This window comes from Luteibacter sp. P1_D3, assembly GCF_056406135.1.
Genome location: NZ_JBFUAT010000001.1, coordinates 1 through 44,043 on the forward strand (window position 1 = coordinate 1; position 44,043 = coordinate 44,043).

The following is a 44,043-nucleotide window of genomic DNA, read 5'->3' on the forward strand; positions in this document are numbered from 1 at the left end:
CCTTCGACGGCCGGAAGATGTCCAAGTCGCTTGGCAACGTACTCCAGTTGCACCAGTTGCTGGACAAGCACCCCGCCGAAGCGCTTCGCCTGATGCTCCTTCGTGGCCATTACCGCCAGCCGCTGGACTGGTCCGATACGGCCATGACCCAGGCCGTGCGCACCCTCGATGGCTGGTACGGCGTACTGCGCGACATGGGCGACGTGGATGCGGGCGCGCCGGTGATCCCGGCGGCCGTCGAGGCCGCGCTTTGCGATGACCTGAATACGCCCCAGGCACTGGCTGAACTATCCCAGCTTGCCGACCATGCACGCCGTGCCACGGGCGAGGAACGCGTGACCGCAAAAGCCGCCCTGCTTGGCGGTGCCGCCCTGCTCGGCTTGCTCGGTGAAGACCCCGAAGGCTGGTTCCGGCAGGGCAACCCCGGCGAAGCCATCGACGCGGCGGCGATCGAGGCCCTGCTCGAGGAACGCCGCGCCGCCCGCGCCGCGAAGGATTTCGCCCGTTCCGATGCCATTCGCGACCAGCTCAAGGACCTGGGCATCGCGATCGAAGACAGCGCACAAGGCACGCGCTGGAGTGTGGTGAAGGCATGAACGAACCCCAGGAAACCACGGCCGCCGAAGCCCAGGCCGCCATCGCTGAAGAATTCGCCTTCTTCAGCGACTGGACCGAGCGTTACCAATACCTGATCGACCTCGGCCGCCAGCTGCCGCCGTTCCCTGACGAACGCAAGACGGAAGAGAACCGCGTGCACGGCTGCCAGTCCATGGTCTGGCTCATCCCATCGGGCGATGCGTCGAAGATGCACTTCGATGCGGCGAGCGACTCGGCGATCGTGTCCGGACTGATCGCCCTCATGCTTCGCGTCTACTCGGGCCGCTCCGCGCGGGAGATCGTCGATACCGAGCCGAGCTTCGTCCAGGAGATCGGCCTGGCCAAGCACCTGTCCCCTACCCGCTCCAACGGACTTGCTGCGATGTTGGCCAAGGCCAAGGCGTACGCGGGGGCCCTTCTTTAGGAGCGGCTTCAGCGGCGAGGGGCGTTTGCCGCGAATTGGCCCGCTGCCGCGGGATCGCCGATGAATCGGCTCCTACAACAGCGTCGATAAAAAAGCCCCGTCATCACTGGCGGGGCTTTTTTTTATGCCGAAAGCGTAGGGACGGTCAGTCGCCCATCTGCTTCTGCAGGTGCTCGCGACGCTCCTGCGCGTCGAGGGTCAACGTGGCGATCGGGCGGGCGTCGAGACGCTCCACGCCGATTTCCTCGTCGGTCTCTTCGCAGAAACCATAGCGGCCTTCCTCGATCCGGCGCAGGGCCTTGTCGATCTTCGAGATCAGCTTGCGGTAACGATCGCGCGTACGCAGTTCGAGCGAGTTTTCGGTCTCGCGCGTGGCGCGCTCGGCCTCGTCACCCACGTCACGGACTTCCTCGCGGAGGTTGTCCATGGTCTGGCGGGATTCCTCGACGAGCTGGTCGCGCCAGTCCTTGAGCTTGTTGCGGAAATAAGCCAGGTGCCGAGGACTCATGTACTCCTCGTCACTGCTGGGCTTGTAGCCCTTGGGCAGGTCAATGACAGTCGAAGCCGGCAGCGCATAGCGGCCGTCTTCGCGCGTGATGCCGTTATCGGCGGTATTGGAAGCTGTGCTGTTCATGCTGGATTGAGCGGACTTCTCGTTTCTGGATGAGGTAGCGCTGCCCACCGCGGACGCCGTCCGCGGTGTCACAGCAGCAACGGCCGATGCCGTACGACCCTTGACGGGTGGCGCGACATCGTGAGCCGGGGCGACGTGCTTCGCCGCCGGCGCGGGTGCGGGGGCGGCGGATTTGGCCGACGCCGTCGTTGTCTTTTTAGCAGCCGCCGCGTTCACGGCAGGCGACGCTTTCGTTGGTGCAACGGGAGCCGCCTTCTTGGCAGGCGCCGTCGCTGCCGGCTTCGCCACGGGCTTTGCAGCCGGCTTCGGAGCCGGTTTGGCGGCCACCTTGGCCGTCGCCTTCACCGGTGCGACTTTCGCCGGAGCGGCCTTGACGGGTGCCTTCTTGGCGGCAACCTTGGCCACCGGTTTTGCGGGAGCACTCTTCGAAGGCGCGGCCTTCACGGGCGCGGCCTTCTTGGTAGCGGGCTTGGCCGAGGTCTTCGTCGCGGCTTTCGCCGCGGCACCGACCACGGTCTTTGCCGGCGCCTTGGTCTTCACCCCGGCCGTAGCCGTCCTGGCCTTACTCACATCACCGGCTCCGCCCTTCTTGGCGGCGCCCTTGGCAGCTGCGGAACTACGAGCGATTTTCGCCATTTCCTTCACCTCGGTGGCCGTGGCGGCGGGGTGTTATAGCCCAGATGCGTTAGCCCAGCAACCTATCTTCTGGGATACTGTCGGCTGGCTGACGCCGGTCGACCCCGGACTGAAAAGTGACCCGCCTCCTTCTATTCCTTCTGTCCCTCTATAAACGATGGCTGAGCCCCCTTCTAGGGGCGCGCTGCCGGTTCCATCCATCCTGTTCCGATTATGCACGGGTTGCCATAGCCCGCTTCGGTCCGGTGCGYGGTTCCGTGCTTGGTGCCTGGCGCCTGTGCCGTTGCCAACCTTTTTGCGAAGGTGGCATGGACCCCGTACCCGATCATTTCGTCCTGCGCCGATGTGGCGCCCAAGGAGCACATATTCATGACTGACGCCTGGCTCATCAAGAACGCCGAACTGGTCAACGAAGGCCGCCGTTTTGTCGCCGACGTACGCTTGCGCGATGGAAAAATCGCGACCATCGCCCAAGGTCTGGAAAAGGAGCGTGACGAAGAGGTGATCGACGCGTCCGGACTCTGGCTGCTGCCCGGGATGATCGACGACCAGGTGCATTTCCGCGAACCGGGCCTCACGCAGAAAGCCGATATCGCCAGCGAGTCCACGGCCTGCGCGGCGGGCGGCATCACCAGCTTCATGGAAATGCCGAACACCAAGCCTCCGGCGCTGGATCGTGATTCGCTCGAAGCGAAGTACACGCGCGCCTCAGAAACGTCTCGGGTCAATTACGCCTTCTACATGGGCGCGAGCAACGACAACCTCGAGGCCATCCGCGCGCTCGACCCTAAGGCGGCGCCTGGCATCAAGGTGTTCATGGGTGCATCGACCGGCAACATGCTGGTCGACAACCCGGAAACGCTCGACCACATTTTCCGTGACGCGCCGACGCCGATCATCACGCATTGCGAAGACACGCCGATGATCGACGTGAACCTTGCAAAAGCCCACGAGACCTACGGCGAGGACATTCCCGCCCGCGAGCATCCGCTCATCCGCTCGCGTGAGGCCTGCATCAAGTCCACCAAGCTCGCGATCTCTCTGGCAAAGAAGCACGGCACCCGCCTGCACGTGCTGCATATCTCCACCGCGGACGAACTGGCTCTGTTCGAGCCGGGCCCGATCGAAGGCAAGAAGATCACCGCGGAGACCTGCGTGCACTTCCTGCACTTCGCGGCACCGGACTACGAGCGACTCGGCTTCCTCATCAAGTGCAACCCGGCGATCAAGGACGAGTCGGACCGCGACGCCATCACCAAGGCGCTGGCCGAAGGTCGCCTGGACGTGCTCGCCACCGACCACGCGCCGCACCTGCTCGAAGAAAAAGCGCAGAAGTACGACAAGGCGCCGTCCGGCCTGCCCCTTGTGCAGTACGCCCTGCAGGCGGCGCTGGAGCGCGTTTTTGAGGGCAAACTGACCCTGGAGCGCGTCGTTGAAGCCGTCTGTCATGCACCGGCCAAGTTGTTCGACGTCGAGAATCGCGGCTTCCTGCGCGAGGGCTACGCGGCCGACCTGGTCCTGGTCGACCCGAAGCGCAAGCACACGGTCGTGCGTGAGGAAGTGCTCTCGAAGTGTGGCTGGTCGCCGTTCGAAGGCGAGACCTTTACCAGCAGCATCGCCTCGACCTTCGTCAACGGCCAGCGCGTATGGGACGGCAAGAAGGTGGACGAGAGCATCCGCGGCCAGCGGCTGACCTTCGACCGATGAGGAAAATCGTAAGCGCGATCGCCGCACTGCTCCTTTCCACTGGCGCCTCAGCCGCCGTCACCGACCTCCCTGCCAGCGTCTCGCAGGGTGGCCTCGTGATCGGCCACGCCTCACCGGGATCACGGGTGACCGTGGCCGGCAAGCCCGTTCACGTCGGTGCCGATGGCCTCTTCGTGTTCGGCGCGGGGCGTGACGAGCAGGGACCGATCGATGTCGTCGTCGGTAACGTGAAACACAGCCTCAGTGTGACGCCCCGTGACTGGCCGATCGAACGCGTCGAGGGCGTGCCACCGAAAACAGTGAACCCGCCGCCCGAGATCGCCGCACGCATCCAGCGCGAACAGGCCGAAGTGGTCGCCGCGCGCGACCGCGACGACACACGCGAGGACTTCGCGCATGGCTTCATCTGGCCGGTCACCGGCCGGATCAGTGGGCGCTTCGGCAACCAGCGGATCTATAACGGCGATCCCAAGGCCCCACATTCGGGCATGGACATCGCGGTGCCGCAGGGCACGCCGGTGAAGGCACCGGCGGATGGCATCATCACCTTCGCCAAGCCCGACCTCTACCTGACCGGCGGTACGGTGTTGCTCGATCACGGCTTCGGTTTGTCATCGAACTTCCTGCACCTGTCACGGATCGACGTGAAGGTGGGCGAGCACGTGCGCCAGGGTGAGGTCATTGGCCTGGCCGGCATGACGGGCCGGGCGACGGGACCGCATGTGCACTGGGGCTTCAACTGGTTCGGGGTGCGACTGGATCCGTTGTTGTTGCCGGGGATCCAGTAACGCAAAGGCCCGCCAATGGCGGGCCTTCTGTTTAAGGTAGGAGCCGATTCATCGGCGATCCCGCGGCAGCGGGCCAGGGTGTCGCGAGCACCCTATCGCCGATGAATCGGCTCCTACCACAGCAAGAGCGGTTAACGGCCAGCGGTTAGCGCCCTTTTACCTTCGAGGCGAAGGCCACGGCGTCGTGCGGATGCAGGCTTTCGTGGTGCGCCACGCGCACATGGAAATCGGCGACGCGCTCGTCGGCATCGAGGGTCTTCTGGATACGGCGGGCCGCGTCCTCGCAGAACATCAGGTTGCTGCCATTGGCGAGGGCGAACGCCTGTTCGTCGGCACGCTTGACCGCGGTCTGCACTGGCGTGCCGAGGGCGGCTTCGACGTTGTCGATCATGTCGATCAGCGGGAAGACGCCTTCACCCAGCGGACGCACTCGGATCGTCGCCGTGCTGCGCTGTGCGTGCGGCGTGGCGATGATGCCCTGCTCCGTACCCAGCCAGGCCAGGATCGTGTCGCGGTCGAGGGCGTTTTCGGCGGAGAACGTCTTTGCGAAGTTGTCCTGGATGAGCTGACGCGAGAGCGCCGCCGAGGCCGGGCATGTGGACGAATAAACGACGTCGGTGGTGATCTCGATATTGAACTTGCCACCGCTCAGGGTCGCGCAGATCGTGATCGGGTACGAACGCCAGCCACTGTTGTCGCTACGCAGGGCGCGGCGGCGGACCAGGTGCTCGAAACCGATGGTGATCTTGGCGTGGTCCGACAGGCCTTCGTGCGAGCTCAGGAAGGAGCCGAGCAGGTCGCGGACACCGTCGATGGTGAGCGGGCCGGCGGAGAGCGCCTCGGACACCAGCAGGTACAGGCGCGACATATGGATGCCGCGGACTTCCGGCTTGTTCAGGTTGACGAAGGCGCCCACGCGGGCACCGGTCGAGCGGACGTCGCCGTCGCCGGCGTCGAACTGCACCGGCATTTCCATGCCATCCATACCGACCCAGTCGAGCGTGCCGATGGCGAGGGCGTGCTCCTGCGACGCAACGTCGGGCAGCAGGCGGGTCGGGGAATCTTGGATATACATCGGGTGATCCTAAGGGGACGTGCCGTTTCCGGCTTACCGTGACCGAAATGGGGGTGGTGAGGATTGGCTCAATGGTCCGCGCGTGGAAACGGTCCGTTCAGCCGAATCGCCCCGCATGCCGAGCCGCCAGCCACGCCCGGATGGCCGTGGCCGGTCCGCTGCGCGACTGCCGTAAGTGCAGTTCACGGAAGGGTTCGGTTGCCTTGGCCGCGGCACGGGCCGTCGACAGTGCCGTGCGGCCTTCCAGGCCACGGAACGTACTGAGGGGTTCGCCCAATGCCAGCGCCTCGTGCAGGCCGGCGGCAAGCTCGGCCAGCTGGGCCTTCAGCGCCTCGCGCCGCGCTGGCGTGTCCTCCTTGAGGTGACCCCGGGAGAGACCGTGACGGGCCAGACGCGACATCGGCAAGGGCAAGCGCTCGCGCTCGGCATCGAGCTCCAGGCGCGACAGCGCGAAGACCAGGTGCGACAACGTGGCGATCCGCGACGCGGCCTCCACGGGAGCATCAGCGCCAAACCACCAGGCGTTCTCGAGGGCCGCGAGCGCGCCATGCATGCCGCGCGATGCGGCGACCTGCGCGTTGAAATCGGCCGGGGTGCCCTGCTCCAGCTGGGCCATCGCGGCGAGCACCGGTGCCAGCCAGCGATCTGCCGGAATGCGACGGGCGCGCTCATCGGCGAACAGTTGCTTGGTCAGGGGGTGCCGGCCACCGCTGGCGGACGCGCCGGACAACTCCTCCGCCCACCACTGAAGTTTGGCCGCGGCGACCTGGGGCTCACGCACGCCATAGGCCGAGGCAATCAATTCCTGCTCGAACGCGGCGAGCGCCACGTGCGCGTCGCGCACGGACTCGTCCACGAAGGGCAAAGCGACGCGTTGCTGCGGCTGCACCGCCAACCACTTGTCGACGAAGCTCTGGGTTGCACCATCGGTCACGCGGGGATCTCCCTCACACCCAGCAGGGTGGCGAGCTCGTCCACGGTGTCGAGCACGAGGTCGGCGTTCCAGGCATCCGGATCGCCGCCATCGAGATAGCCCCAACGCACGGCGACGGTGAACAGTCCCGCCGTGTTACCGGCCTCGATATCGCGACGATCGTCGCCGACGAACACCGAGCGCAGCGGATCGCTGCCGGCGAGCGCACAGGCATGCAGGACGGGTGCGGGATCCGGTTTTTTCACCGGCAAGGTATCGCCCGAGACCACCGCAGCCGGTTTCCAGTGCGGAACGGCCTGCGGCAACAGCCCATCGGTGAGAAAGCCGGGCTTGTTGGTGACGATACCCCAACGCACACCGGCGCTATCAAGGCCCGCCAGCATGGTTTCCACGCCCGAGAACGGCACGGTGTGGCGCGCCATGCTTGCTTCGTAGATGTCCAGGTAGCGTGGGACCAGGGCCAGCAGACGCGCTGGATCGATGTCCGGAAACGCCGCTGTGATGATCGCGCGCGAACCGCGCGAGACCACCGGGCGCACACGCTCGTAAGGCGGCGGCGCGATGCCCTGCTCCGCGCAGAGTTCCAGCAAGGCACCGTGGAGGTCGAGTGCGCTGTCCAGAAGCGTGCCGTCGAGATCGAAAAACACCCCGTCCAGCGTAAACGGTAGGCTCCTCACCCGACCTTCCTCGCACTCAGCACGTAATTCACGGCTGTGTTCGACGACAGGCTCGCGTTCCGCGTCAGTGGGTTGTAGGCCAGACCCTTGATGTCCTCGATCTCGAGATCGAAGCGGCGCAGCATGGCCGCGACTTCCGACGGCTTGAGGAACTGGGCGTAGTGGTGTGTGCCACGCGGCAGCAGGCGCATCAGGTACTCGGCACCGACGATCGCCGCACCGAAGGCGGCTGGTGTGCGGTTGAGCGTGGACAGGAACAGCTGACCGCCCGGCTTGAGCATCGCCGCGAGGTCACCGATGAGGGCGACCGGATCGGGCACGTGCTCGATCATCTCCATGCAGCAGACCGCATCGAACGACGCCGGCTCGGTTTCGGCCAGCTCCGTCGACGACTGCACGCGGTAGTCGACCTGCAGGTTCGATTCGAACAGGTGCAGCTTGGCGATCTCGATGAGCTTGGCGCCCAGATCGATGGCCGTCACCCGGGCGCCGGCGCGCGCGAGCGCTTCGCTGAGGAGGCCGCCACCGCAGCCGACATCCACCACGTTCGCCCCACGCAGGTTCACGCGACCGGAGACATACGCCGCCCGCACCGGATTCAGATCGTGCAGCGGACGGGACTCACCGTCGGGATCCCACCAGCGGGCGGCGAGTTTTTCGAAGCGCGCGATTTCTTCCGCGCTGACATTGGCGTTGGTTTGCATGGTTACGCTTCCTCCTCGGAGGCGATGATCTCGCGCCAGGCCCTCGCCTTGGACAGGATGCGCGCCTTGTCGATGCCGACGAGTTCCCCGTCGGCCAGCTTGCGCTGGCCATCGATCCACACATCGCTGACCTGGTGCCGTCCCGTCGCGTAAACGAGCTGCGAGGCCACATGATAGAGCGGCTGCGTTTCGAGGGCGTCGAGACGCACGGCCGTAAGGTCCGCGCGCTTGCCCGGCTCGATGGAGCCGATGCGGTCGCCGAGGCCGATGGCCTTCGCGCCATTGAGCGTCGCCGCGCGCAGGGCGAAGGCGGCGTCGAAGGCCGCGGCGTCGCCGGCGACGGCCTTGGCCAGCAAGGCCGCCGTGCGCATCTCGCCGAACATGTCCAGATCGTTGTTCGAGGCGCAGCCGTCGGTACCGATGCAGACGTTGACGCCCGCCGCGCGCAGCTTCTCCGCGGGGCAGAAACCGGAGGCCAGCTTGAGGTTGGACTCCGGGCAGTGCGCCACCGACACGCCGGCCGCGGCGCAGGCCGCGATCTCGTCGTCGTTGAGCTGGGTCATGTGCACGGCGAGCAGGCGATCGGTCACGATGCCGAGCTTCTGCAGGCGCTCGAACGGACGCATGCCGTCCTTGTCCTTGCCCTGCTGCACTTCCAGCGCGGTCTCGTGCGTATGCAGGTGGATCGGAATATCGAGCTCGTTGGCCAGATCGCGGATGCGTACGAAGTTCTCGTCGGACACGGTGTACGGCGCATGCGGCACGAAAGCGGTGGTGAGCAGCGGCTCGGCCTTGAGCGCCTCATGCACTTCGAGCGCACGGCTGAAGTACTCGTCCGAGGTTTTGGCCCAGGGCGTCGGGAAATCGATCACCGGCAGGCCGATCACCGCACGAAAACCCATCTGCTTGTAGGTCGCCGCGATCACGTCGGGGAAGAAGTAGTTTTCGTTGGCGCAGGTAGTACCGCCGCGGATCATCTCGGCCACGGCGAGTTCCACGCCGTCGCGGATGAAGTCGGGCCCCATCACGCGCGCCTCGGCCGGCCAGATGTGTTCCTGCAGCCAGGTCATCAGCGGCAGGTCGTCGGCGAGACCGCGCAGCAGGGTCATCGGGTTGTGCGTGTGGGCGTTGATCAGACCGGGGATCAGCGCATGCTCGGCGAGGACGACGCGTTCCTTCGGCACGTAAGCGGCGCGCGCCTCGTCGACAGGCAGGATCGCCAGGATCTCGCCGTCGTGCACGGCCACCGCGTGATCGTCGAGAACGACGGCGTGAGGCTCGATGGGCACGACCCAGCGGGCTTCGATGAGGAGGTCGATCGGGGTCGGGCTGGAAGTCATGGATGCCTCAGGGATGCTTTAAAAAAAACGGCACGGCGCCCTGGGGCAGCCGTGCCGATCGATCCACCAGACGCTGCGCCTTACTTGACGCGGCTGTCGTACTCGCCGGTGCGCGTATCGACCTTGATGACTTCGTCCTGGTTGACGAACAGCGGCACGCGAACCACGGCGCCGGTTTCCAGGGTGGCCGGCTTGCCGCCGCCGCCCGAGGTATCGCCACGCACGCCCGGATCGGTCTCGGTGATCTTGAGTTCGACGAACTTCGGCGCCTGCACGGCGATGATGTTGCCGTTGAACAGGGTGACGACGCACTCCTCCTCGCCCTTCAGCCACTTCCAGGCATCGCCCATGGCGGCGAGGCTGGCGCGGTGCTGCTCGAAGGTCTCGCTCTGCATGAAGATCCATTCGCGATCGTTGCCGGTGCCCTCGACGTACGAGAAGTGGGCATCGGTGTCGACGGCATCGGCTTCCTCGTACGAATCGCTCGACTTGAGCGTCTGCTCGGTCGTGCGGCCATCCTTGAGGTTGCGGATACGGATACGGGTGAACGCCTGGCCCTTGCCCGGCTTGACGAAGTCCGCTTCGGTGATGATCCAGGGATCGCCGTTGTGGATGATCTTCTTGCCCGTTTTGACGTCGTTGAGGCCAAGCATGCCCATCTGTATCTGCTCCAGAGTTATATCCGCCCCGCTGGGCGGCTAAAATAGGGTCTGTCACGGGCTGCAGAGCCCGATCCAAGGTCCGCAATGATAACCGCAAGCCCTACTTCCCGCCTATCGTCGCCCGTCACGGGCTGGCGCGAGCTATGGCGGGACGCCATCACGGATGCCGGCGAACTGCTGGAGGCCGTGGGCCTGGCCCACCGGACCGACCTCCTGCCGCCCGACGACGCGGGCTTTCCGCTGCGCGTGCCGCGAGGCTTTGCGGCCCGCATGCGGCATGGCGACCCGGCCGACCCCTTGCTCCTGCAGGTGCTGCCGCGCCGGACCGAGCATGCCGTCGTCGAGGGTTTCACGGTGGACGCCGTCGGCGACATGGCCTCGCGCGCCGGCCACGGCGTGCTTCACAAGTACGACGGCCGGGCCTTGCTGATCGCCAGCGGGAGTTGCGCGGTGAACTGCCGCTACTGTTTCCGCCGGCACTTCCCCTACGGCGAGGAGATCGCCGCGGCCGCCCAGTGGCGCGAGGCACTGGCACATGTGAAGGCCGATCCGAGCATCCGCGAACTGATCCTGTCGGGCGGCGATCCCCTCTCCCTGGCCACGCACAAGCTCGAGGAGCTCACCCGCGGACTGGCCGACATGCCGCACGTGATCCGGCTGCGCATCCACACCCGCCTGCCGGTGGTCCTGCCCGAGCGGATCGACGAGGCCTTCACCGAGTGGCTGGCCGCCCTGCCCCTGCAGAAGGTGGTGGTCCTGCACGCCAACCATGCCAACGAGTTCGACGCCTCCGTGGACGCCGCCTGTGCCCGCCTCCGGGCCGCCGGGGCGACCCTGCTCAACCAGTCGGTCCTGCTCAAGGAAGTGAACGACGACGCCGATACCCTCGTTGCACTGTGCGAACGCTCATTCGCCGCCGGCGTGCTGCCCTACTACCTGCACCAGTTGGACAAAGTGGCGGGAGCGGCGCATTTCGAGGTATCCGACGAGCACGCGCTGGGGCTCATGGAAGTGCTTCGCGGCAGGCTTCCTGGCTACCTCGTCCCAAAACTGGTGCGTGAATTACAGGGCGACCCATCCAAACGCCCCGTTGCCGAATTCGCGCGCTAGTATGGGCATCATCCGACCAGCATGACCTGGCCGGACCGCGTGAGGGGGGAGCGAACCGGAGTCCGGTTCGCGCGGGTAAAAGCGGCTTTCGGAACGGCATGAAACACGACAACGTCATCAGGATTCTCTTCATCGAAGACTCGGTGGAAGACGCCGAGCTTTTGATCAACGTATTGCGCAACGGCGGCATCGCCGTGCGCCCCGCCCGCGCGACCAGCCTGGCGGAAATCCAGGCCGCCCTGGACGAACTCGTTCCTGACCTCGTGTTGATGAACCCCGGCGTGCCGGGCATCGACGCCGCGTCGGTGACCCGCCAGCTGGATTCGAGCGGACGCGACCTCGCGCTGATCGCCGTGGTCAACAGCCTCAGCGACGACAGCGTGGCGGACCTCTTCGCCGGCGGATCACGCGGCGTGGCACTGCGCAAGCGCTCCGACCAGGTCCTGGCCGTGGTCCAGCGCGAGTTCGAAGCGCTCTCCACGCGACGCCAGGTGCGTCGCCTGGAAACCTCGCTGCGCGAAACCGAGCGTCGCTGCGATTCCCTGCTCGATTCCTCGCGCGACGCCATCGCCTACGTCCATGAAGGCATGCACGTTCGCGTGAACCAGGCCTACCTCGAAGCCTTCGGCTTTGCCGAGTTCGATGACATTCTGGGTCTGCCGATCCTCGACCTGATCGCCGGCACCCACGCCGACGACTTCAAGGGCGTGCTGCGCGGCCTGTCCAAGGGCGAGAAGACGCCACCGCCGCTGGAACTGCTGGCGCGCCGCGATGACGGCGGCACCTTCAAGGCCTTGGTCGACTTCGCCCATGCCACGTTCGAGGGTGAGGCCTGTCTGCAGATCGTGTTCCGCCAGCAGATGGTCGATGCGGCGCTGGTAGCCCAGCTCCAGCGCGATTCGGTCACCGGCCTGTTCAACCGTGCGCGCACGCTCGAGCACATCGACGAGGCCGTGGCCGCCGCAGCCGCCGGCCGGGACGGTCAGGCGATGCTCCTGCTCGAGCCGGACAACTGGAAGGAAATGGTCGCCAGCGCCGGCATCGGCAACGCGGACAAGTTGCTCGCCGCCATCGCTGCGAAGATCAATGAATCCATCGACGAGGAAGATGTCGCCGGTGTGCTGGGCGACCACACACTCGGCCTTATCCTGGCGCCGCGTGGCGACCTCGAGCATGCCGCACTGACCGAACGCCTTCGCACCAGCATCGCCGAGCACATCATCGACGCCGGCACGCGCTCGCTGAACGTCACGATCACCATCGGCGGCACCCTGATCGCCGAGAAGAACGCCAGCACCGAGGCCGTCCTCGAGCAGGCCAGTGCTGCCCTGCGCAACGCCCAGAACCAGGGCGGCAACCGCGTCGAGCTGCACGATCCTAGCGCCCGGGAGAAAGCGGACGCCGAGCGCGAGCAGTACTGGCTCGATCTCGTCCGCCATGCACTGTCGACCGATGGCCTGCGCCTGTATCACCAGCAGATCATCAGCCTGCAGGACGCCGCCGGCGAGTTCTACGAGATCCTCGTGCGCATGCGCGGCCCGAAGGGCGACGTGCTGCCCTCGTACTTCTTCCCCGTGGCCGAGCGTAACGGCCTGCTCCCCGCCATCGATCGCTGGGTGCTGGGCCATGCCATCGACGCCCTGGCCCACCGCGAGAACGACGGGCTCACCACGACCTACTTCGTGAAGATGACCCTGCAGTCGCTCGAAGATCCGGACCTGCTGCCCTGGCTGTGCCGTCGCCTCGAAACCGCCAAGCTGCGTCGCAGCACCCTGGTCATCGAGATGCCGGAGTCCAAGGTGCTGACCAGCCTGCGTCCCACGCAGGAGTTCGTCGCCGGCTGGCGCAAGGCGGGTGGCGGATTCGCCATCGAGCAGTTCGGCTCGGGCCTCAACTCGTTCCAGATGCTCAACCACGTCGAAGCGGACTTCCTGAAGATCGACCGCAGCTTCATGACCGACCTGCCGCAGCATCCGGAAAACCAGWAGAAGATTGCCGAGATCTGCAAGGAAGGCCATGCCTCGGGCAAGCAGACCGTCGCCGAGTGGGTCGAGGATGCCGTGAGCACCTCGCTGCTGTTCGCCTGCGGTGTGGACTTCGTCCAGGGCAACTTCCTGCAGGAGCCGGCGAAAGTGCTGGCTGAGGAATACATGCCCGTGTAAGGACAGGCAGGAGCCGATTCATCGGTAACAAAAAAGCCCGCGATCGCTCGCGGGCTTTTTCTTGCGCTGTGCTACCCGAATTACTGGGCGGCGGCAGCGGCGGCCTTCTTCGCGACCTTGGCGGCAGCGGCGGCGGCGACGTCTTCCTTGATGCGGGCAGCCTTACCTTCCAGACCACGGAGGTAGTACAGCTTGGCGCCGCGGACCTTACCCTTGCGCTTCACTTCGACCGAGTCGATAGCGTGGCTGTGGGACTGGAACACGCGCTCGACACCGGTGCCGTGCGAGATCTTGCGCACGGTGAAGGCGGAGTGCAGGCCGCGGCTGCGCTTGGCAATGACGATGCCTTCGAAAGCCTGGACGCGCTCGCGAGCGCCTTCCTTAACCTTGACGTTGACGACCACGGTGTCGCCAGGACCGAAATCCGGCAGCTGGCGGATGATCTGCTCGGCTTCGAACTGTTGGAGAAGTTTGTTCATGGCACACCTGTCATCAATTTTCGTTACGGCGGTCGGAATCGGCCGCACCGTTTAGCCGTGCATATTCACGGCGGAATTCATCCAGCAATACCCTCGATTCCTCATCGAGCGCACGCTGCGTTAGCAAATCCGGCCGGCGTAGCCAGGTACGACCTAGCGACTGTTTGCGACGCCACCGGCGAATAGCCGAGTGATCGCCGGAAAGCAGCACCTCCGGCACGCCGCCCCAGGCATCGTGATGCTCGGGACGGGTGTAATGCGGGCAATCCAGCAGGCCATCCGAGAAGGAGTCCTGTTGGGCGGACTGCGCGTCGTTCAACGCACCGTCCTGAAGACGACCCACTGCATCGATAATCACCGCTGCAGCAAGCTCCCCGCCAGACAGCACATAATCGCCGATTGAGAGCTCCTCGTCGACCTCGTGCTGCAGCAGGCGTTCGTCCACGCCCTCGTAACGTCCACAGATCAGGGCAATTCGCGGCATATTCGCCAGCGCCTCGACCCTACCCTGTGTCAGCCGCGCACCTTGCGGGCTGAGGTAAATCACGTGCACCGGTTCCGGTGCGGCTTCACGAATCGCCGCGAGCGAGGCTCGCAACGGGTCGATCAGCATCACCATGCCCGGCCCACCGCCAAAGGGGCGGCCGTCCACGGTGCGATGCTTGTCGGGAGCGAAGTCACGAGGGTTCCAGGTTTCCACCTGTAACAACTCGCGGTGCTGCGCCCTTCCGACCACCCCGACCGCGGCCGACTGGCGGACGAAATCGGGAAACAACGAGACCACATCGATACGCATGATTGGGAATCGTTGCTCTAAAACTCGGGGTCCCAGTCCACCACGATGCGCTGGCCATCGAAATCGATGGAGTGCACGTAGGGGCCCTGGACGAACGGGATAAGTCGCTCCCTTTCACCGTCCTTCACCACCATGACGTCATTGGCGCCGGTGGCGAAGAGATGGTTCACCCGTCCCAGGACGACTTGCTCCGTGGTGACGACCTCGAGACCCTCGAGATCGGTCCAGTAGAACTCGCCCGGCGCGGGTGGCGGCAGCACGTCACGCGAAACGGTAATTTCGCAGCCGATCAGTGCCGTCGCCTGGTCGCGATCCTCGATGCCCGGAAGGGTGGCCACGAGGCCCTTCCCTTGCGCGCGTCCGCGGATCCCGCCGATCTCCTTTTCCACGCCCGGCGCGGTCAGCAGCCAGGGCTGGTATTGGAAGATCTGAATACGGGGCTCGGTCCAGCTCTCGAGCTTGACCTGACCCTGCACGCCGTAGAGCCCGACAATGCGTCCAAGCCGGACGCGCTTACCGAGCCCTGTCGACATCAAGCAGCCAGCTTGCCGGCTTCCTTCACGAGGGCACGGACCTTATCGGTCAGCTGTGCACCCTTCGCGATCCAGGCCTGGACCTTGGCAACGTCGAGCTCGAGACGCTTATCAGCGCCCGAAGCGACCGGGTTGTAGTAGCCCACGCGCTCGATGTTACGACCGTCGCGCTTGTTGCGCTGGTCGGTCACGACGACGTGATAAAACGGACGGCCCTTGGCGCCACCGCGCGAAAGACGAATCTTAACCATATTACGAGCTCCAGAATTGCCGGGTGCCGGCAGACGCGCGCTAGATGCGGGCGTGGTAAACCCGGCATTTTAGCGAAAGTTGTAGAAAATGGAAGGGGTTCAGCGCATCGGCGGCATACCGCCGCCCATTCCGCCCATACCGCCCATGCCTTTCATCGCGCCACGCATCTGGCGCATGAGGCCCTTGCTGCCACCCTTGGACAGCTTGGACATCATTTTTTCCATCTGCATGAACTGCTTGAGCAGGCGATTGACGTCGGCCGGCTGGGTGCCGGAGCCGCGAGCCACACGGGCCTTGCGCGAACCGTTAAGGAGATCCGGGTGACGGCGCTCCTTCTTGGTCATCGACCCGATGATCGCGACCATGCGCTTCAGTTCGTTGTCGTTGACCTTGGATTTGACGTTGTCAGGCAGGTTGCCCATGCCCGGCAGCTTGTCCATGAGACCGGCCAGGCCGCCCATGTTCGACATCTGCTCGAGCTGATCTCGCATGTCGTTGAGATCAAACCGTTTGCCCTTCATGACCTTTTCGGCCAGCTTCTGGGCTTTTTCCTGGTCGACCTTGCGCTCGACTTCCTCGACCAGCGACAGGACATCGCCCATGCCGAGGATGCGCTGGGCCAGGCGATCCGGGTGGAACGGCTCGAGGGCGTCGGTCTTCTCGCCGGCACCCATGAACTTGATGGGACGTCCGGTGATGTAGCGCACCGACAGCGCGGCACCGCCACGGGCGTCACCGTCCGTCTTGGTCAGGACCACGCCGGTAAGCGGAATCGCGTCCGAGAAGGCCTTGGCCGTGGTGGCCGCGTCCTGGCCGGTCATGGAGTCGACCACGAACAGCGTTTCGATGGGATTGAGAGCGGCGTGCAACGCCTTGATCTCGTCCATCATGGCTTCGTCGATGTGCAGGCGGCCGGCCGTGTCGACCAGCAGCACGTCCATCACTTCGCGGCGGGCGGCGGCGATGGCGGCCTTTGCGATGTCGACCGGGTTCTGGCCGGCTTCCGACGGGAAGAACGCGACATCGACCTGCTCAGCCAGCGTACGCAGCTGCTCGATCGCCGCCGGACGGTAAACGTCGCAGCTGACGACCATGACGCGCTTCTTCTTGCGCTCCTTGAGGAAGCGGGCGAGCTTGGCGACCGTGGTCGTCTTGCCCGCGCCCTGCAGGCCCGCCATCAGCACGATGGCCGGTGGCGTGGCCGCGAGGTTCAGCTCGGTGTTGGCGACGCCCATGACGGTAGTCAGTTCGTCACTGACGACCTTGACCAGCGCCTGGCCCGGCGAAAGGCTCTTGAGGACTTCCTGGCCGACGGCGCGGACCTTCACACGCTCGATCAGCGCCTTCACCACCGGCAAGGCCACGTCGGCCTCGAGCAGGGCGATGCGGACTTCGCGCAGGGTCTCGCGGATGTTTTCTTCGGTCAGCCGGCCGCGACCACGCAGGCGGTTGACGGTATCGGAGAGGCGTTGGCTGAGCGATTCGAACATGGCGAGTCGATGAATGCTGTAAACGACGGATTATAGCCGGACTTGGCCCTTGCCCGTACGACGGGTAATGCCAACGTGTCGCATTCACGCTTCCCGGCGGCTATGCCACACTCCGCGTCCATGATCGTCGCCATCCTCGCGCTCGCCGCCATCGCCCTCTACCTGTCCGCTGCAGGCGTCCTTGCACGGCCGCTGATGACGGGCGGTCAGCCGTTGGCGCGCGTCGGCATGACGATGGCGACACTGGCCGCGCTGGCCCACGCCGGACTGCTCCTGAGCGCCCATCGCGGCACGCTGGACCTGCATTTCTTCGCCGCCCTGTCCCTGGTGGCCTGGATCGCCTCCGCCCTGACCCTGGTGGTGAATCTGTCCCGCCCGGTGGCCGGGCTGGGCATCCTGATTTTTCCGCTGTCGGCGATCTTCCTTGCCATGGACGCGTTCATTGCGCCGCGAACTGCGCCGGAAGCCATGACCTGGCAGATCGAACTGCATGTGACGATCGCCGTACTCGCTTTTGGCATCCTCTCGATCGCCGCGGCGCTGGCGATCCTGCTGGCCATCCAGGAACGCGCCTTGCGGCGGAGCAAGTTCGGCCACTGGCTGCGCGCCCTGCCCCCGCTCACCCTCACCGAGGTGCTGCTGTTCCGACTGATCGCGGTGGGCTTCGTCCTGCTCACCCTGACCCTGGTGACCGGCACGCTGTTCGTCGGCAACCTGTTCAGCCAACACCTCGTGCACAAGACGGTGCTGTCGATCGTGGCCTGGATCGTCTTCGGCGTGCTGCTCTGGGGCCGCTGGCGTTATGGCTGGCGCGGCACGCGCGCGGTGAACCTCACCCTGATCGGCATGGGCGTGTTGTTGCTGGCGTTTTTCGGGACGAAGCTGGTGCTGGAGCTGATCCTGCACCGCACCGGCTGACGCCAGGCCCGCTCTGGGCAGGAGCCGATTCATCGGCGATCCCGCGGCAGCGGGCCAGGATGAGGCAAGCACCCATTCGCCGATGAATCGGCTCCTACATTTTCCTACTCGCGGCAGGCGTCGATGGCTTGCGATAGGCGTTCCACACCGATCACCTCCATATCGCCCACGCGCCCTTTCTTCGGCGCATTCGCTGCAGGCACGACGGCACGACGGAAGCCATGCGTGGCCGCCTCCTTGAGACGCTCCTCGCCGTTGGGCACCGGACGAATCTCGCCCGACAGACCTACTTCGCCAAAGGCGATGGATTTTTCCGGCAACGGGCGATCACGCAGGCTCGAGAGCACGGCCATCAGCACCGGTACGTCGGATGCTGTTTCCTGTACGCGAATGCCGCCGACGACGTTGACGAAGACGTCCTGGTCGTAGGCGGCAATGCCACCATGCCGGTGCAGCACGGCGAGCAGCATGGCGAGACGATTCTGCTCCAGACCGATCACGACGCGACGAGGATTGCCCAGCGAGGACTGGTCGACGAGCGCCTGCACTTCCACCAGCAGGGGACGCGTACCCTCACGCGTCACCATGACGGCACTGCCAGGCGTGGGGCCCGCGTGCGAGGAGAGGAAAATCGCCGAAGGGTTCGGAACTTCACGCAGGCCTTTCTCGGACATGGCGAAGACGCCGAGCTCGYTCACCGCGCCAAAGCGGTTCTTGAAGGCGCGCAGCACACGGAAGCGGCTGCCGGATTCCCCCTCGAAATAGAGCACGGCGTCGACCATGTGCTCGAGGACGCGCGGGCCCGCAATGCCGCCATCCTTGGTCACGTGGCCGACCAGGAAGACGGACGTGCCGGTTTCCTTGGCGAAGCGGGTCAGCTTCGCCGCCGACTCGCGCACCTGGCTGACCGAACCCGGCGCCGCGGTGAGCATTTCCGTCCAGATCGTCTGGATGGAGTCGATCACCAGGACACGCGGTCGCGCGGCCATCGCCTGCTCGAGGATGCGTTCTATGCAGGTTTCCGCCAGCGCGTGCAGGGGCGCCAACGGCAGGTCGAGGCGTTGGGCGCGGGCCGCCACCTGGGAAAGGGATTCCTCGCCGGTGACGTACAGGCTGGGAAGCACCGCGCCCAGCGTACCGAGCATCTGCAGTAGCAAGGTGGATTTGCCGATGCCGGGGTCGCCACCGATCAGGACGACCGAACCCTCGACGAGGCCGCCACCGAGCACGCGATCGAGCTCACCGATGCCCGTGTGCGTGCGTGCCTCCGCAGTCAGCAGGACGTCGGTGAGTGCCGTGATCCTGGGTGCACCGGCGGCTGCGCCGGCGTAGCCGCCGCGCTGCGCGCCGATCGACACGACCGCGGCGGGCTTGGCCGACTCGACGACGAAGGCGGACAGGACATTCCACACGCCGCATTCGGCGCATTGGCCCTGCCATTTGCTGTGCTCGGCACCGCATTCGGTACAAACGTAGGCGGTCTTGGCCTTGGCCATCGTGTCGTGGTCTTCCGGAAAGGGAGGGAGCTATATAACGCGACCGCGTCGCACGGAGCGATACGCAGGAAGCGAGGCAGCGATCAACTTTCGTCGTCGACGAAGAGTACGCGACGGGTCATGCCGCAGGTGAGGTCGTAGGAGATCGTGCCTGCGGCGGCAGCGACCGTCTCCACAGGAAGGCCCTCGCCCCAAAGCGTCACCCGGTCGCCGGTGCGTGCCTCGGGGACACCACGCAGATCGATCGTGATCAGGTCCATCGAGACGCGGCCCACCAACGGGGCGGCACGGCCGTTGATCAGGACAGGCGTTCCCGGTGCGGCGCTCCGCGGATAGCCGTCGCCGTAGCCGATCGCCGCCACGCCGATGTTCATGTCCTCGGGGCATTCGTAGGTGCCGTTGTATCCGACGCGCTCACCCTTCACGAGGCGGTTGATTGCCACGAGGCGAGTAGCCAGCGTCATCGCAGGACGAAACCCGAAGTCCGCACCGCTGCGACCTTCGACCACCGAGAGCCCATAAAGCAGACCACCCGTGCGGACCCAGTCGCCACGCGCATCGGGCCAACCCAGTACCGCCGCGGAATTCGACAAGGCGCGCGGGCCCGCCAGGCCCGCCGTGCCCTCGCGGAAGCGAGCGATCTGCAAGGCGGTCTCGCGGCCTTCGAACTCCTCCGACGAAGCGAAGTGAGTCATCAGCCCCAGCTCGCGATCGATCGCCGGCATGGCCAGCAAGGCGGCGTGGACTTCGCGCGCGCGTACCGGATCGAAGCCCAGTCGATGCATGCCCGTATCGACCTTGATCCACACGCGCAACGGCCCGCGCAGTGGATCGGCCTTGGCCAACCAGGGCAACTGGGCGTCATGATGGATCAGCGCATCCAGGCGGAGGCGCTGCATTTCCGCGATGTCGGAGGGGGTGTCGGGGCCGGAGAGCACGACGATGCGCTGGCGGTGACCGGCGGCGCGAAGACGCAGGCCGTCGGCAATGGCCGCAACGGCGAAGGCTTCCGCCTCGCCATCGAGCGCGCGGGCCACACGTTCCAGACCATGCCCATAGGCGTCGGCCTTGACCACAGCCATGACTTTGGCGTCCCCCGCCAGGGCGCGGACGCGGGCGAGATTGTGGCGCAAGGCGCCCAGATGGACGGTGGCAACGGTGGTACGGCTCATGGCTGGGACGCGGCAACGCTCGTAGGACAGACCACTCAGTCTATCCGCATCCATCGGGCAGTCGTGTGGCGCGGTCATGGCCATGGCGGGCACCCGGTCGGTGCCCGCCATGGCCGGGGTGTTACTTGGACAACTCGATCAGGGTCGAGGAGACCCAGCCTTTGTTACCCAGTTCGTCCTGCACTTCCCACATCATGCCGTCCTTCGCGCCGGTGGGATAAAGCATCATGCCCGGGTCCAGCGTCCGCACGGCGGTGCCGGTGCCCTTCGAGTTCGCGAGCAGACGACCTGGCTTCGCCACCGTGACGGCCTGTTGGGCATTGCTCGCCGACGCGTTGCCGTTGAGACCGCCGAGCTGACCGACCAGGTCGCTATAGGCCTGCAGATAGGCCATGGTGATCAGCTGGCCCATCTCGGTGTTCGCGTAGCCACCCACGCCCGCACCGCCGACACCGGAGCTGCCGAACAGCGCGCCCGAGGCATTGATGCCCAGATCGGTCTTCTTGGACTGGCCCTGGGCCATGGCGACCTGTTCGCTCGAACGCACATCGGTGATCGTCAGCGTCACGTCGGCGGTCTTCGTCTTGAAGCTCACATTGCTGGCGATGCGACCGACCTTGCTGCCCATCAGGCCGCCGAGCATCCCACCGACGCCGCCACCGGCCGCATCGTCGTTCTTCGAAATCAGGTCGGGAACCATGACGTAGTCGGCGGCTTTGATCTGGCCCTTGCCGACGTTCGACTGGACGCGCAGCTCGCCGCTCGCCCCGAGCGCCCGCTCCTTCATCGCCTGGTCGAGACCAGCGCCACGGTCCACCAGCGTGAAGCAGTGGGACTTGCTCACGAACACCTTGATCAGCTTCGACGGCGCCGGCAACTGCTGCGCGGTCCACCAGCTCACGCCGCCCTCCGGCTCTTCCACGGCAAGCGTGCCCAGTGGCTTCGCGCAAGTCGGGATTTCGGTCATCTTCTCGTCGCGCAGCGTCTGGGCGCTCTTGATCTGCGCCTGGGCAGCCGGAAAGGCCATCGCCATCGTCATCAACGCTACTGCACCGGCCATGCGCCGGGTTCTCGTGCCTTCCATATCATCAAGCCCCTTAGTGATCCGTTGAGTCAGAACAACACCGCTCTTCCCGGACCGGGATGAAGAGCGTGCACTCGCCCACACGCGCACGACGAAGAGACGGGCCTTCGCGACGGACATGGGTGAAACCTGGATTCGCACAATGAAGACATCCCCTGTCAGAAAGCCGGTCGAGTCACGGCAGCGTGTCGCATCCCCTGATACGTCACTGGGGTGCCCTCTGCGAGCGCAACCCGTTCGTGCCAAATGGTAGCAAGGGTTGATGACACGATCCACCTTGCCCACGGACAGCAAAACGCCCGGCGCGACGGGGCGGGCCATCGCCCATTCCGTCGCGCCGGGCGCCCTCCCCCGCTTACTTCGCCAGATCGAAATGCTCGGACGACATCCAGCCGCGGTTGCCGTGCTCGTCGTCCACTTCCCAGATCGCGCCCACCTTGTCGCCGGTGGGGTACACCGTCATTCCGGGATCGAGCGAGCGAACCGCCTTGCCCTTCATGCTGGCAGCGGGGAACATGCGCGTGGCCACGCGCACCGTGCCGGACTGACGGGCATTCGCCGCCGACGCATTGCCGGGCATACCGCCCATTTCGCCCACTAGCTTCGTGTAGGCGTCCAGATAGGCCATGGTGATGACCTGACCGATCGTGGTGTTCGCGTAACCGCCGATACCGGCGCCGCCCAGACCCTGGCTACCGAAGAACGAACCACCGGCGCCCAGGCCGATGTCGTTCTTCTCGCCGTGTCCTTCGGTCATCGCGACCTGCTCGGACGAACGAACGTCAGTCACCGTAAGCACGACATCGGAGGTCTTCGAGCTGATGTTGATCGCGCCGACAAGCGCGCCGGCGCCACCGCCGATAAGGCCGCCCGCAAGCGCACTGAGCGAACTACCGCCTGCATTGGCGTTCGTCGAAACCAGATCGGGAACCATGACGTAGTCCGCCGCCTTGACCTGCCCCTTGCCGAGGTTGGCGCCACCGCGAAGCTCGCCACCCGCCGCCAGCGCGCGTTCGCGCACCGCGGCATTCATGCCCATGCCGCGGTCCAGCAGCGTGAAGCAGCCGGACTTGTTGACGAACACCTTGATGAGCTTCGTCGGTGACGGCAGTTGCTGCTGGGTCCACCAGTGCACGTCGCCCTCCGGCTCGATCACCGAGAGTGTGCCCAGCTTGCGCGCGCAATGCGGGATCGCGGCGACCTTGGCCACGTGCTCCTTCTGCGTGCGCGCAACGAGCGGATTCGTCGCGGTGCATGCCGACAACGAAACAGTGATGCCAAGCGCAAGCGACGCCAGCGCGGCGTGCCTGGGGGTGATTTTCATGGTCGGTCCTGTCCTGTGCCACTCGAAAGAGCGCACGATGCTATCGACAGGACCGAAGTCCGTATGCGGGGAATTGCCCTAAAAGGCCGTACGAATCTGGCAGTGCGAATCGTCAGAGTTGCCTATACTCCGCACAGCGACGTCGTCTGACAGCAGCGTTAAGGCAGCGGTGTCGCCATCGCGGAATCCACCGCGCGCTGCGCAAGCGGCGCCATCACCGCGTAGCCCTGCGCATTCGGATGCAGGCCATCGTCAGTCAGCGCCTTGGCAAGAGCAGCACTGGCGTCGGCCATGGCGGGATAGTAGTCCAGGAGCACCAGATGCTCGCGTGACGCGTAGTCGCGAATCCAACGATTCAAGGCGAGAATCTGGGCAGGGGGACGTCGCTTCGTCTGCATCGCATCGACACAATCGCTCACCGGCAGCAGCGTGGCGAGCACCACGCGTATGCCATTGACGCGCGCCAGCTCGGTCATCGAGGAGAGATTGTCTTCGGTCATCGCCAGCGTCGAAGCGCCAGTATTCCCCGAAATATCGTTTGTCCCGGCCAGGATCACGACGACACTCGGTTTCAGTGCGATGACATCCGCACGAAAGCGAACGAGCATCTGCGGCGTCGTCTGCCCGCTGATACCGCGATTGATATAACCCTTCCCCGGGAAGAACTCGCCCACCGATCGCCCCCAGAAGTCGGTGATCGAATCGCCGAAAAAGACGACACGCTTCTCGCCCGGCTTCGGCGACGGAAGGGCCGCGTTGTCCGCGGCGAATCGAGCGAGCAGCGGCCAGTCGTTGAGGCGCTGCTCGATGTCGGCACGCTGGTCGGGCGTTGGATGGTCGGGCAGCGAGATGCGGACCAACTCCGTCGCCGACATCGCCGAGCCGGTGAAGCACATCGCCGCGAGTAGCAGGGTCTTACGCATCATGCCTGTCCGCCGGTCAGGCCGTGCGACGACGACGAGAGGAAACGATCTGCGCCAGACCCGTGACGACACCGGCGGCTGTGAAAATCCAGCCAAGGGACCACGAAGGATACGAGTAAACCATGGACGCTCCCGTCACCACGAAGAGGACCGCCATGGCGGGCTGGATGAGCCGCTGAGAGCGATAGATGCCCTGGTTCCGCAAGGTCACCAGCTGAAGCTGGGCAATGTCCTCGGCCACGGGACGGCAGACCGCTGAGCACGCGAGGCCATTCGTCACGGGTATCGCGCAGGCCACGCACGCTCCTTTGAAGCAACACCGGCAAACGCCCACCGCTTCGGCATCGTGATGTACGAAACAACGCATGGTTCCATCCCCTGACGATACGATTACCCCGAGCGGGGATGCCAACACGCTTCTCCGGGCAAGCCATGGCCAGCCGGCACGCCATGCCGATGCCGGACAGGCCAGCGCCGATGATCAGGACATCGTAGTGGTCGGTGGTCATACGCGCCCCCGCGTGTGCGGGAACAGCGTACGCCTTTCAGCCGTGTCAGTCGAAGGTGCCTACGTAGGAATCGGGCGCCCAGTTCTCGAACTTGGTGTAGTGGCCGAGGAAGGCCAGTTTCACGGTGTCGGTCGGGCCGTTTCGCTGCTTGCCGATGATGATCTCGGCCAGGCCCTTATCCGGCGACTCCTTGTTGTAGTAGTCGTCGCGGTAGATGAACATGATCACGTCGGCATCCTGCTCGATAGCGCCGGATTCGCGAAGATCGGACATCATCGGACGCTTGTCGGCGCGCTGCTCGAGGGATCGGTTCAACTGCGACAGCGCGATCACCGGCACGTTGAGTTCCTTCGCCAGAGCCTTCAGGCCACGGGAAATCTCGGAGATTTCCGTCGCGCGGTTCTCGCTGTTGCCTGGCACCTGCATCAGCTGAAGGTAGTCGATCACGATCAGCCCGAGCCCATGCTCACGCTGCAGACGTCGCGAGCGCGAGCGCATTTCCACCGGCGACATCGCGGGCGTGTCGTCGATGAAGATCTTCGCGTCAGACAGCATGGTGATGGCCGAGGTGACACGCGGCCAGTCTTCTTCAGCGAGATCGCCGTTACGCAGGTGCTGCGCATGCACGCGGCCGAGCGAGGAAATCAGACGGAAGGCCAGCTGCGACGCCGACATTTCCATCGAGAACACCGCGACGGCCTTCTTGCCGCGCATGGCGGCGGCTTCGGCGAGGTTCAACGCAAACGCGGTCTTACCCATCGACGGGCGTGCCGCGACGATGATGAGATCCGACGGCTGCAACCCGGAGGTGAGTTCGTCCAGATCAGTAAAGCCGGTGGACAGCCCAGTGAGCTGTCCACGCTTTTCGTAGCGCTCGGTCAGCATGCGGAACGCTTCGCCGACCGCTTCACGCACGGAGACGATGTCTTTCTTGCCGCGCGCACCGGATTCCGCGATGCGGAACACGCGCTGCTCGGCCAGCTCCATCACTTCCTGGACGCTCTTGCCCTCGGGACGGAAGCCATCCTCGGTGATGGACGTGCCGGCGTCGATCAGCATGCGCAAGACGGACTTCTCGCGAACGATGTCGCCGTAGGCGCCGATGTTCGCCGCACTGGGCGTGGAGTTGGCTAACTCCATGAGATAGCTGGCGCCACCGACCATCTCGGCCAGGTCGTTGGCGACGAACCATTCGCCGAGCGTGATCGCGTCGCAGGGCATGCCCTTGTTGGCGAGCTCGTTGATGGCCCGCCAGATGAGACGATGGTCCTTGCGGTAGAAATCGTCGTCGGTGAGCTTGTCGGCCACCTTGTCCAGCGAATCGGGCGAGAGCATGAGGCCGCCCAGTACCGCCTGCTCCGCTTCGATCGAGTTCGGCGGAATGCGCAGCGAGTCGAACGGCGTCGGCTCGCGCCGACGCTTGCGGTCACCGCGCTCGCCGCGTTCACCGCGCTCGGGATTGAAGGACATGGAATACCTCGTGTTGCTGACGGCGCCCCTGGCCGGGACGGCCTGGCCGTGCGGCCATGATACGCGGGGATGTCTCACCCGTTGAGAGGATAAGTCTGTGGATAACCTGTGGGCGAAACGGGCCGGAACGAGCCCCCAAACGAAAACGGGCGCCTTTCGGCGCCCGCTTCCGAGGATCGCAGGGGGATCGGAGCTTACGCGCCGACCACCTTGACCTTGACCGTCTGCTGGATGTCGGCGTGGAGCACGACAACTGCGTCGTACTCACCAACGTTGCGGTACGGGCCTTCGGCCTGGATCACTTCGCTCTTGTCGACTTCCAGACCCTTGGCGGTCAGGGCTTCGGCAACGTCACGCGGCGTGACCGAGCCGAACAGCTTGCCTTCCGGCGAAGCGTTGACTTCGATCGTGATCTCGGCGCCGTCCAGCTTGGCGGCACGAGCCTCGGCACCGGCAAGATGCTCCTTGGCCTTCGCTTCGTACTCGGCACGGCGTGCTTCGAACGCTTCGAGATTGGCGGCGGTCGCGCGAGCGGCCTTGCCAGTCGGAAGGAGGAAGTTACGGCCGTAACCCGGCTTGACGCTGACCTTGTCGCCGAGGTCGCCGAGGTTCTTCACCTTCTGGAGGAGGATGAGTTCCATGGTATTTCCTTACTTTTCGTTAGCACGGAATGGGCCCCGTGCAGCCAGGACGGTTGTCCGAAATGCCTGACACCAGCGCCCTCACCGGTAACGGGAGGGCGCTAGGGGATCAGACGTCGTGGTTGTCGGTGTACGGCAGCAGCGAGAGGAAGCGAGCGCGCTTGATCGCGGTCGCCAGCTGGCGCTGGTAGCGTGCCTTCGTGCCCGTGATGCGGCTCGGGACGATCTTGCCGTTCTCGGTAACGTACTGACGGAGGGTGTTGAGATCCTTGTAATCGATCTCTTTGACGCCTTCGGCGGTGAAACGGCAGAACTTGCGGCGGCGGAAGAATTTAGACATGGCTGTGATCCCCGATTAGTCGTCGCTGTCGCGATCGTTGTCGTTGTCGCGACCGCCGCGGCGATCGTCGCCGTCGCCGTCGTCGTCACGGCGACGCGAACCCTTCTGCTCGTCCTTTTCCTTGCTCTTGAGGATGAAGGACGGCTCGAGGTCGGCTTCGTCGCGGCGAACCACGAGGTGGCGCAGGACGGCGTCGTTGAAGCGGAAGCCCGTCTCGAGCTCGTTCAGGGCGTTCTGCGAAACCTCGATGTTCAGCATCACGTAGTGAGCTTTGGCGAGGTTGGCAATCGGGTAAGCCAGCTGACGGCGGCCCCAGTCTTCGAGGCGGTGGATCTTGCCGTTGTCGCCTTCGATCAGCGCTTTGTAGCGCTCGATCATGGCGGGCACCTGTTCGCTCTGGTCCGGATGGACCAGGAACACGACTTCATAATGACGCATGGTGACTCCTTGTGGATGCACCCCTTGCGGGGATGGCAGCCTCCCGCAACGTGCGGTGAGGCAAGAAGACCCTCCTTTGGGGAGAGCCAGCCGCGCATTGTAAGGAGAGACGGGGGGTTATCGCAAGGGCCGACGCCCTGGTGGGCGGATCGCCAGGGGCTGCAGCTGTCGGCAGGAGCCGATTTATCGGCGATCAGCGCCTGGCTACACCGCTCCGTTGGCTTTTGCCGATGAATCGGCTCCTACAGTGGGCCGATGGGCCCACACACCGCCGCTACGCGACGGTGAAACTCTCGCCGCAGCCGCACTCGCCGGTGGCGTTGGGGTTGTGGAAGACGAAGGAGGCGTTGAGGCCCTGGCGCTGGAAGTCGATCAGGGTGCCTTCCACCAGGGGCAGGCTCTTGAGGTCGACAACGACGCGGATCCCGTCGATATCCATGACCTGGTCGTCCGAGGCGATGGCGCCAGCCAGGTCGACCACATAGCCGAAGCCCGAGCAGCCCATCCGCTTGACGGAAAAGCGCACGCCGGCGGCCTCAGGGGCCTTGGCCAGGAAGGCGCGCATGCGATCGGACGCGGCGGGAGTGATCTGAATGCTCATGAAGACGTTTTTTTACCGTGGTATATCGGGAGAACGCTGCCGTTCACGTGGCCCTTACATTATCATGCAGGGTCGCGTCCCATGCGCCCTCTTTAAAGTGCGGTGCCTTTTCTGGAGTTTCAATCGATGACGGTGGTAAGCGTCAAGCAGGCTCTCGCAGGCGGCACGACCGCGGCGGAACACGAAGTCACTGTACGCGGCTGGGTCCGCACCTTGCGTGAATCGAAGGGCGGCCTGTCCTTCGTGAACGTGAGCGACGGTTCCTGCTTTGCCCCCATCCAGGTCGTCGCCACGAGCGATCTCGCCAACTATGAGACCGACGTCAAGCGGCTCTCGGCCGGTGCGGGCATCATCGTCACGGGCAAGCTCGTCCCCTCCCAGGGCAAGGGTCAGGCCTATGAGATCCAGGCCACGAGGGTCGAGGTCACCGGTTTCGTCGAGAACCCGCTCACCTACCCGATCCAGCCCAAGCAGCATTCCATGGAGTTCCTGCGTGAGGTCGCGCATCTGCGCCCGCGCACCAACCTGTTCGGTGCCGTGACCCGCGTCCGCCACACCATGATGATGGCGATCCATCGCCTGCTCACCGAGCAGGGATTTTTCTGGATCAACACGCCGATCATCACCACCTCGGACGCCGAAGGCGCCGGTGACATGTTCCGCCTGTCCACGCTGGATCTCGCCAACCTGCCACGCGACGACAAGGGCGGTATCGACTGGCGCAAGGATTTCTTCGGCCGCGAGGCGTTCCTGACCGTGTCCGGCCAGCTCAACGTCGAGGCCTACGCCCTGTCGATGAGCAAGGTCTACACCTTCGGCCCGACCTTCCGCGCCGAAAACTCGAACACCACCCGCCATCTGGCCGAGTTCTGGATGGTCGAGCCTGAAATGGCCTTCGCCGACCTCAACGACAACGCGGATCTCGCCGAGCTCTTCCTCAAGGGCATCTTCAAGGCGGTGCTCGACGAATGCGGCGACGACATGGCGTTTTTCGCCGAGCGCGTTCAGCCGGACGCGATCTCGCGCCTGGAAGCCTTCATCGCCAAGCCGTTCGAGCGCATCCAATACACAGAGGCGGTCGAGATCCTGCAGAAGTCCGGCAAGACATTCGAGCACCCGGTGGCCTGGGGCATCGACCTGCAGACCGAGCACGAGCGCTACCTCGCAGAGGAACATATCGGCCGCCCCGTGGTCGTCATGAACTACCCGGAAGAGATCAAGGCCTTCTACATGCGCCTCAACGACGATGGGAAGACCGTGGCGGCAATGGACGTCCTTGCCCCGGGCATCGGCGAGATCATCGGCGGCGCCCAGCGCGAAGAGCGCCTGGACTATCTCGACCGTCGCATGGATCAGTTCGGCCTCGATAAGGACGTCTACAACTGGTATCGCGACCTGCGCCGCTACGGCACCGTGCCGCATGCCGGTTTCGGCCTTGGCTTCGAGCGCCTCCTCGTCTACGTGTGCGGCCTCGCGAATATCCGCGACGCCATCCCTTATCCCCGCGCGGCAGGGAGTGCCGAGTTCTAAGAACCACGACCCTTATGCCCTCTTCCCCCGTACGTTCCCTGCTCCTCGCCGCCGCGCTGCTCACGCTCGCGGCCTGCCACACGATGAAAGCCATCGTGCCGCCGAACTTCCGCCCGCCGGAGAATCCGTCGAACACGGTGGACCTCGCGCGCAAGGCACTCGACAACGCCACGCCCTGCTGCGGCAGCTTCGCCGACCTGTCCTACCAGGACATGCTGCCCTGGCAGCCGCAGCGCTTCTCGCTGGACAAGGACAGCCCGGTCGCCAACCTCAACGGTGACCGCAGCTACTTCCTGGCCTTCCGCCTGCCCGCCGGCGCGCAGATGCCGTACACCGTCGCGATGAAGGCCGAACTCAATGGCCGCTGGCTGAGCTCGAGCTATCTCTTCGCGCCCACGGTGGTGCTGCTCGACGACGCCTTCCAGCCCCTGCACGCCGAAGACATCCAGCTGTGCGAGTACATGGGCTGGACCAACGAAACGACGGGTGCCTTCGGCAAGTTCAAGGTCGAGGACGACAAGGCGCGGTACATGGTCGTGTATTCGTCGTCCAAGCAGCAGAAGAGCCAGACCTACTGGGAACAATCGCCCAGCAACTTCTCGGCAGAGGCGCCGGTGAAGATGGCCGCTGCAGGCAGCTTCAAGATTCCACATGGCCCGGATGGTGTGCTGTTCGTCGGCATGCAGAACGACACGTACAAGAAGGCGATCGGCAATGCCGTCTGCGACAAGGCCCAGCCGGGTAACGGCGTGATTTCCACGATCCGCCAGGTGGTCACCACCGACATCCTGGGCGACGGCAAAGACAAGAAAGAGCTGTCCAAGAAAGAAAACGGCAGCTGAGCGAGCATGCAGACCGCAGTCCTTCTCTATCTCCTCTTGCTGCTCGGTGCGGTGGCGGCCTTCGTCTTCCACTTCATCGCCCAGTGGCGGTTCACGTCCCTGCTGCGCCAGCGGTATCCCGACCAGTGGACGACCATCACCGAGGCCGACACCGGCCGGCCCAATGGCATGGCCAACTGGCTGCGCATGCGCCGCGTGCTGCGCTCCGATGCACCGGCCCTGTTCAACGACGACGACCTCAATCGCTGGCAGCGCTGGTGGCGCCGTGCGCCCTGGTTCGCATGGCCGTGCTGGTTCGCCGCGATGGCGCTACAGTGGTGGGCGATGAGACAGGCCTGACAGGCCGCCACCCAACCAGGGAGCACGCATGGATCTTCGCCTCACCGGTCGTCACGCGCTGGTCTGCGGCGCCTCCCAGGGCATCGGCCGGGCCACCGCCTTCGAGCTGGCCGAACTGGGTGCCAGCGTCACCCTGCTCTCCCGCTCCGCCGATGCACTGGTCGCGCTGGCTGCCGAACTGCCGTCGACCCACCCCGGACAGAAGCACCGTCACGTGGCCGTCGACATGCTCGACACCGACGCCCTGGCCGCCGCGATCGCCGAAGTGGTGAAGCTCAACGCAGTGCACGTGTTGATCAACAACAGTGGCGGACCCCCGCCCGGCCCGGCCTCGCAAGCCGAGCCCGATGCCTTCCTGGTCGCTTTCCGCCAGCACCTGATCGCGGCACAGGTGATCACCCGCGCCTGCCTTCCCGGCATGCGCGAGGCGCGCTACGGGCGCATCGTCAATGTCATTTCCACGTCGGTGAAAGAGCCGATCCCCAATCTCGGCGTCTCCAATACCGTGCGCGCCGCCGTCGCCGGCTGGGCGAAGACACTGTCGGCGGAAGTCGCGCCCGACGGCATCACGGTCAACAACGTGCTGCCGGGCTATACACGCACGCCGCGCCTGGAAGCCCTGGTCGAAGCCAGCGTCAAGGCCGGCCGCGGCCGCGACGAAGTCGAAAGAGGCCTGCTCGCGAGCGTTCCCGCGGCCCGCTTCGGTGACCCGGCGGAAATCGCCGCCGTGATCGCCTTCCTCGCCAGCCCAGCCGCCGGCTACGTCAACGGGGTGAGCCTCACCGTCGATGGCGGTCGCACGCGCAGTCTCAACTGAGGCGCGCCATGCTGATCCTCGCCAACCTCATCGATGGCCAATCGCGCGCGCCGCGCGGCAGCCGCTACCTGGACAGCGTCGATCCGGCCGTCGGCAGGCCGTTTGCGCAGTGCCCCGATTCCGATGCGACCGACGTGGCCGAAGCGGTCGCCGCAGCCTCCCGGGCCGCACCCGGCTGGGCGCAGACCCCGGCCGAGGCGCGCGGTCGCTGCCTGCAGCGTCTGGCCGACCTGATCGAAGCCCGTCTGGAGGCCTTCGCCGAGGCAGAATCGCAAGACAGCGGCAAGCCACTCACCCTCGCCCGCTCGCTCGACATCCCGCGCGCCATCGCCAACCTGCGTTTCTTCGCTGCCGCGGCCGGTCAGTGGAGCGGCGAGTCCCACGCCATGGAACAGGGCGCGATTAACTACACGCTGCGCCTGCCGCTCGGCGTCGTCGGCTGCATCAGTCCGTGGAACCTGCCGCTGTACCTGTTCACCTGGAAGATTGCGCCCGCGCTCGCTGCGGGTAACGCCGTGGTGGCCAAGCCGTCCGAGGTCACCCCATATACCGCGTGGCTGCTCGGCACGCTGGTCGCCGAGGCAGGCTTTCCGCCCGGCGTATTCAACATCGTGCATGGCACCGGTCCCGCCGTCGGCGAAGCCATTGTTACCCACGATGCCGTCAAGGCCATCTCGTTCACCGGCAGCACGCGCACCGGTATCGCCATTGCCAGCGCCGCGGCACCCCGGCTGAAGAAAGTCTCGCTGGAACTCGGCGGCAAGAATCCCGCGATCGTCTTCGACGATTTCGATTTTTCCGAAGCGGCCCTGGCGACGATCGTGCGCTCGGGCTTCGCCAACCAGGGCGAAATCTGCCTGTGCGGCTCCCGCCTCCTCGTCCAGCGCGGCATCTACGAGCGCTTTCGCGAAACCTACCTCGAACGCGTTCGCAAGCTGCGGGTCGGCGATCCTCTCGACGACAACAGCCAACTCGGCGCGTTGGTATCGGAGGCCCATTTCGACAAGGTCACTGCGTGCATCGCACGCGCCGTCGACGAAGGCGGCACGCTGCTGACAGGAGGCGAACGCGTCCTTGTCGACGGTCGCTGTGCCGACGGCTGGTTCGTCCAGCCGACGGTGATCGAGGGGCTCTCGAACGAGGCAGCGACGAACCAGGAAGAAATCTTCGGGCCAGTCGTCACCCTGATTCCCTTCGACACCGAGGCGGAGGCACTGGCCATCGCCAATGGCACGCCGTACGGGCTGGCCGCGTCCGTATGGACGCGCGATGTGTCACGCGCACACCGCTTCTCGGCCAGGCTCGACTTCGGCATCGTCTGGGTCAACTGCTGGATGCTGCGTGACTTGCGCACGCCGTTCGGTGGCAGCAAGCAATCGGGCATCGGCCGCGAAGGCGGCACCGAGGCCATGCGTTTCTTTACCGAGGCCAGGAATGTCTGCATCGACCATGGGCAATGACGTCATCCGCGCCGAGGGCGCACCAGCGCCGGTAGGCGCTTACCCGCACGCGCGACGCGTGGGCGACCTGCTGTTCCTCTCCGGCGTGGGTCCACGCGTACCGTCGACGAACGCGGTACCGGGGAATGTCGTCGATGCAGACGGCACGTTGGTTTCCTATGACATCGAAGCGCAGTGCAGGCAGGTGTTCGCGAACGTGCGGGCCGTGCTCGAAGCCAGTGGTGCGCGCTTCGAGGATCTCGTCGACGTGACGGTGTACCTCACGGATATGACGCGCGATTTCACGACGTACAACCGGCTTTATGCCGAGGCGTTCGCCGGTGTAGATGCGTGTCGCACGACACTGGGCATTACCGCGCTACCGACGCCGATCGCGATCGAACTGAAGTGCATCGCATCGCTGCCTCGGTAGGAGCCGATTCATCGGCGATCGGGTGCTCGCCGAAACCTGGCCCGCTGCCGCGGGATCGCCGATAAATCGGCTCCTACCGGGTTAGGGCGTCAGCGCCCTGGCAGCCTCGAGGCAAACCCGAAGCATGTCCCCGATCACCATCTGCACCTGCGCGGCCTTCTTCGGCAGGTACTCGAACGAGTCCTCGTCCATGTAGTTCAGCTGGGCGAGTTCGAGCTGGATGGCATCCACGCCTTCGGCCGGGCGGCCGTAGTGACGCGTGATGTACCCACCCTTGAAGCGTCCGTTCACGGCAAACGAATAGTCCTTCTGGCGCTCGAGCACAGCCGCCACGCGCGCCTGCAGATCGGGTGAGCAGCTGGCACCGTCGGCCGTGCCCAGGTTGAGATCCGGCAGGCGGCCTTCGAACAGCATCGGCACTTCGCTGCGGATCGAGTGACCCTCCCACAACACCACGCGACCGAATTCGGCCTTGAGGCGTGCCAGTTCGTCCGCCAGGGCCTGGTGGTACGGCTTCCACCAGCGCTCGACGCGGTCAGCGATGTCCGCGGCATCCGGCTCGGCGCCGGGGCGGTAAATCTCGCGGCCATCGAACAGCACCGTGGGAACCAGGCCCGTTTCATTCTTGCCGGGATAGAGCAGGTGCCCGTCCGACGGGCGGTTCAGATCGACCACGAAGCGAGAGGCGAAGGGCTTGATCACGCTGGCCCCCATGTCACGCGCGAAGTCGTAGAGCTCGGCGACATGCCAGTCCGTGTCCACCGAGCCCCGCGCCCGACGCTTCATGCGGGCGGCCATGTCATCGGGGATAGCGCTGCCGTTATGCGGCAGGCTGACCAGGAGCGGCGCGGTGCCGCGATGAAGGGTGTAAGGAATCATGGGGAGAGTGTAGCGCTCATCCGGGGACGCGATCGCCCATCAGGACCATCTCTTCGGCCGATGTCGGATGGACAGCCAGGGTATCGTCGAAGTCCGATTTACAGGCGCCCATCTTGATCGCCACGGCAAAGCCCTGGAGGATCTCGTCGACACCCGGGCCGAGCATCTGCATGCCGACGATCCGCGACTCCTTGCCCACGCAGATCAGCTTGAAGCGCGTAGTGATAGGCCGTCGGGCCAGCGCCAGCTGCATGGGCACGAACGACTGCTTGTACAGGTGCACCTCGGCCCCGTAGGCCTCACGGGCTTCCTGTTCCGACATCCCGATCGTCCCCAGCGGCGGGTGCGAGAAGACGACACTGGGAATGTTCTGGTAATCGAGCTTCGCCTCCGGCTTGCCGCCGAACAGGCGGTCGACCAGCTTGCGCGCCGCCGCCACGGCCACGGGGGTCAGAGCCATTCGCTCGGTCACGTCACCAACGGCGTAGACGCCTTCCACATTCGTGTTCTGCCAGTCGTCGATCGCGATATGACCGTCCGTTCCGGTGGTGGCCAGCCCGATGGTCCCGATATCCAGCGACGCCGTGTTCGCCTCGCGGCCAATGGCGACGATGAGGGCATCGAACGGACCGGGGTGATCGCCACGGTCGCAGTCCAGGAGAATCACGCCCTCCGCCTCGTGCGCGGCGACGATCTGGCACTCGTAGTGGATGCGGATCCCGTGCTGCTCCATTTCCTCGCCCAGGCCATACGCCATCTCTTCATCGAACCCGCCCATCAAGCGCCCGCGCACGTACATGTGCACGTCGCAGCCCAGCGCGCGGAGCACGCCGGCCAGTTCGACCGCGATGTAGCCGCCGCCGATGATCGCCGCGCGCTTCGGGCAGGCCCGCAGGTCGAAAAAGCCGTCGGAATCCATGGCCAGGTGAAACCCGGGCTTGGCGAGGTGCTTCGCTTTCGATCCCGTCGAAATGATGATGTGCGGCGCCGTCAGTTCGCGCTCGCCGGCGCGGACACGTCCCTTGTCGACGAACCGGCCGGTTTCGCGCACGACGGTGACATGGCCCTTGTCGAGAGCCTGCTGGTATTTACCGTGGATGCGCTCGATGTATTCGTCGCGGCGTTCGATGAAGCGCGGCCAGTCGAGACTGCCGGGCGTATCGTGAAAGCCGTAGTCCATCGCGATGTACTGCGCTTCGGCCATCTGCGCGGCATACCACATGGCTTTCTTCGGAACGCAGCCGACGTTGACGCAGGTGCCACCGAGTTCGCCGGGCTCGATCAGCGCGACCTTCACACCGTGCTTCGCGGCGCGAATCGCAGCGGCGAGGCCGCCGGAACCACCACCGATCACGATGAGGTCGAAGGCTTCCACGGTCATGTGTCGCTCCATCAAGTTCAATACGCCACCGTAGCAAAATCCGGCTCCTGGTAGGAGGCGATTCATCGGCGATTGGGTGCTTGCGAGTGACTGGCCCGCTGCCGCGGGATCGCCGATGAATCGGCTCCTGCCAAAGCCCGGAAAAGCGCGTCAGAGGCCGAAACGCGCCGGAGAAAATGGTGTGGGATCCAGCACCGGCGCGGGGCCGGCCAGCAGGTTCGCGACCAGTTCACCGGTGGCGGCCGACATGCTGATGCCGAGCATGCCGTGGGCCGTGGCGTAGGTGAGGTTCGACCACCGCGTGCTCGGCCCGATGATGGGTAACTCGTCCACGCTCATCGGGCGCCAGCCCCACCAGGGCACCATCTCGCCGCGACCTTCGGGTTCGTGCAGATACGTTGCCGACCCGCGACGAAGCGCGTCGAGCCGGATCGGATTGAGCCCTTCGGCGAAGCCGGAAAACTCCATGGTGCTGCCGAGCCGGAAGCCCGACACCCATGGCGTCACGCAGACGGCGGCTTCGCGTAACACGAGCGAATGCGTCGGCACGCGCGTGGGCGGCTGGTCCCACGTCAGCGAGTAACCCTTGCCCGGTTGCATCGGCAGACGGATGTCCAGCAACTTGCCGACCAGGGGCGACCACGCGCCAAGCGCCATGACCACGCGATCCCCGCTGAACACGCCGCCCGTGGTGCGAACGTGCGAGATGCGTTCGCCGTCGAAAACAAACTCATCCACGCGCGCACCGGTTTCGATCGCGCCGCCGAGCTCGCGGACGCGTCGCGACAGCTCGGCCACATAACGGTCCGGCCGCAGCCGCGCGTCACCTGGATGCAGGAGGCCACCGACCACGCCATCGCGCAGCGCGGGCTCGAGCGCGAGGACGTCGTCGCCCTTCAATACGCGAACGTCCATGCCCAACCGACGCAGCAGTTCGACGTGCGGGCGATCGCCCTGCAGCGTCCGGCCGTCGCGATAGACGTACAGCTCACCGACTTCCTCGAATTCACACGCCATGCCCTCATCGGCGATGAGCTCGCCAAGCAAGGCGCGCGAGCGGTTGAGAATCGCGCCCCGCGCCTCGCCGGCGTAGTGGTAATCGCGCCAGGTGCAGTGACGGGCGAAGTCGAGCATCCAGCGCGCCCGGGCGGGATCCGGGCGAGGGTTGACGTAAAGGGGTGCATCACGGCGCAACAGCGAGCGAAGCGCCGTGCCGACCATGCCCGGCATGGTCAGCGGGCCGGCGTGACTGGGAGTGATCGTGCCGCAGTTGCCATGGGAGGCGCCGTTACCGGGCAGGCCCTGCTCCAGCACCCGCACGCTCGCCCCGGCCTTGAGCAGGTAAAGCGCGCAGGCCAGGCCGATCACACCTCCGCCCATGATCAGTACGTCGCTTCGGGATCTATCCATCGACGAAGTTTAACGGCCGACTGCGACCGGGTGGCCTGTCCGCCAGATGAATTCGTGCTCTTTGCGAGGTGTTCCACGCAACCTATTGATTTGATAACCTCGACGCGCCGCTCCAGCAGGGGGAAACGCCCGATGTTCGCCGTTGTTCCAGCCCGTTCGCTCCACCCCGCCCGCTTGCTCGGTCCGCTCCTGCTCGCCTCGGCGCTCAGCCTGCTGGTCGCCTGCGGCAGCGCGCCGCCCAAGCGATCCTCATCCCAGCAACGCAATCCGGCCTCCGCCGTGCCGCTGGCCAAGAATCTTTCGTGGTCCAACCGTCCGGCCGAGGCACCGCCCGCCGACGCGGCCAACGACGTCCTGTTCCGCGCCATCGGCCTGGTCGGCACGCCTTACCGCTGGGGCGGAAACACGCCGCAAGGCGGCTTCGACTGCAGCGGCCTGATCAACTACATCTACCTGACCTCGACCGGCGTACGCCTGCCGCGCACCTCTGGCGAAATGGCCGCGCTGGACAAGCCCAAGGTCGACGAATCGCAGCTGGCCAGCGGTGACCTCGTGTTCTTCGGCCGCGGACACGTGACCCACGTCGGCGTCTACGTCGGCAAAGGCCGGTTCGTGCACGCGCCCAATTCCGGCGGTACGGTACGTCTCGACGACCTCGATGGCGCGTACTGGAAGCAGAACTTCGTCTACGGTCGCCGTGTCCTAAACTGAACCGTTGGCAACGAGCACCCCTATCCCCCGCGATTTAGATTGTGTGCGATTTAATTGCGTGCTTAACTATCTCTCGTGGCCCGGCACCGCCGACGCCCTCCCCCATCACGAACGCCAAGGACATTGATCATGAGCAACCTCTCGAACCTCAAAGAAGTCCTCTACACCGCCCACGCCAAGGTCGCCGGTGGCCGCGAAGGTCACGTCGAAAGCGATGACGGCCTGATCAAGCTCGACCTGCGCCTGCCGAAGGAAATGGGCGGCAACGGCGGCGGCAGCAACCCCGAGCAGCTCTTCGCCGCCGGTTACGCCGCCTGCTTCGAAGGTGCCGTCCGCTTTGTCGCCGGCCAGCAGAAGGTCAAGGTTGACGGCGCCTCGGTCGCCAGCTCGGTCGGCATCGGTCCGCGCAACGACTCCGGCTTCGGCATCAAGGTGAAGCTCGAAGTCACCCTGCCGGGTGTCGAAGACGCCACCGCCCTGGAGATCGTCAAGACCGCCCACGAGAAGGTCTGCCCGTACTCGCACGCCACCCGCGGTAACGTCGATGTCGATATTTCGGTGAACGGCAAGACGGTCGCGTAACCCGGTTCTTCAACCACCCGGTTCGACGAAACGGCGCCTTCGGGCGCCGTTTTCGTTGCATGGCAGGACTTTCGGCACGCGGCAGTGCCGTCCAACGGGCGCACCTTCGCATGGCCGGACCACCATCGCGAGGGGATCGCCATGACAGCGCTCGACAGGCAGGCTCGCCTTGCCGGACTCCTGTACCTGCTGATCTGCCTGGTCGGCCCGCTCCGCCTCATCTACATCCCCACCACGCTTTTCGCCACCGGTCATCCGGCCGAGACCGCCGCCAACATCGCGGCGCACGAAACCCTGTTTCGCTGGGGCATGGCTGGTGACCTGTTCATCGGGACCGTGCTGATTTTCGTCGTGCTTGCGCTCTACCGCTTGTTCAAACCCACCGGTCCTACGCTGGCCTTCCTGGTGGTCATCCTCGGGGGCCTGCTTCCGTCGGCCATCTATTTCATCAACATTGCCAACGATGCCGTGGCGCTCGTCCTGGTCAAAGGCGCGCCCTTCCTCGATGCCTTCACCCAATCCCAGCGCGAATCGCTCGCCATGCTCTTCCTGCGTATGCATCGGGAAGTCATCACCGCGGCGGAAACCTTGTGGGGCCTGTGGCTCATCCCTCTGGCCTTGCTGGTCTGGCAGTGTGGCTTCCTTCCACGCATGCTGGCCGTCTGGCTGGTCCTGAACGGGCTCGCGTACATCGCCCAGAGCGTCGTGGGCTTCGTCATGCCGCAACTCTCGGACAGCCTCGACGGGATCTGTTTTCCGCTCCAGCTAGGCGAGATCGCCTTCATGCTCTGGCTGGTCGCTTTCGGCGCACGGCGCCACGTCCTGATGGGGAGACCCAACGCGTGACCGCGCTCGAAGACATCCGGGTACCGCTACGCGTCAAGCTGGCCGGCATCTGGGCATCGCTGATGGCCTGCTACATCTACGGGGATTTCTTCGGCCTGTTCGCGCCCGGACGGCTGCAGGACATGATCGCCGGCAACTTTGGGCCCCTGGGACCCACGACACCGGGCATCCTGGTGGGGGTAAGCCTGATGATGGCGGTGCCCGCCCTGATGATCTTCGGCTCCCTGGCCCTTCCGGCGGCCATCTGCCGCTGGACGAACATCGTCTTCGGCGTGGTCTACACGGTCATCATGCTGCTGACGATGCCCGGCGCCCCGGCGTTTTACGTGACGCTGGGCGTTGTGGAGGTCTTGCTCACGGCGGCGGCGGTGGTCTACGCGTGGCGTTGGCCGAAAAGCATGTAAATTCGGCAATCGTTGCCAATTAACCCTCCGCGGCCTTCCCATCCGGGCGGCGGGACCACATGATGCGGCATGACGCCAGCCCGCCGGATGCGGCGCTGAGCACTATCATTGACGTGTGAGGAATCGCCGGGGAGCGAGCAGCATGCAAGGAGCGACCAGGGAGCGTGTGCCGTTGGGACAAGTCCTTGCAGTGGCTGCGGCTTACGCCGCCTGCTACGAGGTGGCCCGCTATTTTTCGTATTCCCACTGGATTCTCACGGCGGGACTTCGCCTGGCCTGCCTGCTCCTGGTGCCCTACCGCTTCTGGCCCGCCCTCATTCTGGGCGAGTCGGTGCCGGTCATGCAGAACGCCCTGCTTCACGGCGAGGATTTCGGCTGGGCATGGGCTTCCGTCTCCGCCATTCCGTTTATCCCGCTGTGCATGCCCTTCGTCAAAGCCATCCGGGAGAGGATGCCGCTCTACGACGCCAACGGGCAGCTCAACGCCAATACGATCCTTTACGCCACGCTGGTCTGCGCCCTGGTCACCGCGGTGCGTACCGACGCGGCCGTCTTCGCCGCGCTGATCGTGAACCCGGACGGCTGGGAAGCCTGGCGTGCCGAAGGCTTGATCGACTTCCTGGCCTACGTGCTCGGCGCCTACCTGGGCGCGCTCAGTCTGGCGCCGATCCTCCTGGCGGTCAGCGAATGGTTCCGTGAAAGCCTGTCCTGGAAGCGCCTCCTCGCCAGCAGGCTGACCCGCGACGTCGCCCTGGGTGCCTTGCCGCTTTTCATTCTCTTTGCGGCCACTGCATCGGTGTCGACCGGCCTGACCCTCGACGTGCTTCGCCTGGCGATCGCCGCACCGGTGATCGCCCTCACCGCACGGCACGGGTGGACGGGCACGGCGATCGGCGGACTGCTCGCCAGCGTCGCCCTCGCCACGACCTCCGCGACTCTGCTCGACCCGGCAATGATCCGCGCGCAGGTCATCGTTGCGCTGGTCATCTCCGGCAGCCTGATCGTCGGCATCAGGAAGTCCTCCACCGCCGTGGATCGACACGTAGCGCACCCGACGATCCATCCCTGATCGCAAGAAACTAGCGACGCGACCCGACGTCACGAAGGGTCGCGCCGCTCAGCGGAATTACGCACCGCCGACGCTGCACTCGCGCGGATTGGTGCACTTCACGGCAACCATCTGCAGCGCGCCGTCCGACGGCCGTGCTGCCTGTGCCGTGGCGCTGTGGTCCTGCATCGAGCGATGCGTGACGGAAGGTGCGTCGGTCGAGAAGGCGGAGGCGGCGGCGAACGACACGACGACGAGCGAAACGATGCGCAGGGAGAGGTTCATGAGAGTGTCCTTGGTCTGATGGGATAGGCCTGCGTGGATACGCAGGCATCGCGATGATCGCACCCAGCAGAGTGAAGGACGGGCTGATACGGCAAGGCTGGCAAGCCTTTGCCGAATATGTACATTTCCGGTGCGCAGGCAAAAAAAAAGGCACCCGAAGGTGCCTTTCTCGTTGCGCCGGGCTAGCCGATCAGTGAGCGGCGTCGCCGTTCGGATGCGCGTGGCCGTGCTCGATTTCTTCCGGCGTGGCATCGCGGACGTTCTGCACGTCGACATTGAAGGTCAGGGTCTTGCCGGCCATCGGGTGGTTGAGGTCGACGTCCACCACGCTGGAACCGATCTTCTGTACGACGACGACGCGGTTGCCGCCTTCCTTCAGCGACAGGACGGTCGAGGTGCCGACCTTCAGGCCCTTGCCCTGCTGCGGGAAATACTTCTTGGGCACGCGCTGCGTGAGGCCATCCTGGCGCGGGCCGTAGCCCTGCTCCGGCTCGATCGTCACGTCGAAGGTGTCGCCGACGGATTTGCCTTCCAGGCCGGCTTCCAGGCCCGGGATCAGCTGGCCGTGACCGAGCAGGATCCAGAGCGGCTCGCCACCCTCCACCGAGCTTTCGACCTGCTCACCGTTGACGGTGAGGGTGTAGTGGAACGAGATGACCTTGTCCTTGCCAGCCTGCATGATCGTTTTCTACCGGATGAAAACCGGGCATTTTACCGGCCGCCGGGCCCGGCGTCACGCCGCATCGCGCTTCTTTCCGAAACCGACGCCGCGGGCCTCCGGCCCCAGCCAGGTGAGCAAGGCCAGCAGGACGGCGACCGCCGCGATCCAGGTCGACATGGCGAAGGCGAAATCGCCGCCGCGCTGGGCGGCGATCCAGGTTTGCGCCGTGGCTGTGATCGCCGCCAGCAGGTTACCCATCTGGTAGGCGAACCCCGGCAAGGTGCCGCGCACCGCGTCCGGCGACAGTTCGTTCAGGTGGGTCGGCACGACGCCCCAGGCGCCCTGCACCATCACCTGGATGAGGAAGGCGCCCAGGCCGAGGAAAAGCAGCGAGCCGCCGTACGCCCACAACGGGATCACGGGGATCGCCAGCAAGGCGGCGATGATGATCGCCTTGCGCCGGCCGATCCGCTCCGACAGCGAGCCGAAGGTGAGGCCACCGAAGAGCGCACCGAGGTTGAGCAGCGCCGTAAGCATGAAGGCGGTACCCGAGCCTGCCGGGATCTTCAGCGTCTCCTGCACGAAGGTGGGGTACATGTCCTGCGAGCCGTGGCTGAACATGTTGAAGGCCGCCATCAGCAACATCATGTAGATGAACCGCTTCCAGTTGCCGCGCATCGACACGAACACGCTCTCGCGGGCCTCGGTGCGACGCCCTTCCCAGACCGGCGATTCCGGCACCTTGCGACGGATGTAGAGGACCAGCAGGGCGGGAGCGGCGCCGACGATGAACAGGCCCCGCCAGCCGATATGGTCGACCAGCAGCCAGTTGGCCAACGCGGCGAGGAAGAAGCCGCAGGGATAGCCGCTTTGCAGCAGACCGGAGACGAAACCGCGCGATGTCGCGGGGATGGACTCCATCGCCAGCGAGGCACCGATACCCCACTCGCCACCCATCGCGATGCCGAAAAGAAAACGCAGGCCGAGCAGGATGCCGAGGCTCGGCGCGAACGCGCACGCGACCTCAAGCACCGAGAACAGCACGATGTCGAACATCAGAACGGGACGGCGCCCGTAGCGATCCGCCAGCCGTCCGAAGATGAGCGCACCGATCGGTCGCGCGGCCAGGGTCAGGAACAGACCGTAGGTGACCTCCTGCTTGGAGACGTTGAATTCCTTCGCCACGGCGAGGATGACGAAGGTGAGCAGGAAGTAGTCGAACGCGTCGAGGGTCCAGCCAAGAAAGCTGGCGATGACGGTATGCCGCTGGGTCGAATCGAGTTCACGCAGCGCGGCGGGAAGCGGCATCAGATATTCCTCAACGCGGATTCAGGCGGCGCCGACGGTAGCACAGCGCGCGGAAATCCAACGCCCGCTTGACGGCAGGCCCACAACCCGTGGATACACTGGGGGGGCGTCGTCCCACGACGGACGCCCAACCACGACAGACGGAGGACTCATGAAGTTTTCGTACTCGCTCGCTTCGTTCGCTTTGATTGCCGGCCTCGGTATCGGCACCGCCCTCGCGCAGGATGCCGCTGCGTCGAGCGACGCGCCCGCGTTCTCGGATCTCTCCAAAGACGGCAAGTTCATCACCCGCAAGGACATTCCGGCGGATAACGAGCGTCTGAAGCAGCTCCGTATGCATATCGGCGATAACGACACGGACCACAACGGGAAGATCGACGAGAAGGAGTACAACGCGTACCTCTCGAAGGACAACCCGCTCAACAAGAAGTAATTCCGAATCGGCCGGGCACGAGGGATGTGCCCGGCTCTTTCCAGGACGGAAACGACCCTCATGACCCCCGACACCAGCACCCGGCGACGCATCGCCTCGCGGTTCAGTCGCCGCCGCGACCGGATCTACATCCACGGCAAGCTCGCCACCGACCCCGTCTACGCCGCCACCGCGACCGCCATTGCCGGACGGCGCCTGCCGCTGCTGGATATCGGCTGTGGCCTGGGCCTCCTCGGGCACTACCTTCACGCCTGCGACGCGCTGGACGGCTACCTCGGCCTCGACCACGACCCCGAGAAGATCGCCACGGGCCGGGCCGCGGCGGACCGCGCGGGACTGGGTGCCAGCATCGCCCTTAGCGAGGTCGACGCCACGACGCCCCAGGCGATGCGCGGGCACGTGGCCCTGCTGGACGTCCTCCATTACCTGCCAGAGGACCGCCAGGCGGAGCTGCTGGCGTACGCCGTGGATCACCTCGCGGACGATGGCGTGCTGATCCTGCGCAATGTGATCCGGGACGGCACCTGGCGCTATCGGGCCACGGTGTGGGAGGAAAAATTCATCGAGGCAGTGGGCTGGATCCCTGGCGGGGCGCAGTATTTTCCGACCGAGGACGATATTCGCGGGGTGCTCGAGCCCCGGGGTATCCGGGTGGATTTCAGGCCCTTGTTCGGGCGGACGCCGTATAACAGCTATCTGATGGTGGCTTCGCGGCGGGGGTGAGGCCTTGAAGAGCATCGCCGATGAATCGGCTCCTACCTGTCTGCACAGGCCCTGGT

Annotated in this window: 50 protein-coding genes; 21 read left to right on the forward strand and 29 right to left on the reverse strand. The window is 65.3% G+C overall.

What is annotated here, in order from left to right; genetic code table 11:
• Both AC1DYM_RS00005 and AC1DYM_RS00010 read left to right on the forward strand, forming a co-directional pair.
• Positions 1-596, forward strand: a 596-nt coding sequence (locus AC1DYM_RS00005) for a CysS/YqeB C-terminal domain-containing protein (RefSeq protein ID WP_477334768.1), incomplete at its 5' end; no start/stop codon positions are given.
• Complete coding sequence (locus tag AC1DYM_RS00010) at positions 593-1,021, forward strand: SufE family protein (RefSeq protein ID WP_477334770.1); 429 nt, start codon at positions 593-595, stop codon at positions 1,019-1,021. The genes AC1DYM_RS00005 and AC1DYM_RS00010, both read left to right, overlap by 4 nt.
• A 145-nt stretch (positions 1,022-1,166) precedes the next feature.
• On the opposite strand, the gene dksA is transcribed toward AC1DYM_RS00010, so the two are convergent.
• Positions 1,167-2,291 carry an RNA polymerase-binding protein DksA gene (gene dksA / locus AC1DYM_RS00015; RefSeq protein WP_477334772.1) on the reverse strand — a complete coding sequence of 375 codons (1,125 nt, stop codon included), beginning with the start codon at positions 2,289-2,291 and terminating at the stop codon, positions 1,167-1,169.
• 116 nt (positions 2,292-2,407) lie between these two features.
• Between dksA and yidD the strand changes: the two genes are divergently transcribed.
• Genes yidD through AC1DYM_RS00030 form a run of 3 tightly spaced genes read left to right on the forward strand, consistent with a single transcriptional unit; the run spans position 2,408 to position 4,786 of the window.
• Positions 2,408-2,668 carry a membrane protein insertion efficiency factor YidD gene (gene yidD, locus AC1DYM_RS00020; protein ID WP_071924815.1) on the forward strand — a complete coding sequence of 87 codons (261 nt, stop codon included), beginning with the start codon at positions 2,408-2,410 and terminating at the stop codon, positions 2,666-2,668.
• Positions 2,661-3,998 (forward strand): dihydroorotase, encoded by a 1,338-nt coding sequence (locus AC1DYM_RS00025; RefSeq protein ID WP_477334774.1) that lies wholly within the window; start codon positions 2,661-2,663, stop codon positions 3,996-3,998. Before yidD ends, AC1DYM_RS00025 begins: the two co-directional genes overlap by 8 nt.
• The gene (locus AC1DYM_RS00030; protein ID WP_477334776.1) at positions 3,995-4,786 is read left to right on the forward strand and encodes a M23 family metallopeptidase; all 792 of its coding nucleotides are present in this window, start codon (positions 3,995-3,997) and stop codon (positions 4,784-4,786) included. The genes AC1DYM_RS00025 and AC1DYM_RS00030 overlap by 4 nt, the downstream gene beginning before the upstream one ends.
• A 145-nt stretch (positions 4,787-4,931) precedes the next feature.
• Here AC1DYM_RS00030 and folE2 read toward each other — a convergent pair whose 3' ends face one another.
• From folE2 to efp, 6 genes are all read right to left on the reverse strand, one after another.
• The gene (gene folE2, locus AC1DYM_RS00035; RefSeq protein WP_477334778.1) at positions 4,932-5,861 is read right to left on the reverse strand and encodes a GTP cyclohydrolase FolE2; all 930 of its coding nucleotides are present in this window, start codon (positions 5,859-5,861) and stop codon (positions 4,932-4,934) included.
• Positions 5,862-5,958: 97 nt separating this feature from the next.
• Positions 5,959-6,795, reverse strand: coding sequence for a squalene/phytoene synthase family protein (locus AC1DYM_RS00040; RefSeq protein WP_477334780.1), 837 nt, complete (start codon positions 6,793-6,795; stop codon positions 5,959-5,961).
• Complete coding sequence (locus AC1DYM_RS00045; RefSeq protein WP_477334782.1) at positions 6,792-7,472, reverse strand: HAD family hydrolase; 681 nt, start codon at positions 7,470-7,472, stop codon at positions 6,792-6,794. Before AC1DYM_RS00045 ends, AC1DYM_RS00040 begins: the two co-directional genes overlap by 4 nt.
• On the reverse strand, positions 7,469-8,176 hold the full coding sequence (gene ubiG, locus AC1DYM_RS00050) for a bifunctional 2-polyprenyl-6-hydroxyphenol methylase/3-demethylubiquinol 3-O-methyltransferase UbiG (protein ID WP_046978937.1): 708 nt from the start codon (positions 8,174-8,176) through the stop codon (positions 7,469-7,471). Before ubiG ends, AC1DYM_RS00045 begins: the two co-directional genes overlap by 4 nt.
• A 2-nt stretch (positions 8,177-8,178) precedes the next feature.
• Complete coding sequence (locus AC1DYM_RS00055) at positions 8,179-9,516, reverse strand: TRZ/ATZ family hydrolase (protein WP_477334784.1); 1,338 nt, start codon at positions 9,514-9,516, stop codon at positions 8,179-8,181.
• Between the two features lie 80 nt (positions 9,517-9,596).
• Positions 9,597-10,175, reverse strand: a complete 579-nt coding sequence (efp, locus tag AC1DYM_RS00060; protein ID WP_046981449.1) for an elongation factor P — start codon at positions 10,173-10,175, stop codon at positions 9,597-9,599.
• A gap of 87 nt (positions 10,176-10,262) precedes the next feature.
• Between efp and epmB the strand changes: the two genes are divergently transcribed.
• Together epmB and AC1DYM_RS00070 are read left to right on the forward strand one after the other, a co-directional pair.
• Positions 10,263-11,288, forward strand: a complete 1,026-nt coding sequence (gene epmB, locus AC1DYM_RS00065; RefSeq protein ID WP_477334786.1) for an EF-P beta-lysylation protein EpmB — start codon at positions 10,263-10,265, stop codon at positions 11,286-11,288.
• 98 nt (positions 11,289-11,386) lie between these two features.
• Complete coding sequence (locus AC1DYM_RS00070; protein ID WP_477334788.1) at positions 11,387-13,450, forward strand: EAL domain-containing response regulator; 2,064 nt, start codon at positions 11,387-11,389, stop codon at positions 13,448-13,450.
• Positions 13,451-13,530: 80 nt separating this feature from the next.
• On the opposite strand, the gene rplS is transcribed toward AC1DYM_RS00070, so the two are convergent.
• From rplS to ffh, 5 genes are all read right to left on the reverse strand, one after another.
• Positions 13,531-13,929: a 50S ribosomal protein L19 gene (gene rplS, locus AC1DYM_RS00075; protein ID WP_046981446.1), complete on the reverse strand. Its 399-nt coding sequence runs from the start codon at positions 13,927-13,929 to the stop codon at positions 13,531-13,533.
• Between the two features lie 13 nt (positions 13,930-13,942).
• Positions 13,943-14,725 carry a tRNA (guanosine(37)-N1)-methyltransferase TrmD gene (gene trmD / locus AC1DYM_RS00080; RefSeq protein WP_046981445.1) on the reverse strand — a complete coding sequence of 261 codons (783 nt, stop codon included), beginning with the start codon at positions 14,723-14,725 and terminating at the stop codon, positions 13,943-13,945.
• A 17-nt stretch (positions 14,726-14,742) separates the two neighbouring features.
• A complete protein-coding gene (rimM, locus tag AC1DYM_RS00085) occupies positions 14,743-15,258 on the reverse strand; it encodes a ribosome maturation factor RimM (RefSeq protein WP_477334791.1) in 516 nt (171 codons plus the stop codon).
• On the reverse strand, positions 15,258-15,509 hold the full coding sequence (rpsP, locus tag AC1DYM_RS00090; RefSeq protein ID WP_046981443.1) for a 30S ribosomal protein S16: 252 nt from the start codon (positions 15,507-15,509) through the stop codon (positions 15,258-15,260). Before rpsP ends, rimM begins: the two co-directional genes overlap by 1 nt.
• Before the next feature lie 99 nt (positions 15,510-15,608).
• A complete protein-coding gene (ffh, locus tag AC1DYM_RS00095; RefSeq protein ID WP_477334793.1) occupies positions 15,609-17,000 on the reverse strand; it encodes a signal recognition particle protein in 1,392 nt (463 codons plus the stop codon).
• 120 nt (positions 17,001-17,120) lie between these two features.
• Here ffh and AC1DYM_RS00100 point away from each other — a divergent pair, with 120 nt between their 5' ends.
• Entirely contained in the window at positions 17,121-17,918 is a 798-nt protein-coding gene (locus AC1DYM_RS00100; RefSeq protein WP_477335450.1) for a cytochrome C assembly family protein, read from the forward strand.
• Between the two features lie 104 nt (positions 17,919-18,022).
• On the opposite strand, the gene radA is transcribed toward AC1DYM_RS00100, so the two are convergent.
• The 11 genes from radA to AC1DYM_RS00155 all read right to left on the reverse strand — a co-directional run bounded on the left by radA (position 18,023) and on the right by AC1DYM_RS00155 (position 27,916).
• Positions 18,023-19,414: a DNA repair protein RadA gene (gene radA / locus AC1DYM_RS00105; RefSeq protein WP_477334795.1), complete on the reverse strand. Its 1,392-nt coding sequence runs from the start codon at positions 19,412-19,414 to the stop codon at positions 18,023-18,025.
• A gap of 83 nt (positions 19,415-19,497) precedes the next feature.
• Entirely contained in the window at positions 19,498-20,586 is a 1,089-nt protein-coding gene (gene alr / locus AC1DYM_RS00110) for an alanine racemase (protein ID WP_477334797.1), read from the reverse strand.
• A gap of 121 nt (positions 20,587-20,707) precedes the next feature.
• A complete protein-coding gene (locus AC1DYM_RS00115) occupies positions 20,708-21,625 on the reverse strand; it encodes a CsgG/HfaB family protein (RefSeq protein WP_477335452.1) in 918 nt (305 codons plus the stop codon).
• A gap of 400 nt (positions 21,626-22,025) precedes the next feature.
• Positions 22,026-22,994, reverse strand: coding sequence for a CsgG/HfaB family protein (locus AC1DYM_RS00120; protein WP_477334799.1), 969 nt, complete (start codon positions 22,992-22,994; stop codon positions 22,026-22,028).
• Between the two features lie 158 nt (positions 22,995-23,152).
• Positions 23,153-23,917 carry an SGNH/GDSL hydrolase family protein gene (locus AC1DYM_RS00125; protein WP_477335454.1) on the reverse strand — a complete coding sequence of 255 codons (765 nt, stop codon included), beginning with the start codon at positions 23,915-23,917 and terminating at the stop codon, positions 23,153-23,155.
• Positions 23,918-23,933: 16 nt separating this feature from the next.
• The gene (locus AC1DYM_RS00130; protein WP_477334801.1) at positions 23,934-24,215 is read right to left on the reverse strand and encodes a hypothetical protein; all 282 of its coding nucleotides are present in this window, start codon (positions 24,213-24,215) and stop codon (positions 23,934-23,936) included.
• Positions 24,216-24,471: 256 nt separating this feature from the next.
• Positions 24,472-25,896 (reverse strand): replicative DNA helicase, encoded by a 1,425-nt coding sequence (locus AC1DYM_RS00135; RefSeq protein WP_477334803.1) that lies wholly within the window; start codon positions 25,894-25,896, stop codon positions 24,472-24,474.
• 194 nt (positions 25,897-26,090) lie between these two features.
• The gene (rplI, locus tag AC1DYM_RS00140; RefSeq protein WP_477334805.1) at positions 26,091-26,537 is read right to left on the reverse strand and encodes a 50S ribosomal protein L9; all 447 of its coding nucleotides are present in this window, start codon (positions 26,535-26,537) and stop codon (positions 26,091-26,093) included.
• A 109-nt stretch (positions 26,538-26,646) separates the two neighbouring features.
• Positions 26,647-26,877, reverse strand: a complete 231-nt coding sequence (rpsR, locus tag AC1DYM_RS00145) for a 30S ribosomal protein S18 (RefSeq protein WP_029214018.1) — start codon at positions 26,875-26,877, stop codon at positions 26,647-26,649.
• Between the two features lie 15 nt (positions 26,878-26,892).
• On the reverse strand, positions 26,893-27,315 hold the full coding sequence (gene rpsF, locus AC1DYM_RS00150) for a 30S ribosomal protein S6 (RefSeq protein WP_325467759.1): 423 nt from the start codon (positions 27,313-27,315) through the stop codon (positions 26,893-26,895).
• Between the two features lie 274 nt (positions 27,316-27,589).
• Positions 27,590-27,916, reverse strand: coding sequence for a HesB/IscA family protein (locus AC1DYM_RS00155; protein WP_477334810.1), 327 nt, complete (start codon positions 27,914-27,916; stop codon positions 27,590-27,592).
• A gap of 126 nt (positions 27,917-28,042) precedes the next feature.
• On the opposite strand from AC1DYM_RS00155, the gene asnS reads away from it, so the two are divergent.
• The 6 genes from asnS to AC1DYM_RS00185 are packed head-to-tail and all read left to right on the forward strand — an operon-like array spanning position 28,043 to position 33,316.
• On the forward strand, positions 28,043-29,446 hold the full coding sequence (asnS, locus tag AC1DYM_RS00160; protein ID WP_477334812.1) for an asparagine--tRNA ligase: 1,404 nt from the start codon (positions 28,043-28,045) through the stop codon (positions 29,444-29,446).
• Positions 29,447-29,460: 14 nt separating this feature from the next.
• Positions 29,461-30,288 (forward strand): MalM family protein, encoded by an 828-nt coding sequence (locus tag AC1DYM_RS00165; protein WP_477334814.1) that lies wholly within the window; start codon positions 29,461-29,463, stop codon positions 30,286-30,288.
• Between the two features lie 6 nt (positions 30,289-30,294).
• A complete protein-coding gene (locus tag AC1DYM_RS00170) occupies positions 30,295-30,627 on the forward strand; it encodes a hypothetical protein (RefSeq protein WP_477334816.1) in 333 nt (110 codons plus the stop codon).
• A gap of 28 nt (positions 30,628-30,655) precedes the next feature.
• On the forward strand, positions 30,656-31,444 hold the full coding sequence (locus tag AC1DYM_RS00175) for an SDR family oxidoreductase (RefSeq protein WP_477334818.1): 789 nt from the start codon (positions 30,656-30,658) through the stop codon (positions 31,442-31,444).
• Between the two features lie 8 nt (positions 31,445-31,452).
• The gene (locus AC1DYM_RS00180; RefSeq protein ID WP_477334820.1) at positions 31,453-32,904 is read left to right on the forward strand and encodes an aldehyde dehydrogenase; all 1,452 of its coding nucleotides are present in this window, start codon (positions 31,453-31,455) and stop codon (positions 32,902-32,904) included.
• A complete protein-coding gene (locus AC1DYM_RS00185) occupies positions 32,894-33,316 on the forward strand; it encodes a RidA family protein (protein ID WP_477335456.1) in 423 nt (140 codons plus the stop codon). Before AC1DYM_RS00180 ends, AC1DYM_RS00185 begins: the two co-directional genes overlap by 11 nt.
• A gap of 81 nt (positions 33,317-33,397) precedes the next feature.
• Here AC1DYM_RS00185 and hutG read toward each other — a convergent pair whose 3' ends face one another.
• From hutG to AC1DYM_RS00200, 3 genes are all read right to left on the reverse strand, one after another.
• Entirely contained in the window at positions 33,398-34,195 is a 798-nt protein-coding gene (gene hutG / locus AC1DYM_RS00190) for an N-formylglutamate deformylase (protein WP_477334822.1), read from the reverse strand.
• A gap of 16 nt (positions 34,196-34,211) precedes the next feature.
• Positions 34,212-35,576: a glutathione-disulfide reductase gene (gene gorA / locus AC1DYM_RS00195; protein ID WP_477334824.1), complete on the reverse strand. Its 1,365-nt coding sequence runs from the start codon at positions 35,574-35,576 to the stop codon at positions 34,212-34,214.
• 150 nt (positions 35,577-35,726) lie between these two features.
• On the reverse strand, positions 35,727-36,986 hold the full coding sequence (locus AC1DYM_RS00200; protein WP_477334826.1) for an NAD(P)/FAD-dependent oxidoreductase: 1,260 nt from the start codon (positions 36,984-36,986) through the stop codon (positions 35,727-35,729).
• A 132-nt stretch (positions 36,987-37,118) separates the two neighbouring features.
• Between AC1DYM_RS00200 and AC1DYM_RS00205 the strand changes: the two genes are divergently transcribed.
• The 5 genes from AC1DYM_RS00205 (at position 37,119) to AC1DYM_RS00225 (ending at position 40,598) form a co-directional block, all read left to right on the forward strand.
• On the forward strand, positions 37,119-37,697 hold the full coding sequence (locus tag AC1DYM_RS00205) for a C40 family peptidase (protein WP_477334828.1): 579 nt from the start codon (positions 37,119-37,121) through the stop codon (positions 37,695-37,697).
• A gap of 129 nt (positions 37,698-37,826) precedes the next feature.
• Complete coding sequence (locus AC1DYM_RS00210) at positions 37,827-38,279, forward strand: organic hydroperoxide resistance protein (protein WP_477334830.1); 453 nt, start codon at positions 37,827-37,829, stop codon at positions 38,277-38,279.
• Between the two features lie 141 nt (positions 38,280-38,420).
• Positions 38,421-39,125: a DUF4386 domain-containing protein gene (locus AC1DYM_RS00215; RefSeq protein ID WP_477334832.1), complete on the forward strand. Its 705-nt coding sequence runs from the start codon at positions 38,421-38,423 to the stop codon at positions 39,123-39,125.
• The gene (locus tag AC1DYM_RS00220; protein WP_477334834.1) at positions 39,122-39,529 is read left to right on the forward strand and encodes a DUF6326 family protein; all 408 of its coding nucleotides are present in this window, start codon (positions 39,122-39,124) and stop codon (positions 39,527-39,529) included. The genes AC1DYM_RS00215 and AC1DYM_RS00220 overlap by 4 nt, the downstream gene beginning before the upstream one ends.
• 142 nt (positions 39,530-39,671) lie before the next feature.
• A complete protein-coding gene (locus AC1DYM_RS00225; protein ID WP_477334836.1) occupies positions 39,672-40,598 on the forward strand; it encodes an MASE1 domain-containing protein in 927 nt (308 codons plus the stop codon).
• A gap of 57 nt (positions 40,599-40,655) precedes the next feature.
• On the opposite strand, the gene AC1DYM_RS00230 is transcribed toward AC1DYM_RS00225, so the two are convergent.
• The 3 genes from AC1DYM_RS00230 to AC1DYM_RS00240 form a co-directional block, all read right to left on the reverse strand.
• Positions 40,656-40,862, reverse strand: a complete 207-nt coding sequence (locus AC1DYM_RS00230; RefSeq protein ID WP_477334838.1) for a hypothetical protein — start codon at positions 40,860-40,862, stop codon at positions 40,656-40,658.
• Positions 40,863-41,052: 190 nt separating this feature from the next.
• A complete protein-coding gene (locus AC1DYM_RS00235) occupies positions 41,053-41,541 on the reverse strand; it encodes an FKBP-type peptidyl-prolyl cis-trans isomerase (RefSeq protein ID WP_046978475.1) in 489 nt (162 codons plus the stop codon).
• A 54-nt stretch (positions 41,542-41,595) separates the two neighbouring features.
• Positions 41,596-42,831: an MFS transporter gene (locus AC1DYM_RS00240; RefSeq protein ID WP_477334840.1), complete on the reverse strand. Its 1,236-nt coding sequence runs from the start codon at positions 42,829-42,831 to the stop codon at positions 41,596-41,598.
• 151 nt (positions 42,832-42,982) lie between these two features.
• On the opposite strand from AC1DYM_RS00240, the gene AC1DYM_RS00245 reads away from it, so the two are divergent.
• Together AC1DYM_RS00245 and AC1DYM_RS00250 are read left to right on the forward strand one after the other, a co-directional pair.
• Positions 42,983-43,264 (forward strand): hypothetical protein, encoded by a 282-nt coding sequence (locus AC1DYM_RS00245; RefSeq protein ID WP_477334842.1) that lies wholly within the window; start codon positions 42,983-42,985, stop codon positions 43,262-43,264.
• Between the two features lie 60 nt (positions 43,265-43,324).
• Complete coding sequence (locus AC1DYM_RS00250; RefSeq protein ID WP_477334844.1) at positions 43,325-43,987, forward strand: class I SAM-dependent methyltransferase; 663 nt, start codon at positions 43,325-43,327, stop codon at positions 43,985-43,987.
• Positions 43,988-44,043 lie beyond the last annotated feature (56 nt).

What these genes read in the sequence shown, in the direction of transcription:
- AC1DYM_RS00010 (WP_477334770.1), top strand. Translation starts at nt 593, where the DNA reads ATGAACGAACCCCAGGAAACCACGGCCGCCGAAGCCCAGGCCGCCATC.
- dksA (WP_477334772.1), bottom strand. Translation starts at nt 2,291, where the DNA reads ATGGCGAAAATCGCTCGTAGTTCCGCAGCTGCCAAGGGCGCCGCCAAG.
- AC1DYM_RS00025 (WP_477334774.1), top strand. Translation starts at nt 2,661, where the DNA reads ATGACTGACGCCTGGCTCATCAAGAACGCCGAACTGGTCAACGAAGGC.
- AC1DYM_RS00030 (WP_477334776.1), top strand. Translation starts at nt 3,995, where the DNA reads ATGAGGAAAATCGTAAGCGCGATCGCCGCACTGCTCCTTTCCACTGGC.
- folE2 (WP_477334778.1), bottom strand. Translation starts at nt 5,861, where the DNA reads ATGTATATCCAAGATTCCCCGACCCGCCTGCTGCCCGACGTTGCGTCG.
- ubiG (WP_046978937.1), bottom strand. Translation starts at nt 8,176, where the DNA reads ATGCAAACCAACGCCAATGTCAGCGCGGAAGAAATCGCGCGCTTCGAA.
- AC1DYM_RS00055 (WP_477334784.1), bottom strand. Translation starts at nt 9,516, where the DNA reads ATGACTTCCAGCCCGACCCCGATCGACCTCCTCATCGAAGCCCGCTGG.
- efp (WP_046981449.1), bottom strand. Translation starts at nt 10,175, where the DNA reads ATGGGCATGCTTGGCCTCAACGACGTCAAAACGGGCAAGAAGATCATC.
- epmB (WP_477334786.1), top strand. Translation starts at nt 10,263, where the DNA reads ATGATAACCGCAAGCCCTACTTCCCGCCTATCGTCGCCCGTCACGGGC.
- rplS (WP_046981446.1), bottom strand. Translation starts at nt 13,929, where the DNA reads ATGAACAAACTTCTCCAACAGTTCGAAGCCGAGCAGATCATCCGCCAG.
- trmD (WP_046981445.1), bottom strand. Translation starts at nt 14,725, where the DNA reads ATGCGTATCGATGTGGTCTCGTTGTTTCCCGATTTCGTCCGCCAGTCG.
- rimM (WP_477334791.1), bottom strand. Translation starts at nt 15,258, where the DNA reads ATGTCGACAGGGCTCGGTAAGCGCGTCCGGCTTGGACGCATTGTCGGG.
- rpsP (WP_046981443.1), bottom strand. Translation starts at nt 15,509, where the DNA reads ATGGTTAAGATTCGTCTTTCGCGCGGTGGCGCCAAGGGCCGTCCGTTT.
- ffh (WP_477334793.1), bottom strand. Translation starts at nt 17,000, where the DNA reads ATGTTCGAATCGCTCAGCCAACGCCTCTCCGATACCGTCAACCGCCTG.
- AC1DYM_RS00100 (WP_477335450.1), top strand. Translation starts at nt 17,121, where the DNA reads ATGATCGTCGCCATCCTCGCGCTCGCCGCCATCGCCCTCTACCTGTCC.
- alr (WP_477334797.1), bottom strand. Translation starts at nt 20,586, where the DNA reads ATGAGCCGTACCACCGTTGCCACCGTCCATCTGGGCGCCTTGCGCCAC.
- AC1DYM_RS00115 (WP_477335452.1), bottom strand. Translation starts at nt 21,625, where the DNA reads ATGACGATGGCGATGGCCTTTCCGGCTGCCCAGGCGCAGATCAAGAGC.
- AC1DYM_RS00120 (WP_477334799.1), bottom strand. Translation starts at nt 22,994, where the DNA reads ATGAAAATCACCCCCAGGCACGCCGCGCTGGCGTCGCTTGCGCTTGGC.
- AC1DYM_RS00125 (WP_477335454.1), bottom strand. Translation starts at nt 23,917, where the DNA reads ATGCGTAAGACCCTGCTACTCGCGGCGATGTGCTTCACCGGCTCGGCG.
- AC1DYM_RS00135 (WP_477334803.1), bottom strand. Translation starts at nt 25,896, where the DNA reads ATGTCCTTCAATCCCGAGCGCGGTGAACGCGGCGAGCGCGGTGACCGC.
- rplI (WP_477334805.1), bottom strand. Translation starts at nt 26,537, where the DNA reads ATGGAACTCATCCTCCTCCAGAAGGTGAAGAACCTCGGCGACCTCGGC.
- rpsR (WP_029214018.1), bottom strand. Translation starts at nt 26,877, where the DNA reads ATGTCTAAATTCTTCCGCCGCCGCAAGTTCTGCCGTTTCACCGCCGAA.
- rpsF (WP_325467759.1), bottom strand. Translation starts at nt 27,315, where the DNA reads ATGCGTCATTATGAAGTCGTGTTCCTGGTCCATCCGGACCAGAGCGAA.
- AC1DYM_RS00155 (WP_477334810.1), bottom strand. Translation starts at nt 27,916, where the DNA reads ATGAGCATTCAGATCACTCCCGCCGCGTCCGATCGCATGCGCGCCTTC.
- asnS (WP_477334812.1), top strand. Translation starts at nt 28,043, where the DNA reads ATGACGGTGGTAAGCGTCAAGCAGGCTCTCGCAGGCGGCACGACCGCG.
- AC1DYM_RS00165 (WP_477334814.1), top strand. Translation starts at nt 29,461, where the DNA reads ATGCCCTCTTCCCCCGTACGTTCCCTGCTCCTCGCCGCCGCGCTGCTC.
- AC1DYM_RS00170 (WP_477334816.1), top strand. Translation starts at nt 30,295, where the DNA reads ATGCAGACCGCAGTCCTTCTCTATCTCCTCTTGCTGCTCGGTGCGGTG.
- AC1DYM_RS00175 (WP_477334818.1), top strand. Translation starts at nt 30,656, where the DNA reads ATGGATCTTCGCCTCACCGGTCGTCACGCGCTGGTCTGCGGCGCCTCC.
- AC1DYM_RS00180 (WP_477334820.1), top strand. Translation starts at nt 31,453, where the DNA reads ATGCTGATCCTCGCCAACCTCATCGATGGCCAATCGCGCGCGCCGCGC.
- AC1DYM_RS00185 (WP_477335456.1), top strand. Translation starts at nt 32,894, where the DNA reads ATGGGCAATGACGTCATCCGCGCCGAGGGCGCACCAGCGCCGGTAGGC.
- hutG (WP_477334822.1), bottom strand. Translation starts at nt 34,195, where the DNA reads ATGATTCCTTACACCCTTCATCGCGGCACCGCGCCGCTCCTGGTCAGC.
- gorA (WP_477334824.1), bottom strand. Translation starts at nt 35,576, where the DNA reads ATGACCGTGGAAGCCTTCGACCTCATCGTGATCGGTGGTGGTTCCGGC.
- AC1DYM_RS00200 (WP_477334826.1), bottom strand. Translation starts at nt 36,986, where the DNA reads ATGGATAGATCCCGAAGCGACGTACTGATCATGGGCGGAGGTGTGATC.
- AC1DYM_RS00205 (WP_477334828.1), top strand. Translation starts at nt 37,119, where the DNA reads ATGTTCGCCGTTGTTCCAGCCCGTTCGCTCCACCCCGCCCGCTTGCTC.
- AC1DYM_RS00210 (WP_477334830.1), top strand. Translation starts at nt 37,827, where the DNA reads ATGAGCAACCTCTCGAACCTCAAAGAAGTCCTCTACACCGCCCACGCC.
- AC1DYM_RS00215 (WP_477334832.1), top strand. Translation starts at nt 38,421, where the DNA reads ATGACAGCGCTCGACAGGCAGGCTCGCCTTGCCGGACTCCTGTACCTG.
- AC1DYM_RS00225 (WP_477334836.1), top strand. Translation starts at nt 39,672, where the DNA reads ATGCAAGGAGCGACCAGGGAGCGTGTGCCGTTGGGACAAGTCCTTGCA.
- AC1DYM_RS00230 (WP_477334838.1), bottom strand. Translation starts at nt 40,862, where the DNA reads ATGAACCTCTCCCTGCGCATCGTTTCGCTCGTCGTCGTGTCGTTCGCC.
- AC1DYM_RS00235 (WP_046978475.1), bottom strand. Translation starts at nt 41,541, where the DNA reads ATGCAGGCTGGCAAGGACAAGGTCATCTCGTTCCACTACACCCTCACC.
- AC1DYM_RS00240 (WP_477334840.1), bottom strand. Translation starts at nt 42,831, where the DNA reads ATGCCGCTTCCCGCCGCGCTGCGTGAACTCGATTCGACCCAGCGGCAT.
- AC1DYM_RS00245 (WP_477334842.1), top strand. Translation starts at nt 42,983, where the DNA reads ATGAAGTTTTCGTACTCGCTCGCTTCGTTCGCTTTGATTGCCGGCCTC.
- AC1DYM_RS00250 (WP_477334844.1), top strand. Translation starts at nt 43,325, where the DNA reads ATGACCCCCGACACCAGCACCCGGCGACGCATCGCCTCGCGGTTCAGT.